42 protein-coding genes and 3 pseudogenes (1 of these 45 running past the window's edge) are annotated in these 57,671 nt (G+C 46.1%); 16 read left to right on the plus strand and 29 right to left on the minus strand.

The genetic code is table 11. The annotated features are described in order from the left end of the window. Positions 1-292 precede the first annotated feature (292 nt). The 8 genes and pseudogenes from QUB63_RS30720 to thrS form a co-directional block, all read right to left on the minus strand. Positions 293-2,479 carry a GldG family protein gene (locus QUB63_RS30720; protein ID WP_332949161.1) on the minus strand — a complete coding sequence of 729 codons (2,187 nt, stop codon included), beginning with the start codon at positions 2,477-2,479 and terminating at the stop codon, positions 293-295. A gap of 44 nt (positions 2,480-2,523) precedes the next feature. Continuing rightward, a complete protein-coding gene (locus QUB63_RS30725; protein WP_332949162.1) occupies positions 2,524-3,426 on the minus strand; it encodes an Rpn family recombination-promoting nuclease/putative transposase in 903 nt (300 codons plus the stop codon). Between the two features lie 225 nt (positions 3,427-3,651). Continuing rightward, positions 3,652-4,452: an ABC transporter permease gene (locus QUB63_RS30730; protein WP_332949163.1), complete on the minus strand. Its 801-nt coding sequence runs from the start codon at positions 4,450-4,452 to the stop codon at positions 3,652-3,654. A 1,571-nt stretch (positions 4,453-6,023) separates the two neighbouring features. After that, a pseudogene (locus tag QUB63_RS30735) lies at positions 6,024-7,025 on the minus strand (ABC transporter ATP-binding protein); the annotation flags it as partial. A gap of 656 nt (positions 7,026-7,681) precedes the next feature. Beyond that, a complete protein-coding gene (locus tag QUB63_RS30740) occupies positions 7,682-8,059 on the minus strand; it encodes a peptidoglycan-binding domain-containing protein (RefSeq protein ID WP_332949164.1) in 378 nt (125 codons plus the stop codon). Beyond that, positions 8,050-8,109: pseudogene (locus QUB63_RS35185) on the minus strand (DUF4058 family protein); the annotation flags it as partial. The gene QUB63_RS30740 and the pseudogene QUB63_RS35185, both read right to left, overlap by 10 nt. A 30-nt stretch (positions 8,110-8,139) precedes the next feature. Beyond that, positions 8,140-8,928, minus strand: a complete 789-nt coding sequence (locus tag QUB63_RS30750; protein ID WP_332949165.1) for a DUF4058 family protein — start codon at positions 8,926-8,928, stop codon at positions 8,140-8,142. A gap of 236 nt (positions 8,929-9,164) precedes the next feature. Further along, complete coding sequence (gene thrS / locus QUB63_RS30755; RefSeq protein WP_332949166.1) at positions 9,165-10,994, minus strand: threonine--tRNA ligase; 1,830 nt, start codon at positions 10,992-10,994, stop codon at positions 9,165-9,167. A 552-nt stretch (positions 10,995-11,546) separates the two neighbouring features. Between thrS and QUB63_RS30760 the strand changes: the two genes are divergently transcribed. The 3 genes from QUB63_RS30760 (at position 11,547) to QUB63_RS30770 (ending at position 14,628) form a co-directional block, all read left to right on the plus strand. Beyond that, positions 11,547-11,876, plus strand: a complete 330-nt coding sequence (locus tag QUB63_RS30760; protein WP_332949167.1) for a DUF2605 domain-containing protein — start codon at positions 11,547-11,549, stop codon at positions 11,874-11,876. A 159-nt stretch (positions 11,877-12,035) separates the two neighbouring features. Next, positions 12,036-12,347, plus strand: coding sequence for a DUF2973 domain-containing protein (locus QUB63_RS30765; RefSeq protein WP_332949168.1), 312 nt, complete (start codon positions 12,036-12,038; stop codon positions 12,345-12,347). Between the two features lie 289 nt (positions 12,348-12,636). Further along, on the plus strand, positions 12,637-14,628 hold the full coding sequence (locus QUB63_RS30770) for a DICT sensory domain-containing protein (RefSeq protein WP_332949169.1): 1,992 nt from the start codon (positions 12,637-12,639) through the stop codon (positions 14,626-14,628). 465 nt (positions 14,629-15,093) lie between these two features. Here the strand turns inward: QUB63_RS30770 and QUB63_RS30775 are convergent, their stop codons facing one another. Continuing rightward, complete coding sequence (locus tag QUB63_RS30775; RefSeq protein ID WP_332949170.1) at positions 15,094-16,899, minus strand: Ig-like domain-containing protein; 1,806 nt, start codon at positions 16,897-16,899, stop codon at positions 15,094-15,096. Between the two features lie 61 nt (positions 16,900-16,960). Further along, on the minus strand, positions 16,961-17,821 hold the full coding sequence (locus QUB63_RS30780; protein WP_332949171.1) for a sulfotransferase family protein: 861 nt from the start codon (positions 17,819-17,821) through the stop codon (positions 16,961-16,963). A 472-nt stretch (positions 17,822-18,293) separates the two neighbouring features. Between QUB63_RS30780 and QUB63_RS30785 the strand changes: the two genes are divergently transcribed. From QUB63_RS30785 to trpE, 4 genes are all read left to right on the plus strand, one after another. Next, positions 18,294-18,794 (plus strand): peptidoglycan-binding domain-containing protein, encoded by a 501-nt coding sequence (locus tag QUB63_RS30785; RefSeq protein ID WP_332949172.1) that lies wholly within the window; start codon positions 18,294-18,296, stop codon positions 18,792-18,794. A 294-nt stretch (positions 18,795-19,088) separates the two neighbouring features. Then, positions 19,089-19,514, plus strand: a complete 426-nt coding sequence (locus tag QUB63_RS30790; RefSeq protein WP_332949173.1) for a photosystem I reaction center subunit II PsaD — start codon at positions 19,089-19,091, stop codon at positions 19,512-19,514. A 361-nt stretch (positions 19,515-19,875) separates the two neighbouring features. Beyond that, positions 19,876-20,739, plus strand: coding sequence for a GNAT family N-acetyltransferase (locus tag QUB63_RS30795; RefSeq protein WP_332949174.1), 864 nt, complete (start codon positions 19,876-19,878; stop codon positions 20,737-20,739). Positions 20,740-20,759: 20 nt separating this feature from the next. Continuing rightward, on the plus strand, positions 20,760-22,307 hold the full coding sequence (gene trpE, locus QUB63_RS30800; protein WP_332949175.1) for an anthranilate synthase component I: 1,548 nt from the start codon (positions 20,760-20,762) through the stop codon (positions 22,305-22,307). 25 nt (positions 22,308-22,332) lie between these two features. Here the strand turns inward: trpE and QUB63_RS30805 are convergent, their stop codons facing one another. Beyond that, the gene (locus QUB63_RS30805) at positions 22,333-23,196 is read right to left on the minus strand and encodes a class I SAM-dependent methyltransferase (protein WP_332949176.1); all 864 of its coding nucleotides are present in this window, start codon (positions 23,194-23,196) and stop codon (positions 22,333-22,335) included. Between the two features lie 332 nt (positions 23,197-23,528). On the opposite strand from QUB63_RS30805, the gene QUB63_RS30810 reads away from it, so the two are divergent. From QUB63_RS30810 to QUB63_RS30820, 3 genes are all read left to right on the plus strand, one after another. Then, a complete protein-coding gene (locus QUB63_RS30810; RefSeq protein WP_332949177.1) occupies positions 23,529-24,413 on the plus strand; it encodes a PhzF family phenazine biosynthesis protein in 885 nt (294 codons plus the stop codon). A 173-nt stretch (positions 24,414-24,586) separates the two neighbouring features. Then, positions 24,587-25,153 (plus strand): Uma2 family endonuclease, encoded by a 567-nt coding sequence (locus QUB63_RS30815; protein WP_332949178.1) that lies wholly within the window; start codon positions 24,587-24,589, stop codon positions 25,151-25,153. Between the two features lie 117 nt (positions 25,154-25,270). Further along, positions 25,271-25,747 (plus strand): hypothetical protein, encoded by a 477-nt coding sequence (locus QUB63_RS30820; protein ID WP_332949179.1) that lies wholly within the window; start codon positions 25,271-25,273, stop codon positions 25,745-25,747. Positions 25,748-25,764: 17 nt separating this feature from the next. Here the strand turns inward: QUB63_RS30820 and QUB63_RS30825 are convergent, their stop codons facing one another. From QUB63_RS30825 to petH, 4 genes are all read right to left on the minus strand, one after another. Continuing rightward, the gene (locus QUB63_RS30825) at positions 25,765-26,616 is read right to left on the minus strand and encodes an alpha/beta hydrolase (RefSeq protein ID WP_332949180.1); all 852 of its coding nucleotides are present in this window, start codon (positions 26,614-26,616) and stop codon (positions 25,765-25,767) included. A 210-nt stretch (positions 26,617-26,826) separates the two neighbouring features. Next, entirely contained in the window at positions 26,827-28,143 is a 1,317-nt protein-coding gene (locus QUB63_RS30830; protein WP_332949181.1) for a homoserine dehydrogenase, read from the minus strand. Between the two features lie 148 nt (positions 28,144-28,291). Then, entirely contained in the window at positions 28,292-29,026 is a 735-nt protein-coding gene (locus tag QUB63_RS30835) for a Uma2 family endonuclease (RefSeq protein ID WP_332949182.1), read from the minus strand. Between the two features lie 145 nt (positions 29,027-29,171). Beyond that, positions 29,172-30,380 carry a ferredoxin--NADP reductase gene (petH, locus tag QUB63_RS30840; RefSeq protein WP_332949183.1) on the minus strand — a complete coding sequence of 403 codons (1,209 nt, stop codon included), beginning with the start codon at positions 30,378-30,380 and terminating at the stop codon, positions 29,172-29,174. A gap of 677 nt (positions 30,381-31,057) precedes the next feature. Here petH and QUB63_RS30845 point away from each other — a divergent pair. Further along, on the plus strand, positions 31,058-32,062 hold the full coding sequence (locus QUB63_RS30845; protein WP_332949184.1) for a phosphoribulokinase: 1,005 nt from the start codon (positions 31,058-31,060) through the stop codon (positions 32,060-32,062). 474 nt (positions 32,063-32,536) lie between these two features. On the opposite strand, the gene QUB63_RS30850 is transcribed toward QUB63_RS30845, so the two are convergent. The 5 genes from QUB63_RS30850 to QUB63_RS30870 form a co-directional block, all read right to left on the minus strand. Continuing rightward, the gene (locus QUB63_RS30850; protein ID WP_332949185.1) at positions 32,537-35,314 is read right to left on the minus strand and encodes a non-ribosomal peptide synthetase; all 2,778 of its coding nucleotides are present in this window, start codon (positions 35,312-35,314) and stop codon (positions 32,537-32,539) included. Between the two features lie 579 nt (positions 35,315-35,893). Continuing rightward, positions 35,894-37,096: an McrC family protein gene (locus QUB63_RS30855; RefSeq protein WP_332949186.1), complete on the minus strand. Its 1,203-nt coding sequence runs from the start codon at positions 37,094-37,096 to the stop codon at positions 35,894-35,896. Positions 37,097-37,395: 299 nt separating this feature from the next. Further along, the gene (locus tag QUB63_RS30860) at positions 37,396-39,009 is read right to left on the minus strand and encodes an McrB family protein (protein ID WP_332949187.1); all 1,614 of its coding nucleotides are present in this window, start codon (positions 39,007-39,009) and stop codon (positions 37,396-37,398) included. A gap of 52 nt (positions 39,010-39,061) precedes the next feature. Continuing rightward, a complete protein-coding gene (locus QUB63_RS30865) occupies positions 39,062-39,493 on the minus strand; it encodes an ASCH domain-containing protein (protein WP_332949188.1) in 432 nt (143 codons plus the stop codon). Positions 39,494-39,510: 17 nt separating this feature from the next. After that, on the minus strand, positions 39,511-41,628 hold the full coding sequence (locus QUB63_RS30870; protein WP_332949189.1) for a GNAT family N-acetyltransferase: 2,118 nt from the start codon (positions 41,626-41,628) through the stop codon (positions 39,511-39,513). Between the two features lie 333 nt (positions 41,629-41,961). Between QUB63_RS30870 and QUB63_RS30875 the strand changes: the two genes are divergently transcribed. Then, entirely contained in the window at positions 41,962-43,614 is a 1,653-nt protein-coding gene (locus tag QUB63_RS30875; protein WP_332949190.1) for an FAD-dependent oxidoreductase, read from the plus strand. Between the two features lie 157 nt (positions 43,615-43,771). Here the strand turns inward: QUB63_RS30875 and QUB63_RS30880 are convergent, their stop codons facing one another. From QUB63_RS30880 to QUB63_RS30890, 3 genes are all read right to left on the minus strand, one after another. Then, a complete protein-coding gene (locus tag QUB63_RS30880) occupies positions 43,772-43,948 on the minus strand; it encodes a hypothetical protein (protein ID WP_332949191.1) in 177 nt (58 codons plus the stop codon). Positions 43,949-44,226: 278 nt separating this feature from the next. Then, complete coding sequence (locus QUB63_RS30885; RefSeq protein ID WP_332949192.1) at positions 44,227-44,601, minus strand: type II toxin-antitoxin system RelE/ParE family toxin; 375 nt, start codon at positions 44,599-44,601, stop codon at positions 44,227-44,229. Continuing rightward, positions 44,594-44,929 carry a hypothetical protein gene (locus tag QUB63_RS30890; RefSeq protein WP_332949193.1) on the minus strand — a complete coding sequence of 112 codons (336 nt, stop codon included), beginning with the start codon at positions 44,927-44,929 and terminating at the stop codon, positions 44,594-44,596. The genes QUB63_RS30885 and QUB63_RS30890 overlap by 8 nt, the downstream gene beginning before the upstream one ends. A gap of 242 nt (positions 44,930-45,171) precedes the next feature. Between QUB63_RS30890 and QUB63_RS30895 the strand changes: the two genes are divergently transcribed. Both QUB63_RS30895 and QUB63_RS30900 read left to right on the plus strand, forming a co-directional pair. After that, complete coding sequence (locus QUB63_RS30895) at positions 45,172-47,991, plus strand: valine--tRNA ligase (RefSeq protein WP_332949194.1); 2,820 nt, start codon at positions 45,172-45,174, stop codon at positions 47,989-47,991. Between the two features lie 385 nt (positions 47,992-48,376). After that, positions 48,377-48,850: a hypothetical protein gene (locus QUB63_RS30900; RefSeq protein WP_332949195.1), complete on the plus strand. Its 474-nt coding sequence runs from the start codon at positions 48,377-48,379 to the stop codon at positions 48,848-48,850. A 91-nt stretch (positions 48,851-48,941) separates the two neighbouring features. Here the strand turns inward: QUB63_RS30900 and crtB are convergent, their stop codons facing one another. Further along, positions 48,942-49,871: a 15-cis-phytoene synthase CrtB gene (gene crtB, locus QUB63_RS30905; protein ID WP_332949196.1), complete on the minus strand. Its 930-nt coding sequence runs from the start codon at positions 49,869-49,871 to the stop codon at positions 48,942-48,944. Positions 49,872-50,079: 208 nt separating this feature from the next. After that, positions 50,080-51,453 (minus strand): 15-cis-phytoene desaturase, encoded by a 1,374-nt coding sequence (gene pds, locus QUB63_RS30910; protein ID WP_332949197.1) that lies wholly within the window; start codon positions 51,451-51,453, stop codon positions 50,080-50,082. A 458-nt stretch (positions 51,454-51,911) separates the two neighbouring features. Between pds and QUB63_RS30915 the strand changes: the two genes are divergently transcribed. Continuing rightward, the gene (locus tag QUB63_RS30915; RefSeq protein ID WP_332949198.1) at positions 51,912-52,550 is read left to right on the plus strand and encodes a restriction endonuclease subunit R; all 639 of its coding nucleotides are present in this window, start codon (positions 51,912-51,914) and stop codon (positions 52,548-52,550) included. A 125-nt stretch (positions 52,551-52,675) separates the two neighbouring features. Here QUB63_RS30915 and QUB63_RS30920 read toward each other — a convergent pair whose 3' ends face one another. From QUB63_RS30920 to QUB63_RS30935, 4 genes and pseudogenes are all read right to left on the minus strand, one after another. After that, a complete protein-coding gene (locus QUB63_RS30920) occupies positions 52,676-53,728 on the minus strand; it encodes a DUF6745 domain-containing protein (protein WP_332949199.1) in 1,053 nt (350 codons plus the stop codon). A gap of 147 nt (positions 53,729-53,875) precedes the next feature. Then, the gene (locus QUB63_RS30925; RefSeq protein WP_332949200.1) at positions 53,876-54,130 is read right to left on the minus strand and encodes a hypothetical protein; all 255 of its coding nucleotides are present in this window, start codon (positions 54,128-54,130) and stop codon (positions 53,876-53,878) included. Positions 54,131-54,316: 186 nt separating this feature from the next. Beyond that, positions 54,317-54,664 (minus strand): annotated as a pseudogene (locus tag QUB63_RS30930) (FAD-dependent monooxygenase); the annotation flags it as partial. A gap of 27 nt (positions 54,665-54,691) precedes the next feature. Next, on the minus strand, positions 54,692-55,567 hold the full coding sequence (locus tag QUB63_RS30935; RefSeq protein WP_332949201.1) for an FAD-dependent monooxygenase: 876 nt from the start codon (positions 55,565-55,567) through the stop codon (positions 54,692-54,694). A gap of 230 nt (positions 55,568-55,797) precedes the next feature. Here QUB63_RS30935 and dnaK point away from each other — a divergent pair, with 230 nt between their 5' ends. Next, positions 55,798-57,671: the 5' portion of a molecular chaperone DnaK gene (gene dnaK, locus QUB63_RS30940; protein ID WP_332949209.1), read on the plus strand. It continues 223 nt past the right edge of the window; only the first 1,874 of its 2,097 coding nucleotides appear in the window; the start codon lies at positions 55,798-55,800; its stop codon lies beyond the right edge, outside the window.

The following is a 57,671-nucleotide window of genomic DNA, read 5'->3' on the forward strand; positions in this document are numbered from 1 at the left end:
CATTGGTCATTGGTCATTGGTCATTGGTCATTGGTCATTGGTCATTGGTCATTGGTCATTGGTCATTGGTCATTAGTCATTTGTAAAGTTAGCAGTGATTGTAGGGTGTGTCAGGGATGAAACTTTTGACACCGACTAAGAATTTCCCCCCTGACGAACCCTACGAAAATTAGGAATTAGGGATTAGGAATTAGGAATTAGGAATTGGGAATTGGTAATGGGTGGAAAAACAAGAAAGAGGCAAATAAATCCGTTAACTCCGTTAAATCCGGTTCACAATCCGTTGCCGAACTTATCTTCTCTTCCACCAGATAGTGCCGCCAATTACCAATCCGAGTAAAGGCCAAATTAGCCACGCTAAAATCAGCAATCCTACTTGGACGACCGTCATATTTATGCGGCGGTTGGTAGCTTTTTTTGGACTGATAGAAAAGCTTTGCTGGTCTGGTTTACTCAACCAACTGACCGAGTTGAGAAACACGTCGCTATTGAGTTGTTGGTCAAACCAACCGTTAGTCACAAATTGAGATGTGCCAATTACTACCATACGCGATGTTTTTCTAGGAGTTGAAAGCACAGAAGGAGTTGCTGTTGGACTGGGAGATGCTGTGGGAGATGCTGTGGATGTTGGCGCGGGAGAGGCTGCGGGTGTTGGTGTTACCGAACTTTCGCCAGATGCTGCGGGAGATGTTGTGGGTGTTGGTATGGGCGAACTTTCGCCAGATGCTGTGGGAGATGCTGTGGGTATTGGCGAAATTGTCGGTACTGCTGGAGGCGTAGCTTCTTGGGAGACAATCACCGAATAGCTGATGGGGGAAGCTGTCGGCGAAGTTGTTGGAGATGGCGAAGTTGTTGGAGATGGCGAAGTTGTTGGTGATGGCGAAGTTGTTGGAGATGGCGAAGTTGTTGGTGATGGCGAAGTTTTCGGCGATGGCGAAGTTTTCGGCGATGGTGTGGGCGAAGTTGTCGGCGATGGCGAAGTTGTCGGCGATGGCGAAGTTGTTGGAGATGGCGAAGTTGTTGGAGATGGCGAAGTTGTCGGCGATGGCGAAGTTGTCGGCGAAGTTGTCGGCGATGGCGAAGTTGTCGGCGATGGCGAAGTTGTTGGAGATGGCGAAGTTGTTGGTGATGGCGAAGTTGTCGGCGATGCTTGGGGTGAAGGCGTGACGGGTGTTGGTGAGGGTGAGGGATTTAAGGGAGTGCTGTCAGAAGCCGATCGCACCAAAGCTACACCTAATAATAGCGGGCCTTGTCGATCGGTCTTCGGATCGAACTCCAATTTCTTAGTTGTCAAATCGCTTTCCGCCCAACTTTCCTGACTCGTCCAAAGCAGCGGTTTTTCCTCTATCCCTTCTACTGGCGAAGTTGAGAGAGCACGCGCAAACGGAAAGAAAGAAATGCGGGTGTCAAAACTTTGAGTAATCGGATGTTCGCCGTAACGCCTGACTGTGGGAACAGTGGGGCCCAGGCCAAATCTTTGACCGGTACCCGAAGCATCGATAGCCAAACGGGAGTCTAGTTTTACGCCCCATTCTTGCAGCAATTTGTCCAATCCGGTATTAATTGCCGGGTCTACCATTAACAATAAACTGCCGCCGCGATCGAGATAAGCTTTTAGTGCTTTAATTTCTGCATCGGAAAACGGTTTTTCCAACCCAGGAACGATTAAAGCATCTGCATCTTCTGGAACTTCTTTGCGTTCGGTCAAATTCAGCGTTTGAGCGTTATAGTATTTATCTTTCAGAGCTTTTTCAGCTTGCTGAATTCCGCCTTGACCTTCTTTCAGCGGGCGTGCTCCTTTCCCTTGCAAAAAGTAAACTGTAGGAGTACGAGTGCTGAGAATTTCTTCTAAGCCGTTGGTAAGTTTTATCTCTGAAAGACCTTGATTCGGGTCGCTACCAAAAGCAGTGCCGCCTTTTTGCAGTACCTGTTTTTTGTCACCGGATTGCAAGTAAACTTCTCCGATGCTGGTAATGCTAAATTCCCGGATTTTTCCCGGTTGGGCCTGCGGGTCAACAAACTCGTATTGGAACTTTTCGCCTCCCTCGCGTTTGTAGCTTTGCAGCAATTCTTTAATTTGGGGATTTTGGATGGGGTCAAACACCCAAACTTTGACTGTTTGTTGCAGGTTTCGCAGGATTTGTTGAGTCTGGGGGGCGAGGGTAAATTGTTGGCTTTCGGTTAAGTCTATGCGGAGGGGATAGCGAAATGCTATGAAGTTAATCACCCCGAGAATCACAAAGACGGCGAGGGTAGCAATCAGGGCGTTGGTGCTCGCTTGAGTGGAACGCCGCCCCCAAAAGCCTTGTTCGTTAGTCAAATATAGCAGCCAAAGTGCGATCGTCACTATTCCGGCAATAACTAAACCGACTGTCAGGGGTTCCCATACTCCGGATACAAGTGCTGCTGTTACCCCCGCTGCGGTGAGGAGGGGGCCCAGCAAAAAAACGTATTTCCAATTTTTTTTGCTAATTTTCATAATGTAAATATTGGGTGAGAAAATTCCGGTTAGAGAATGTTATTCTATATCGCATTAGCCCGCAACCATTCTGTTAAATCTGACAAACTGTTGAAATCCAGCACGGCATCTCCTAATTCTTCTAATTCCTGTAAGCCTAATTGACGGATGCTGTTTTCAGTTTCCGGTTCTATTGTGCCTAAACGCCGCACGAGTTGACGCAATATTAACGAGAGTTGAGCGGTTTTTGTCACCTGGTCTCTTGCTAAATCTATGGCAATCTGCTGGTCTTGAATCCACAGTTCTTGGTTCTGCAATTCATTTAATTCTTCCTGAGTGAAGTTGTCCTCGCTGGCAATTCTCAAAGCTTTGTGTATTTCGGGAACTGCACTCAGTGTTTCTGGTACTGTCTCCAGAGTGCTGGTGTTTTGGAGAAAGTAAATCCATTGGTCGGCGGTTGTTTCTAATTGTGCTAATTCTTTGCTAAATTTGGGCAGTTCGACAAATACTAATTCTATTTCAGTATCTGGACTATCAAACTGTTGCTCTTTTTCTTTGAAAACAAACCTCGTCATAAATTCTGGTTGATTTTCAAACATTTCAAAGTCGGCAATTTTCAATGAAATTACTGTTTTCAGTCTTTCGTAGCGTTCTTCTCCTGTTAATTGCAGGCTGTAGGTTTTGGCAGCGTTGTACAAAACTCTTTTCTCGAAGGATGGCACGTTGAGGAGTTGGATTTCAATGAGGGCGATTCGGCCGCCGTTTATTGTGGCTTTGACATCTAGGTGTGTGTCTTGGACTCCGAAAGTTTTATTTCCTGGTGGGGAGTCGATTATTTCTAAGTCTTCGATGACCGGCTGTGCTTCATAAAGGATGGCGTTTAAAAAATTCATCAGGATGTCTTTGTTGTCGCTGGAACCGAATATTTTTTTGAACGCAAAGTCGATTTTTGGATTGATAAATCTCATTGTTTGAGGTACTTTTTAGAATGACTCACTTTAATTGGGAATTGGGAATTGGGAATTGGAAATTGGTAATTGGGAATTGGGAATTGGGAATTGGGAATTGGGAATTGGGAATTGGTAATTGGTGATTGGGAATTGGGAATTGGTAATTGGTAATTGGTTGCCCCTCCTTGAGTTTCCCCCTTCCCCTCTCCTCCCTCTCCCCCTCTCCCTCTCCCGAACCCTTCGCTAAGAACGCTGATATCGCAAAGCGTCGATGGATTGGGCGGTGAGAAATACTCCTAAAATGATGTAACTGGCAAACATAATTAAACTGCTGGTATCAAAAACTCCCTTGACAAGATTGGTGTAATGTGTTAATAACGACAGTTGGCCTAAGGCTGCTCCGAAGGGGCCGCCGATACTGACTGCGGCTGCATCGATTACCCACAGAAATAATACTAGAGCGAAGGTGAGGATGGCTGATAAAATTGTGCTGTCTGTGAGGGAGGAAATGAACATTCCGAGGGACAATACTCCGGCTGCTAGTAAGATTAGGCCGCCGTGTCCTAGGATGAGGACGCCGGGGGGTACGGGTGGGGTTGAGGAACTGAGGGCGAGATCCTCGCAGAAGAGCAGGGGCAGCAACATTGTGGTATAAAATGTTAAAACGCCGAGGAGTTTGCCGGTAGCAACTGCCCAGTTTGTTAAGGGCGATGTGGCTAAAAGTTCTAAGGTGCCGCGTTTGCGTTCTTCTGCGTAAAGTCCCATTGAGAGTGCTGGCAATACGAACAGTGAAAGGGAACCCATGATTCGCAGGAAGAGTTGCAGAAATTCGTAGGCTACATCGATGGGAGGTTCGGTAATTCCCGCTTGGTCTCGCTGGGCGATTTGGGCAATCAATCCTTCTGGGCCGAAGAGAATGGCGATTAAAAAGTAGCCGGTGATCAGCCAAAAGACGGCGGCGATGGCATATGCTAATGGTGATGCAAAATAGCTTTGCAGTTCTTTGCGGTAAATGGCGACAATATTACTAATCATTACTAACATTTAGGAATTGGGAATGGGTAATTGGTTCATTATGAGTCGCCTGCTGGTGGTTTTTGGCTGTCGTTGCTATCGGGTTGCTTTCTTTCTATTAGTCGCTTTCTGGTAGCAGGTGGCTGTTCTGGTTTAGCATCGCTACTCGGTTGTTGCTTTTTCTTGAGTTGCCGATTTTTTACAACAGGTTCCGGTTTAGGTTGAGGATGCTCGATCGACTCTACGGTTTCGACAACTGGTTCTGATTCTGGCCCTGAATGCTCGATCGACTCTACGGTTTCGACAACAGGTTCTGATTCTGGCCCTGAATACTCGAGCGACTCTACGGTTTCGACAACTGGCAGCTTTTCGACAACCGGTTCCGGTTGAGGATGCTCGATCGACTCTACGGTTTCGACAACTGGCAGATTTTCGACAATCGGTTCCGGTTCACGATACTCGATAGACTCTACGGTTTCGACAACTGGCAGCTTTTCGACAACCGCTTCTGGCCCAGGATGTTCGATCGACTCTACGGTTTCGACAACTGGTTCTGATTCTGGCCCTGAATGCTCCATCGACTCTACGGTTTCTGCAACTGGCAGATTTTCGACAATCGGTTCGAGTTCACGATACTCGATCGACTCTACGGTTTCTGCAACTGGCAGATTTTCGACAACCGGTTCGAGTTCACGATACTCGATCGACTCTACGGTTTCGACAACGAGCAGATTTTCGACAATCGGTTCCGGTTCACGATACTCGATCGACTCTACGGTTTCGACAACTGGCAGATTTTGGACAATCGGTTCCGGTTCGTGATACTCCATCGACTCTACGGTTTCGACAACAGGTTCGGCTTCTGGCCCTGAATGCTCGATCGACTCTAGGATTTCTGCAACTGGTTCTGATTCTGGTGGGGAATGCTCGATCGACTCTTGTCTTTCGACAATTTGCAGAAATTCTGCAACTGGTTGCATTTCTGGTTCTATATCGCTGATTGTCTCTGGTGTTTCTGCAAGTAGTTCTGATTCTGGTTCGTAATGCTCGATCGACTCTGCGATTTCTACAACTGGTTCTGATTCTGGTTCGTAATGCTCGATCGACTCTGCGATTTCTACAACTGGTTCTGATTCTGGTTCTGAGTCATAGATCGACTCTACAGTTTCTACGACTGGTTCCGATGATGAATGAGAATACTCGATCAACTCTACAGTTTCTACAACTGGTTCTGATTCTGAATGAGAATACTCGATCGACTCTACAGTTTCTACGACTGGTTCTGAGTCTGGTGGAGAATACTCGATCGACTCTACAGTTTCTACAACTAATTCCGATTCTGGTTCGTAATGCTCGATCGACTCTACAGTTTCTACGATTGGTTCTGAGTCTGGTGGAGAATACTCGATCGACTCTACAGTTTCTACGATTGGTTCTGAGTCTGGTGGAGAATGCTCGATCGACTCTTGCCTATCTGAAAGTGGCAGATTTTCCACACTCGGTGGCGCTTCCGATTGATGAGCATCCGCGATTATCGATTGTGATTCCGATTGATGAGCATCCGCGATCGAATCTTGAACTTCTGCCGCTTGGAGCAGATTTCGATCGACCTCCGGTTCGCTGTGAACCACAAGATTTTCTTCCGGTTTTTTTTGGGCCGCTGTCAGCCGTAAAAACACATCTTCCAGACTAGCCCGATTGCGGCGCATTTCGCAGAGTCCGAATCCAGAGGCGATAATAGCTGCGGCGATTTCTCTTCCCGGTTCTATGTCAGATTCGCACAAGGCCCGCAGGCGGTAGCGACTGGCTAAAAATTGCTGGCTGGGAATCAATTCGACCGATCGAACTCCCGGCAAATTTTCCAAAGAAGGCAGAAGCAGACTGTTGAGCAAATCCGCCTCGCCTTCTACTTCGACTTCGTAACCCTCTCCGGCGGCAAACTCTCCCATCAAATTTTCGGGACTACCCGCAGCAACGATTTTACCGCGATTGATGATGGTGACGCGGTTGCAAGTCATGCTGACTTCCGGCAAAATGTGGGTGGAAAGGATGATTGTGTGCTGGCCGCCGAGGCTTTTGATGAGATTGCGGACTTCGATGATTTGTCGTGGGTCGAGGCCGACGGTTGGTTCGTCTAAGATAATCACCGGCGGGTCGTGGACGATCGCCTGCGCAATACCAACTCGCTGCTTGAATCCTTTGGAAAGTTTGCGGATTAAAACTTTGCGTTTTTCAACCAGGCCGCAGCGTTCGAGCGCGGAAGTAACTCGTCGCGCGCGATCGCCCGCAGGTACTTGCTTAATCCGCGCCACAAAAAACAGAAACCCTTCCACAGTCATTTCTGGATAAAGCGGCGGGTTTTCCGGCAGATAACCGATGCGCTGTCTGACTCCCATCGAGTTTTCGTGAACATCCAGGCCCGCGATGCGGGCTGTACCGCTGGATGCGGGCAAATATCCCGACAAAATCCGCATGGTTGTGGTTTTGCCGGCGCCGTTGGGCCCCAAAAACCCGAGAATTTCTCCTGATTCGACCGAAAAAGACACGTCCGCGATCGCTGCGGTCGAACCGTAAGTTTTGCTTAAGTGTTCTACTTCAATCATTTGTCCGAAATCAGTCGATTTTAGGTTTTGGATTTGAGATTTTAGATTGACTCGGCCGACCACAGGCCCGACGGCTGTTCCACCACAGGCTGGTTATAGCCGATTTTTCACTTTAGCCTGCAAGAAACCAAATCTATCACAACTCATGATTGTACTTGGAAGCGGGACGCTTGTTTTAGGTCGATCGTCTCGCTCCGGCTAGGGTTGAGTTTGCTGTTGCTGGTTGGATAATTCTCACATACAAACAGACATCCTGCCTGTTCCACCCATAAAAAAGTGAATTTTCTTATGAGATGGGCATCCTGCCCGCTTTGGAGCGTATGGCGGGCGATCGCATTCAAAATCAACTATTCACTATCAACTATTCACTAGCTGCATTCGCTACTGCTAGTGGCCGTTTCTAGATATCGACATTAAAAACAACGACAAACTAAGCGCCGCCGGTCAATTATCAAGGGATAATATGCTGAATTTGTGCAATAGTTAATGAATTTAACTCCAACAAACAAACATCGATTTTATAAACAGGGTATACGGGCGGCAACCCAGATTATATCTAATTCTTAGACCTCTTTTTCACTCCCAGGTATTACTGCTAATAAAACGCTAAAATGTTAAACATCATAGTTAGGTTGCTCTAGGAAACTCCAAGTATTTTACCCGACGTTCCCATCAACCGTTAGCTTGCGATCGGCTGGGAATTGCCGCACCAGGGCTTCAGTTTTGGAGCCAAAGCAGCCATTAACAACAAGTCGATCTCCATAGTACCCATTGAGGCGCACTGGTAGATATTTGACCTCATCGCCTCGATCGCCACTGCGTAAAGTAGGGTGAGTTTTTCCGGTATGAGATTTAACTTGTTCTAGAGCGAGCCACGTCTCTGAGCCAACTATCCCATTAACCCTTAGGCTGCAAGCTGCGTGGAATCGCTTAACGAAGTCTTCAGTTTTGGAGCCAAAGTTACCATCAACGGTAAGTACAGAACCGTAGCATCTGCGATCGCCACGATCGAGCGATTGTGAACGGCCCGCCAAAAGTCAGGACTTTCTAAATAGGGATTCAGCCCCGGAAATGGATTAGGCATAGCAATATATTGTTGAAAATTTCCACCCTATCAACCCCTTAACCCTGTCTCCCGCAACCAAGCATCAGCCCAAACAGCATCCGGTTCGGCAAGCGGCGGCACGGGTTCGAGGGTATAGTCGATTCTAAAATCATAGGCTGCGCGATCGTAAACCCCATTTAATAACGCTTGTAAATCTACAATTGGTTCCGCATCGCCTGGGCGCAAAGGCAAAGGAAATTGAGGAATCATATTGGGTAAATTGAAAAGGTACAAATCTGCCAAAGGCTTTTGATTTGTCCGACTTACCAAAATTCGATAACTTCCCTCAATCTCATTACCAAAAACTGGTAGAGGTTGGTAACTTCGCAGCAAGTCAATCTCTACCATATGAGTCCGACTACCAAACACCTTTTCTCGCTTTTCTTCATACATTTCTCGCCCTTTCCCAGGACGCTTGTTGGCGGGTGACAGCACTTCAATCACTGTCACAACTTCCCTAGTTTCTGTATCTCGCACCTCTAGATAGGCTTCCCTCAATTCGACAGGTACTGGCAGTCTTACTTTCAAAGCTGTCACAGGTGGTGCGGCAACTGCGATATTAGAAGAAGTAGGGTTTGTTTGAATTGGAGAGGGCTGCACGGTGACATCAGGAATCCCCACTAATAGGGAATTTTCCCCGCTAATCTCATAAACTCTTTTTTCAATATCGACGATATATTTTGGCAGCAACTGCGGCACTAATGATTCAAAAATGCTACTAATTAGCAAGTGATGTACTTGGGGCCAAAAGTCAGGACTTTCTAAATAGGGATTCATCCCCGGAAATGGATTAGGCATAATCTTACTTCCCGTTTATTACATCTTATCAAAAATCTCAAAAGTTCAGACTGTTTCAGGGCTGGCGCAGGTGGAGGCGAGAAACCCGGTTTCTGAATTCTGTGAAACGGGCGTCTCGATCGCGGTTTGATCGTTCGGACTTCAGTCCTTCTTAAAAGTTTGTAATAAAGAAGGACTGAAGTCCGATGCTGCGAACCTATTTTATTGTTACTGTTCAAGCAGATACAATATTTCGCTTAAAAATCGCCATAACTACTAATAGCCCCCTGCAACCTCCCAATAACTTCATCAACCGAAATCTCTCCCAACTCTCCAGAAGCCCGAGTCCGAATATTCAAACTATTAGACTCAACCTCCTTCGCACCCACAACACTCATCACCGGAATTTTATCCTTCTCAGCATTGCGAATCAACTTACCCAAACGTTCGCTACTCTCATCAGCTTCAGCGCGAATATTGAGCGCCTTCATCTTCGCCGCAACTTCCTTAGCAAACGGCAAGAAATCTCCGCTGACAGGCAACAACCGCACCTGAACCGGCGCTAACCATATCGGGAAATCCCCCGCATACTGTTCGATCAAAATCCCAATTAAACGCTCCAAAGAACCGAAAGGAGCGCGATGAATCATCACCGGACGCTGGCGAGTGCCGTCTTCAGCAACGTATTGCAAATCAAAACGTTCTGGCAAATTGTAATCTACCTGAACAGTTCCTAATTGCCATTCTCTATCCAACACATCTTGGAAAATGAAATCGAGTTTCGGGCCGTAAAAAGCCGCTTCGCCAATTCCCTCAAAATAATTCATGCCCAAAGTTTCCACCGCGCGGCGGATGGCACCTTGCGCCTTTTCCCAAGCTTCATCGGAACCGATGTATTTCTCTAAATTTTCCGGATCGCGGAAACTCAAACGCGCCTTAAAGTTTTTCAGTTGCAGGCTCTTGAATACTGACAGAATCAAATCCACCACACTCAAGAATTCAGCATCCAACTGTTCCGGCGTGACAAACAAGTGGGAATCATCCACCGTGAAGCCGCGCACCCGCGTTAAACCGCCCAATTCTCCCGATTGTTCGTAGCGGTAAACTGTGCCGAATTCTGCTAAGCGCATGGGCAATTCCCGATAGGAACGCAGTTCGCTTTTGTAAATTTGAATGTGAAAAGGGCAGTTCATGGGTTTCATGACAAAACCCTGTTCGTTTGCTGCCGCTTCCTCATCCTCTGCCATCAGCGGGAACATATCTTCTTTGTATTTCTGCCAATGTCCAGAAATTTTGAACAAATCAACTCTGGCAATGTGCGGTGTCACAACTTGCAAATAGCCGCGCTTGATTTGTTCTTGTTTCAAGAAATCTTCTAAAATACTTCTCAAAATAGTGCCTTTGGGCGTCCACAAAGGCAAACCGGGACCCACCGGATCGGCAAAAATAAATAAGCCTAATTCTTTGCCAAGTTTGCGGTGATCGCGCCTTAAGGCTTCTTCTTTGCGGTGTTTGTAGGCTTCCAACTGTTCGGGAGTTTCCCAAGCTGTGCCGTAAATGCGCTGTAACTGAGCTTTGGTTTCGTCGCCGCGCCAGTACGCGCCGGCGAGACTCTCTAGCTCGATCGCCCTTCCATTGATTTCACTGGTATTATCCAAGTGAGGCCCGGCGCACAAATCCCACCATTCGTCACCCAAATGGTAAAGAGTAATCGGTTCAATCAAACCTGCCAAAATTTCTAATTTGTAAGGTTCGTTTATCTCCTTAATTCTGCGTTCCGCTTCCTCGCGGCTGACTTCTTCCCGAATTACAGGCAATTTGCGGTTGATGATTTTGATCATTTCTTTTTTAATTGCCTTGAGATCCTTTTCGGTAAAAGGTTCGGGGCTGTCAAAATCGTAATAGAAACCATTTTCTATCCAAGGGCCGATCGTTACTTGGACCTTGGGAAATAACTTCTGCACCGCCATCGCCATAACGTGGGAGGCGGTGTGGCGAATTTTTTTTAGTTGTTCGGACTCGCTCGTGCGGGGCAACTCAATCTTAACGGACTGTTCTGGAGCGTTCATGGATTCTGAGCTAGACATCGGCTGAATTAGCAATTAATGCAAGTTGCAGTTGCTTCTATCTTACTCAGATTGGGGCGGCAAGCGCCGACTTCCGGCTGGGGCTATTGGTGTCAACTTCAGACTAGAATACTTCAAAAATCTCGCTTTTAGCCTCTTGCCCGATCCCCCTCGCATACCCCCTACTCCCCCGAACCAAGGGGGACTGTCGATCGTCATTTCCGGTTCCCCCCAAGGGATCGGGGGGCGCCGGGGGGAGCGGCGGCCTCCAGAGTCAGACAGCAGAGAGGTAGTGCGTTTGACCTGGTTGTTGATACCTGTGGACTTTCTTAATTTTGAAACTGTTGCTTTTGTTGTTTTCTGTATAACAGAGCCTTCAGCTATACACGCGCTGTATGAGCCGATATGGGCCTAATTGGGGATTTGACTCAAAAATCGCTGCTGACACTGTTAAATTTATGCACGCCCACCTGCTAATTTTTGTAAAATTATTGAATTTTTGTTAAAAAAAATATGTTACAAATTGTAAAGGACGTTTAAGGTTACAATAAATAAATAACTCAATTTTAATCCATGCTTAATTCCAACGTGCCCGAATCAGAATTGCTCAAAGCGTTACTGGAACCGCTGTTAGAGGATTTTAATTACTGGTTCGATCGCTCGACCACCCTCTTAGAAACTGAGGAAATTCATTTTCTGAGCGGCGAAGCTCAATCCGACTTGCTGGCGCGAGTCAAACAGGCTCAGCAAGAAGTAGGCGCTGCTAAAGCTCTATTTCAAGCAACCGGAGGTCAAGTTGCAATCGAAACCGCAGCACTGATGCCGTGGCACAGACTGCTCGCCGAATGCTGGCAAGTATCGGCGCGCTTTCGCTCATTGCAGTCAGCTCCCCCTGGAAAATAAAGCAGCCCGTTCAAGTTAAACCCGCAGTCACATCCCAAACAAGAGGAAATGTCGCGGCCCACTTGAACTCGCTCAAACAGATTTCCAGTTAATAAGTTATTACTTGCTGAAACACTTTTGTAAATTGCTGTGTGGCTGTTTAGCCCGGAGGAGAAAATAATGTTGCACCTGCTTTATATTTTAGCTTTTACCGTTCTTGCCTTTCTGGCAGTCGGTAACTTGATCCGCAGTCTAGTCACGGTAGGTATGGAGTCCCAGCGCCCCCAACAATTCAGGGCAAACAATCGCTACGCATCCTATCCCCGCTCTCAAGCCGTACCCCATCCAGAACTGTTAGACGAATACGGAAATGTTGTCAATGAACCGCTGTTAGTGATGCGTTCGCTGACAGTGCAAGACGCCCGCGAACAATTAGATGCTCTCTACAAATCATCTCCCGGTGGCAGGGACGAAGGGGGCGAACTAGCCTGATAAGCTGTTGCGGCATTTAAATTTAATTTTAGGGGCGGCCTCGGAAAGTACCCGCCCCACTGATTGTTGTAAGAAACAGGATGGTTAAACTTAGATGCGCGCCAGCTTACAACCACAGCCACAGCATTTATACTCAGGGGCGATCGCCCCCTAAAAAATAATTGGCCGTTAGTTTCTTGCTAACAGCGAATTAGTAGTGAGTTTTGAGAGATACTAAAAAGGGATCGATCTCAACTTATTGTCGATCGCTCCCGTTTTGTCATCGGCAAAAATGCACGTCTAAGGCTAGATGATCGTCCCAATTTCGCTACTCGCAGAACTTCTGCAAGCTTTGCCCCAACTGCGGGCACAAATTTATTTCAAATCTTCCATGACAGCGCTGTCTCACGCGATGGAAGACTTGGTTTTGGCGGGTTCCGACGACGAACCCCTAGTGATTGCCAGCTTTCAGCGAGAACGCTTCTACCGCCAAGAAGCTCACCGCTACCGGCGCATTGCCGATCGATCTTCTCAGGTATACGTGCTGGCTGCACCGGAAACAGAGTTTAAAAATTCCTCGGAATGTCACGAAAATGTGGCGTTTGCACCGGAAGACGCATTGAGTAAAGAGTGGCACTTAGTGGTGCTGGGGCAAAACTACTCAACTTGTCTGATTTGTCAAGAAAAAATTGTGCCGATCGACAACCAGGACGATCGCGGGCCGCTGTTGATGGATCAAGCTCGCAGATTTGAAGGAATTTGGACGTTCGATCGCGAGGTAAGCTGCAAAGCTGCCGAATTGTTGCTAGATAAAATTCTTAAATATCGCCCGGAATTGGCCGAAAAGATCGATCGAGCGCGCACAACTTACAATCTGGGCAAAACACCCAAAAAAACGCGGAAATCCGCAACTGACAAAGCCGCAAAACCCAAGAAAAGTGCGCCAAAAAGCTCAAAAATTCCCAATCCCAAATTGAGCGACGCTTTTACCGAACGCTTAGTCACCTACTTGCAATCAGGCCAGCACAAACTGCTGAAAGCATACAGCGCGATCGCCGCCCAGGAACGCAAAGAACGCCTGATCAACCTAATTACAACGGCAATGCGGCAGTCTCTCAACCCGCAAGAAATTGTCGAAGTCGCAGTGCAAGAACTGGGAACTGCTTTGTCAGCAAGCCGCTGTTTAATTTATCGCTGCAAAGCCGCAGATGTGGCGGTCAAAATCGATCGCGAGTTTTTGCGTGCCGGCACTACTTCTGTGCTAAATCAGACTTGGCTGTTGCAGGAAAATCCAATATGGATCGACGCGGTAGCGCGGCAAGAGCGAGTTTACATCCAAGACACAGCACAACACCCGCTGATTGTCAATACAAAATCCCTAGGCGAAATTGTCAACAATTGGCAAATTGTCTCTTGGTTAATGATGCCGGTGCTTTATCAGGGGCGGGTTTTGGGCATGGTGGAAATGCACCAGTGCCGATCTGCTTCGCCTTGGGAAGAAGACGAAATTGCTCTCGTAGAGGCGATCGCCACCCAACTCGGAGCAGCCTTAATTCAAGCCGAAACCTACGCTCACTTAGAAGAACTCAACCAACAATTAGAAGCATTAGACCGCACCCGCAGCAATCTAATTGCCATCACCGGCCACGAACTCCGCACTCCGCTTTCTACGATTCAAGTATGTTTGGAAAGTTTGAATTCAGAACCAGATATGCCCGCAGAATTGCGGCAAATCATGTTAGAAACTGCCCTCAGCGATGCCGATAGAATGCGGAAACTCGTGCAGGATTTCTTAACTCTTTCTCACTTAGAAAGCGGGCGAGTTCAATGGAATGTAGAATCGCTGACGCTGCAAGAATGCGTTGATTTGGCCCTCAGCAGCGTGCGATCGCGCGCGTTGGATCGACAGTTACCGCAAATTATCGCCGAAGTGTCCGCAGAATTGCCTCTAGTGCAAGCTGACGGCGAGTGGTTGGTGGAGGTACTCTCCAAACTGCTAGACAACGCTTGCAAATTCACTACAGCCCAGGGAAGCGTGACCATAAGAGCGAAATGCAACGGTTCTCGGATGGTGGAAGTGCTCGTAGCCGATACGGGGAGGGGAATAGAGGCGAATAGTTTGAAAGTAGTGTTCGATCGATTTTATCAAGAAGAAGGAGCGCTGCGCCGCAGCACCGGGGGTACCGGTTTGGGATTGGCAATTTGCAAACAGATTGTTGCCGGCTGGGGCGGTAAAATTTGGGTAGATTCCCCAGGAAAAGACCGAGGAAGTGAATTTCACTTTACTATTCCCACTGTTTAGCTCGATGATATCAAACTTACCCAAGATTGTCAATTTTTAGGAAAGCTTCCAAGCGTCAGAATATCCAGTTCTGAGTACATTGGGAAATAGAGTTGATGCGGGAAATCCCTAAAGATGCACCTAAAATTAGACAGGATAATTACCAAAAATCAAAACGGAATTGAGAGCAAAATTTAGACAACTTTGATAGCTTATCTGTCACTGAACTTGAGATAAATATCAGCGGATTGGGGGAAAATTTGTTAGATTAATTCCGATATCTTCAAGCATCGGAATTAATATTACCCACAGCTTTCGAGACGGCAGTGCCGTGTCCTCTATATCATAAGGAGTGCAACCGGAATTGATATGATTCCTGTTGTTTTCAGCGCGTTTGATTAAATAGGCTTTATGGGCGAAAATGCGATCGCATTTTTTTGTTCTCAAATGCGATCGCATCACCAATCACCCAAAAAGCCTATAATCCTAGACCGTTAAGAAATCAGCAGATGTGAGGGTAGTGGTATTAATACCCGTCAGCGTTGCCATGATTTTATTGGTGCTGGTAATAATGATGTTGCTGCCAGAGAAGGACAGTTGACCAAAGGTTAAACCGCCGGACAGACCAATGTAATCGACTCCATCCTTAAAGTCGGTAATCGTATCAGTGCCGTCTAGGGCGGCGAAGATGAAAGTATCAGGACCATTGCCACCCGTTAAGATGTCGTTACCAGTACCGCCTGTCAGGTTATCTGCGCCGTTACCGCCATTGAGGGTATCATTGCCGGCACTGCCATTGAGGGTGTCTTGGCCGTTGCCGCCAGAGAGGCTATCATTGCCTGCTGTGCCGTTGAGCAAGTCGTCGCCGTTACCACCAGAAAGGTTAGTCCCCACGGTAACGGTGACATTACCAATGTTGGTGAGGCTACCATCGCTGAGGGTGTAGTTAAAGCTGGCATTACCACTGAATCCAGTAGTTGGGGTAAAGACAATAAAGTCATCTGCCGTGTTGCCAGGTGTGCCGTTATTATTCAGGACAGCAGTACCGTTGGTAGCATTGCTGACACCAGTGATGCTCAGCGGGTTGTTGTCCGGATCCGTATCGTTAGCTAACAGGGTACTTGCCGAGATGGTCACGGCAGTATTTTTGGTAGTGGTAGCACTGTCGGGGTTAGCTACGGGGGGTTGGTTGCTGGGAGGTATTTGTGTGCCGTAAACATCATCGTTATTAGTCAGAGTCCCCGCATCGTTCGCTGCACTGTTGCCGCTGAAGGTAGATGAACCCACAAAATTGACAGTGCCAAGGACAGTCGGCATTCCCTGGTTGTTGCCGTTGGTGTTGGTGGTGGACTGCATGATAAAAATCCCCCCACCTAAACCTTGACCATTCTGATTCCCTGTGCCGCCTGTAGCCGTGTTGTTGGTAAAGCTTGTGTTATTGAGGTTTAAAGAACCACTGCGGACAAAGATACCACCCCCCAGTCCAGCACCGCCGCCACCGCTAAATTGGCCGCCGTAGCCGCCGCCGAAGCCGCCCTGTGCGTAGCTGCCGCCGCCGCCATAACCCCCCTTCCCTCCACCATAGAAGCCGTAGCCACCACCACCGCCGAAGCCGCCACTAAAACCCTTGCCGCCATAGACACCACCACCTCCTCCTCCACCGAAGCCACCAGTGCCGTTACTATAGCTGAAATACTGTCCGCCACCGCCGAAGCCGCCGTTGCTGCTGCCACCGTAGTTGCCATTGCCTCCATAACCACCATTGTTGTTAGTGCTATCGGCAAACAGTCCGCCGCCGCCGCCGCCGCCACCATTGCCAAACAGTCCGCCGCCGCCGCGACCCAGTCCAGTGACACCGCTACTGCCGCCTTGTGCTGCGTTATTACTAAAAGCGACATGGTTCAAAGAAACATTGCCATTATAGATAAACAAACCGCCCCCTAGTCCGGCACCGCCAGCGCCTTGTCCACTATCTCCGCCTTTAGCCCGTCCGTTGGTGATGGTCAGGTCAGAAATGCCAACAGTTCCCGACAGGATGAACAAGGGGCGCACGTCGCCACTGTCGTTGATGCCGTTGTTATTAGCATCACCGCTGATGCTGTGGTTATTGCCCACAATCGTAATGTTGCTGTTCACTAGCGTCTTTACTACCCCAGTGACACGCACATCGTTATTGATGGTAATGGTGTCATTTCCTGCTAGTTGGTTGGCTTGCAGAATTGCATAACTGAGAGTGCCTGAGGTTAAGCCAGTGCCGTCATCAGTAGTTTGGTTAACGGTGAAGTTTGTCATTTGATTTTTTTCCTGTTGTGTTGTTTGAGTGAGTGAAACTTTTGTCCCTTAACAAGGGAAACTAAGATTTAACCGTTGCTTCTATGGGCTGGGGAACAATCAAATTCGCCAAACTATTGCTAGGATTTGTCCAAAAAGACAACTGATTAAACTGGGTAAATAAATCTGGCGGTAAAATCGTTTGGCGCGATCGCAATTCGACTTTGGAACGGACTGTATGCAGCCCTTTCAGGTTGAGTTTGCTATCAAATTCTGGTGCATCATATTGGACATTTTCAAAATCATGATTGAACCGTTCTTCCTCCAGAAATTGATAAATTAAATCCAAAACCTTATCCGGCTTTTGTGCGAGCAAGTCGTAATCGACTAGCAATAACTGCGAACTGTATTCGCTATAAAAAGCCTCCTTGAGGGCGTTGTAAGCAAATCCTACTAACCTACTCCCCTGACTTAAGGTTTCAGTCCGGGTGTAAACAGTGGCGCGTTCGGTGGGATTATTAAATAAGCGGGAAACATCAAAGGAATTTTTTCTCACCAGCCGTTCGATGCTGTCCATAATCCAAGCCACATTCCGCACGCAGCAAATTACTTTTGAGGTGGGAAATAGCTCTTGAATTAAAGACAACTTGCTACACCACAATCGATTCGTATCAAAGATGACTTCTTTATCTGCTTGCGACTCGTAGAACGTTGAGAATATCGCTAAGGTCAATGCCCGTTTTTGCTCAGGGGTGATAAAAACGGAAAACTCATTGTCTTCGCTCATCGCTTCCAGCATTCGACTCACCAGACTCCCGACAGGGCTAGACATACTGGCGTGAAACCGGGGGTTTTGTCGGAGTAAGGCTCCGAGTAAGGTAGAACCAGAACGAGGCAGCCCTGAAATAAAGTGGATTTTTGGAGATTTTATTCCTTTAGGCACAGTTTTCAGTCACAAAGACGTGATATTCTAAGTTAAGGTAATTCATTACGTTATTTTGAAAATTCAGTATACTAAGGTTTAAAACTTTTAATATAAAAAAAAGGCAAAACTTAATATAAAAACGCAAAACTTAATATATAAAAACGCAAAACTTAATATAAAAAAAGGCAAAACTGAAAAAGCAATGGCAACGATCGCGATCGCCTCAAAGCCATAGCTATTGGAATATAGCCAAGATACGGGCATTCCGAGGACACGACGTAAAATTTTCTAACAAGATTCAACACTTGTGTATCAGACCAAATTGCAAAAGTTGAGTAAAGCTGAGGATATACGCCCGAGAGGAAAGCAGTTTCACGCAGGCGCGCTAGCTGCGTGAGATTTATTTCCACCTAATTATCTAAAAATTTTTTGCCCGGAAAACGATTTTTGCAACAAGAATATTTCAACTGAGAATTTAGGACAATCGATTATGACACCTACAAGCCAGATGAAATCTACTCAACCTATGGCCGACAAGCCACAACTGCAATTAGGTTCTCAAGGTCAAGCGGTATTGGAACTCGAACAACTGCTAACCAAGTTGCTGGTTTACCGGCAGCCTGCGAAAGGAATTTTTAACTCATCAGTTGAATTTGCTGTAAAACTGTTTCAGTTTCGGGTTTTCTTGTCGCCGGACGGCATTGTCGGGCCGCTGACTTGGCAGGCGCTTTATACTGAAGCTCCTGTTAATATGCCGGTACTCAAATTCGGCAGTTCTGGGGAAGCAGTCGCTACTGTTCAGGAAGTTCTGACGATTTCCAAGCACTATGGCGACTCCATTGACGGCCAATTTTCTACTTTGACGGATCGGGCTGTTCGCGCATTTCAAAAAAGCTTTGGGATTGAGGTCAACGGGATTGTCGATCGACAAACTTGGGCTGCTTTGAGTCAAATTCCGCGCGGCTATGACCCGAATTGGTTCTTGACTTAGGCTGCGGTAAATTGTGCGATGTGTGTGTGGGGGGAATTGGGGGAATGTGCGATGCTTCGGGTGCTTGTAGGGCACCCGAAGCATTGCGTTTTGTTAGATTATTTTTTTCGGGATTCGTGTTTGATAATTCTGTTTTCTAACTTTGGTGAAAATTACCAATTATCAATTATTAATTACTAATTATCAATTATCAGAAAAGATCGATCGCCAAAAAACTGTTAATTTTCCTTACAATTTCGAGAACAGCGTGCAGTCTCGATGATAGGATGCCCTAAAAATCCTTTGGATATATCTATGGCCGAACAACTCACTGGACAACCCCCAATCTTCGGCGGCAGCACAGGCGGCTTGCTGACCAAGGCGCTAGTTGAAGAGAAGTACGCTATCACTTGGACTAGCCCCAAGGAGCAGGTGTTTGAAATGCCTACTGGTGGCGCTGCGATTATGCGTCAAGGCGACAACTTGCTGCATCTGCCCCGGAAGGAGCAGTGCATCGCTTTGGGCGGCCAGCAACTGCGGGCTAAATTCAAAATCACGAACTACAAAATTTACCGCGTGTTTCCCGACGGTACTACTGAGTACCTGCATCCCAAGGATGGCGTGTTCCCTGAGAAGGTGAACGAAGGTCGTCCCTACAACGGTAAGATTGACCGCAATATTGGCAGCAATCCAAATCCGGCTAAGCTGAAGTTCAGCGGTAAGAAGACTTTCGATCCTTAGGTAATGACTGCACGGCTGAGCAAAACATAGGTAATATTGCTTATTTTGGACTCAGTTAAGACAGATCCCCCCTAGCCCCCCTTCTTAAGGGGGGGACAAGAGTATTCTCTTTCCTCCCCCTTAAAAAGGGGGACAAGAGTATTCTCTTTCCTCAACCCCTACTCCCCTTCTTAAAAAGGGGGACAAGAGTATTCTCTTTCCTCAACCCCTACTCCCGCAACGATTCGGGGGATTGAGGGGGATCGGGACTCGGTTATAAACGAGAATACAAAGGTTTTTAGGATTAATTGGGCAGCAATGGGCAGCACCCAGCTATACTGCCAACTTCAAATCTAATTAAAAGTTAATCGTTAAATTAAAAATGAATGTCGCAATCAGACGATCGCAGCCTTATGATATCGATGTTTGCGCTCGCATTAATTATGAAGCTTTTAAAGGTATTTCCGATCGCCACCAATTCCCTCACACAGATTTTCTAACGGTAGAGTTGGCGGCCCTAATCACTCGGTTTTGGCTCGAAAGTCCGTCATATTTTGCCGTCGTAGCCGAGAGTGACGGTGCGGTTGTCGGCTGCGGTTTTATGGACGAACGCAACCCGATTCGCGGCATCGGGCCTGTGAGTGTCGATCGCACTTTTCAAGGCCGCGGCGCGGGACGGGAAATCATGAAAGCCTTACTGGAACGGGGAAAAGACGCTCTGGGCATTCGTTTGGTGCAAGAATCTTTCAACATGGCCTCGCTGTCGCTGTACGCTTCTGTTGGTTTCGATGTGAAGGAACCTTTGGCGTTAATGGATGGGAAGTTTCACAGCCCGCCGCAGTATGGGTTTGAGGTGCGGCCGATGGCAATTGAGGATGTTGCCGAATGTGCGGATTTGTGCGAAAAAGTCTGTGGGTGCGATCGAACTTCCGAGATCAAATACGCCCTAAATAACTATTCTCCCTTGGTTGCGTGCCAGCAAGGTCGGATTGTGGCTTATACTTGTGCGATATCTACTTTGGGTCACAGCGTCGCCGAAACCGAGGCAGATATGCAGGTTTTGCTTTTAGGGGCTGCTGCGTACAGTTCCGAAGAAAAGCTGGATTTTCACTTGCCGCTGAGGTATGCAACTCTGTTTCGCTGGTGTTTGCAAGAAGGGCTGCGCGCCGTCAAGCCGATGGCGGTGATGGCAGTGGGCGAGTACCAGTCGCCCGATGGCTGTTGGTTTCCGTCTTTTGTTTATTGATTGTATAGCGAATTGAGTATATGATATTTCCCGATTTCTCACAATTTTCGGAACTGGCGAAACAAGGCAATTTTGTACCCGTGTATCAAGAATGGGTTGCTGATTTGGATACGCCTGTTTCTGCGTGGTATCGGGTTTGCGCCGGTCAACCTTACAGTTTTCTGCTGGAGTCGGTGGAAGGTGGAGAGAAGGTTGGGCGTTATAGTTTGTTAGGGTGCGATCCGCTGTGGATTTTGGAGGCGAAGGGATCTCGCACAACTCAAGTTTACCGCGACGGTTCCGAAAAAGTATTTGCGGGCGATCCGTTTGCGGCTTTAACCGAGTGTTTGCAGCCTTACAAACCAGTGAAATTGCCGCAGTTACCGCCGGGAATTGGCGGGTTGTTCGGTTTTTGGGGTTACGAGTTAATTAAGTGGATAGAACCGCGAGTTCCCGTGCACCCAGCCAGCGAGAACGATTTGCCGGATGGGTTGTGGATGCAGGTTGATAATTTGCTGATTTTCGACCAGGTGAAACGGAAAATTTGGGCCGTCGCCTATGCGGATTTGCGGGAGGTTGGGGTAGATTTGGTCGAGGCTTATGGGGAAGCGTGCGATCGGGTTTCTCAGTTAGTAAATAAGCTGAAATCGCCGCTTTCGCAGCAATCTACCCTCATAGAATGGACTCCGCCGAGTTACGGGCAAGATGCCCCTTCCACAAGCGGAAATACAGAATTAGCTTACAGCAGCAATATCACCCGCGACAAGTATTGTGCAAATGTCTTGAAAGCCAAGGATTATATCAAAGCGGGAGATATTTTTCAGGTTGTGATTTCGCAGCGGCTGGAGGCTGAATACAGCGGCGATCCTTTTGCGCTTTACCGCTCTTTGCGCCTGATAAATCCTTCTCCGTACATGGCATATTTCAATTTCGGAGATTGGCAGATTATCGGTTCCAGTCCCGAGATTATGGTGAAGGCAGAAAATACTGCTGACGGCAAGAAGATTGCAACTTTGCGGCCGATTGCCGGCACGCGCCGCCGGGGCAAAACTCCCGAACAAGATGATGCTTTGGCTGCTGAATTGCTGCAAGATCCGAAGGAAATTGCGGAACACGTGATGTTAGTTGATTTGGGCAGGAACGATTTAGGCAGAGTTTGCCGCAGCGGTACTGTAAAAGTAGACGAATTAATGGGAATTGAGCGCTATTCTCACGTGATGCACATCGTGAGCAATGTGATAGGAGAATTGGCCCAGGATAAGACTGCTTGGGATTTGTTGAAAGCTGGTTTTCCTGCTGGTACGGTTAGCGGTGCACCCAAGATTCGGGCGATGGAAATTGTCCACGAGTTGGAAGGTTGTCGCCGGGGCCCGTATTCTGGGGTTTACGGGTATTATGATTTTGAGGGACAGTTGAATAGTGCGATCGCAATTCGGACTATGGTTGTTCGTTCTCAGGGAGGCGACAAACATTCGGTTTCTGTGCAAGCCGGTGCTGGTTTGGTGGCCGATTCTAACCCGGATATGGAGTACGAAGAAACTCTCAATAAAGCCCGGGGAATGTTGGAGGCTATTCGCTGTTTGAAGTAGCAAGTTTAATCGTTATTAATCGCACTTAAGCTTTCACCGTCACGACATACCACATATTCTCTGGTAGCGTTCTCCTGTGAATAAACTCGGCTTCTAAGTCATTTTGTTGCAGAATTTGGATGTCTTGAAAGCCTTTTTCTCTCAACCAAGCTTCCATTTCATTACCGTACATACCAAACTGAAATGGCTCGCCTATTTCATTGAGTTTGTCAATTTGATAGGCGATGCCTGGAACTCGATCGTTTTTGAACGTCATGAGGGGCGAGCAACAGTCAAATACGAAAACTGAGCCAGATGCCATTTGAGATTGGATAAAGTCCAAGAAATTAGAAACGCTTTGTTTCGGCAAATAGTAACTCACGCCCTGCCAAATGTATGCAGTAGGAATAGCATTGTCAAAGCCATACTGTGAAAGGCTGCTAAGATTGTCTTGATTGAAGTCAAAAGGAATAAGTGATAAGCCTTGAGGAATAACACCTAGTTTTCTAACGAGACATTCTCTCTTATCTTCAATTGTCTTTGGTAAATCAATTTCAAAGGTTGAGATCGAGTTTTCTTTGATGCAAGGAAGACGAAAAAATCTCGTGTCATATCCTGCACCTAACATAAGAATTTGCTTGCACCCCGATGCGATCGCGGCCGCGATCGCTTCATCGCCATGCTTCTCCCTAAGAACAATGTACCAATAGGCATTTCTGTAAAATTTCTCAACATCATCCTTTGGCTCAGCATCAATGCTAAAAGGCTGTTCCTGAAGATATCGTACTGCAGCTTCATCAAAGAACCAGCTAATGTACTCGTCTTTAAAGAGTATTTGGCTCTGAAACTGATGAGCAAGCTTCACCAAAGCAGTTCCCTTGTTTGTTGACCGGCCCAAATCAATGCTCATGAATTCACCCGTCCTAAGTTCAATGATGTCAGCAGTATAACAAAGAAACTCAAAGCGGGTTAGAGGAAACTCTCAATAAAGCGAGGGGAATGTTGGAGGCTGTTCGTTGTTTGAAGTAGCGAATCATAGGTAATTTGGTTATCATTAATCTAGTAGGGGCGCCCTTCGCCAATGTCTCCAATACAAATCCGATATCTAATAAACCCGCCCCGGCCACAATCTGGGCTATCGTTGTACAAAATTGGTTGTCATTGCGAGTGAAGCAGTGCTCTGGTTTCGATCGCGAGCTTCCCGATCGCACGCTCGATATCATACTGTAAAAGGAAGAAACTGTGAAATTTTATATAGTAGACGTGTTTGCTGAGTCAAAATATGCTGGCAACCAACTAGCTGTGTTTTGCGGTGATGGAGTTGCTGAACTCTCCGAAGCCGAAATGCTGCTGATTGCGAAGGAAATCAATTATTCAGAAACGACGTTTATTCGATCGCCCTTCCTCCAAAATAACGGCTACGACGTGCGGATCTTCACGCCCAAGAAGGAATTGCCGTTTGCCGGCCATCCGACGTTGGGGACTGCGTTTGTGTTGCAGCAAGAGATAATTGGCGAAAAGGTCGATCGAGTAATTCTCAATCTAGCCGTCGGTCAAATTCCTGTCACCTTTAATTATCGCAATGAAGCGGCAGATATTTTGTGGATGCGACAAAACCCGCCAACATTCGGTCAAGTTTTGCCAGCCGAAACTCTCGCAAGCATCCTGAATTTAGAACCCGATGAAATTGATTCTAGATTTCCAATTCAAGAAGTTTCGACGGGAGTCCCGTTTATAATTGTACCGTTAAAAACCCTCGCCTCGCTCAAAAAAACTCAAGTCAACTTAGACAAATATTTTGAACTGATCAATACCACAGAAGCGAAAGAAATTTTAATCTTCTGCCCGGAAACTTACAGCGAAGTTAATGATTTGAACGTCCGAGTTTTCGCCCATTCCTTAGGAATTCCCGAAGATCCGGCGACGGGGAGTGCCAATGGCTGTTTGGCTGGATATTTGCTAGAATATGATTATTGCGGGGAACCACAGATTGATGTGAGAGTCGAGCAGGGTTACGAGATTGGTAGACCTTCTTTGTTGTTGCTGAAAGCTCAAAGAAATCAGGAAGAAATAGAAGTTTTGGTCGGAGGTAAAGTGGTGATGGTGGCGAAAGGAGAATTTGTTTAAAATATTCAAATATAGGTTCGTAGTGAGGGCTTCAGTCCTCTTCTCTCCTGACTAGGACTTGCATTCCTCACTACAAACTAATTTTATTATAAACCCGCCCCAGCAGTCACTCTATAAAACTTAATATCCCGCTCAACTTGTGAGATAGTACACATATAAAAGGATTGACTCACATGATGGTAAATTCACTCATCGAATCGAGCGAAATTCAAGTTATTGAATTTCCCCGCATTTCCCTAGAAGAATGGATGGAAAACCCGCCTGACAGCACAGAATGGGTAGATGGAGAATTAGTAGAAAAAAACGGCATGACAGCAAAAACTGGTCGGATTCAATCTCGGCTATCCCGCTATTGGGGAAATTACGCAATTTCCAGCGGACAAGGTGGAGAAGTTTACACAGAAACTGGTTGCCGTACAGTAGGGAGAGGTCGCTGTCCTGATGTTTCTTACTTGACACCCGAATTAGTCGCCCAATTCAATGATTTTACCATACTTCCTCAAAGTTTCCCGTTGATTGCTGAAATTATTTCTCCTACTGATAAAGCGGAAGAAGTATTTGCCAAAACCCATGAATACCTGCAATCCGGCTGTCAAGAAATATGGCTGGTACTTCCTGAGAGTGAGTGGATTGTTGTTGTCACTCAACAGCAGAGACTTTTATTTACCATAGGTGAAGTTGTCAGCACTCAAATAGTTTTGCCTGGTTTTAGTATTGCCGTCGATGAGTTGCTAGCTTAAAAAAAATGGGTTCAATTTAATTATTCCAAATCAAAATTGCTTAATATGAGCTAGCTCACATTCATTGATGCGCCTTACTGTTATAGTGAAAAGGTCATTCATACCAGAGACGGCCCAATGCTCGAAACATTTTCGCGGACTTTAAATGTATCCCCCGATACTTCAGAAGCCCTGCGTTCACTCCCATTAACTAGCTTGCTCGATTCACCGGAATTAAATCAAGTTTTGGGAAGTCTCGATACTGCTTTGCTCAAAGAAACTTTGCCCACTGCTGGAACTGTTCTAGCCCAAAAGCTACCGCCTTTTTACAATTGGCTGCAAACAGAACTAGGACTTGAAAAAGTCCCTGACAGTCCCGATCATGCTACAAAATGGGTAGTCGGTTTTTTGAAGAATCAAGAAAGTTTAACTCGTTTAGTCGATCTGCACAAATCGATTCCAAGACTTGCATTAGAACGATCGATCCCTCGTTTAGTTAGCGCGTTTGATGAGGTTCAACCCACCGCCGTTAAGGAAGAGTGGGAAAAAGCGGTAGCAGCACTTTGTCTGGTACTCGCCGCCGCAGCGCGGGAAAATCAGCCATCCGCAGCCTGAAGCAATTCTGTCTGAGTTTAGGTAAAGCGGTTTTTTCGGAAAATTTGCAGTTGCGCGCGATCGATCTCAACGACTACCGGCTTTTTCTTGTTGAGGACGATCGCATTGTGCCGATTTAACAGCAGCCACTGAGCCAACATTACCACCAGGACTCGCCTTTTGGGAAACTTGCCTTTAAAACGGGCCATTCGGACGATCGCCTCTTCGATTTTATACCACCAGTTTTTCCCTTTTTGGGAAATCACAAAAATCGTGCCCGGTATGTAATCGCCTCCATTTGCCCAGAAAGCATACCTTTCGCCTAAAGTAAAGTAGTGAAAAACATTCTTAGCGGTGGAAGTTTGAGCTAACTTTTCCGCAACGCCCAAAGAATTAAACGTTACAGTCGATCGAATATACTCCGGGTATTTTGCTACAATTTGCTGAGCAACTTTGCCGCCCAAACTTTCTCCGATGACATCCGCCGGATTTCCGCTGTGAAATTGCTGTTTTATCCAATCAACAGCGCCCGCAGTTTCTGCCGCTTTTAACTGGCGTTCTACTTTGGCGATAAATACATCTGGCGTATCTTCCAAAACGCGATCGAAAGGATACCACGAACCGTATCCCCGAATCACGAGCACAGCCGGATTATTGCCAGAAACGGGAACGCGACTTTCAGCATAAAAACCAGTGCGAAAGTCTTCAAACACTTTTTCTATGATATAATTTCCATCAACAACTTGCCCCGATTCGTGCCGAACATAAATTGACGGATTGCTGGGCTCCTCAGTATCGTGGAGTTGGGGTTTGGCAAACTTTTCGTAGAGGAAATCTAGCAAGTGCCTTCCTGTAGGGCGATCGACAAAATCCAATTTTATTGTTTTCATTATTTGGTAGGGGCGGGTTTTACCAACAATATCTAATGAGTACAAACAATCTATCAAACCCGCCCCCACACAACGAATAATATAAATCAACTTTTACTTAGATCAAATGCTAAAAATGTACGCGGGGATTTATAGTTGGGCGAGGCGGGTTTTATAGATTATCAATTATTGGGAAAAATTGTTTGTAAAACCCGCCCCTACAGATTCACTTTACAAAACTCGCAACGTGCTAGCAATACTATCGACTGCTTCCATCGCGCGAATTTCATCGAGTGCTTGTTGAAAATTCCCTTCCCTAACATCGTGAGTCACGACAACAATTTCTGCTAAATCGCCGTGAATTCCCGTTTGCACAATTGACTCCAAACTAACTTGGTGGTTGCCGAAACAAGTGCCGAGTTTGCCAATTACCCCTGGCGTATCCCGCGTCAGAAAACGGGCGTAAAAGCGAGTCACAAGTTCCTGCATTTCTGCTATTTTGCAGTAGTGTTGGTGAGAGCAACTCAGCAAAGGATGGGGAATCGGCACAGTTTCGGTTTTCAGGATGGCCGCCACATTCAAAATGTCGGATACTACGGCGCTAGCTGTGGGTCCAGCACCCGCACCGCGCCCGTACAGCATCAATTGCCCGATCGCATCTCCTTCGACTAAAATTGCATTGTAAACACCGTTAACACTCGCCAGCGGATGAGTTTTCGGCACAAAAGTAGGATGCACTCGAATTGAAAGCAGTTCGCCTTCTTCATCCCCATTTTGCTCGGAAATTTTGCTGGTTTCTCGAGCAATAGCCAACAATTTAATCGCAAATCCCAGCTTGTCGGCGTAGTCAATATCAGCCGCACTAACTTGTCTGATACCTTCGCAGTGAATATCTGCTAATTTGATGCGCCCGCCAAAAGCCAGCGAGGCTAAAATAGCAATTTTATCGGCCGCATCTAATCCATCCACATCTGCTGTGGGGTCAGCTTCAGCATAACCTAATTGCTGAGCGTCCGCGAGCACTTCGGCAAAGTCTGCACCTTCACTCTGCATCCGCGTCAGGATGTAATTAGTTGTGCCGTTAACGATGCCGGTGACAGTTTTGATGCGGTTTGCACCTAAAGATTGTTTGAGGGTTTGAATCACCGGAATGCCGCCGCCGACAGCAGCTTCTAGCATTACGTAAACGCCTTTTTTGTTGGCCGCATCGAAGATTTCATGGCCGTAGCGGGCGATAACTGCTTTGTTTGCGGTGACTACGTGCTTCCCGTGGGCGATAGCTTTCAGAATGAGCGATCGCGCCGGCTCCAATCCGCCAATCAGTTCTACTACAATATCAACGAACGGGTCAGTGGCGATCGCTTCTAGGTCAGTTGTCAGCACATTTTCTGGCAATTGTAAAGACCGAGTTCGAGAAATATCGCGCACTCCCACCCGATAGATTTCCAATTCCTGCAACAGCGGATGGCGGCCGTCTGGGGAGAGCAAAATCTCTGCTGTTCCCGCGCCAACTGTACCCAAACCTAGCAAACCAATTTTGAAAGCCACGACTTTGACCCGTAGAAACTCAATTAACCTACAATCATTGTATGCTAATCAAGCAATTTGTCATTAAGTAAGCTTAATACCCAGATCCCCGACTTCTTTAAGAAGTCGGGGATCTGCGTGACTAATTAACCGGGCTTGATATTACAAATCAAAGTTCTGTATCCATGTCTACCCCCATTTCTCGAAGCCGCTGCGCCAATCTTTCGGCCCGCTGGCGTTCTACATTTACTTGCTGTTCTAGCTGCTGATTTTGCTGTTCTAGCTGCTGTCGCTGCGCTTGTTCTTCTCGAATTAAATCTTCTACTAGCGGCGGAGAGAGCAGCGTATTCACCGATAAAATAAATTCAGCGAACTGTACAGACTGAACTTGCTGTCCAGGCAAAAATTCCTGGTGAGAATAACTACCTTCATTTTCGGGACGGCTACAGACTCGTATTTTTAGTAGATTGGGGTCTACAATCCAATATTCGAGGATATCAATTAAGTCATATTCTGCCCGTTTGCGGATGTAGTCGTCCCGCCAATTTTGACTGGTAACTTCTATAACTAACAGCGGTTTTTCTTCAAAGTCCAAGACTGCGGAACCAGGTTGTGCACAGACTTGTTCCCAAAGACTCTGAGTGCAAATCACAACATCAGGAACGCGCGCAGAGTTTTCCTCGGTTCGGACTGCGGTAGTGACAACTGCAACTAGCGGTAGGTTGTATGCTGCAAAGAAGCGCCGGAACTGGTAAACCAAAAATTCACAGATTTTGATATGTATAGCTGTGGGTGTTGGCATTTCGATTAGATTGCCCCGATATAATTCATAACAAACACCTGACTCTCCCTGATAGTTCAGATATTCTTCAAAGGTGAGTTTTTGGGTAGAAGTTATAACCATGTCAGTTATCTCCCTTTTTCGGTGAGCTTACTGTCTATTTTACACTTGTATTGGGTGAATCTGCCTCTCAAGAGTCAAAACTGTTTAAAACAATTGTAGGGCGAGCCGAGCCCGCCCTACAATTAAAATTAAATCCGGCTAGACATTAATAAGTTTCAACGTGCCAGCGACCGTCTTTCTTCAACTGTTTCTGATAGCCGGCCCAGTCAATGCCGTGCTTGCTAGATGCAGCAGACATTCCTTCGTCGATGCCGCCTTCCATGCCCTTCAAACCGCAGATGTAAGTGTGAGTATTCGGTTTTTGAACCAATTCCCACAGTTGGTCTGCGTTCTCTTGAATCCGGTTTTGAATATACATCTTGCCGCCTTCAGCACTCTTTTGCTCGCGGCTGATCGCATAAGTCAAGCGGAAATTATCGGGGAACTCTTGCTGCAATTTCTCCAACTCTTCTTTATAAAGAATGTTGGGAGTGTAAGCAACTCCAAAGAACAGCCAAGCTAAACCTTTGAACTTGTAATCTGGATTATTTTCCTTGAACATCCGCCACAAATAAGCGCGGAAAGGAGCGATACCCGTACCGGTAGCCATCATAATCACGGTGGCATCTTCGTCGTCGGGCAAGAGCATTTCCTTGCCTACAGGGCCGGTGATTTTGACATCATCCCCCGGTTGCAAACCGGTGAGAAAAGTCGAACAAACGCCGAACACTTTTTCGCCTGTTTCCGGGTGTTTGTACTCGAGCCGGCGGACGCACAGGGAGACAGTTTTGTCGTCGAGGTTGTCGCCGTGACGGGTGGAGGCGATCGAGTAAAGCCGAATTTTGTGAGGTTTGCCGTTTTTATCCGTCCCATCGGGAATAATCCCGATACTTTGACCTTCGAGATAGTGCAAATTGCCACCGGAAATGTCGAAGGTGACGTGGCGGACTGTGCCTTCGCCGCCTTCTCTGACCATTTCTTCTGTAGAAATGCACTTACCAATATAGGGATTGGCCGGCTTGTAGAGGTTAACAGGAACCTGAACTTTTTCCTTGGCTTGAGTCATGGGCTTAGTTTTTTCTCCAGATTTCTGACTCTGTAGCCCTGCTTCTGGTGCGACTTTGCCATTAGTAGTTTCGGGAGCGCCGTTTGAGGGGCGGATGCTGACGATTTTGCCACCCATGCGAGCAATTCTGCGCATTTCCTGATTCATGCGATCGTAGGGCACGGAGATAAACACGCTGCCGCTACGGCGAATCTGGTGACTTGTTTCGTCAGTTGCTTTGCTCTGACGCATACCCTCCACTTCGTAAACAAAGATGCGGCTGCCTGATTCTGAGTTGGCCGCTACACCAGATATGCTTGGGCTGTACATTTGTTGCTTGTCCTTCACGATACAGAGTTATAAAGAAAGAGAATGTGACGTTAGACTCAATTTACTTTTTTCTTAAGGCCACCTGGACTAATTGCCCGCGCGAATCTTTGGGCCTGGCCGCGCAGGCGGGAGTGTCAAGTTGAGATCGCTCCGCCTCTAATTCCCAATTAGCCGAACGCCGCGCTTGGCCTCGCCCGGATGTGTTCAGGTGTTGACCTATAGCTATTGTTGTCTGCGTACTGCCAATATTTTACCCGATCGGGGGATCTGCCCCGATAACTCGTTCTGATTTAGGGAGATGTCCGATGGTCCGAGAAGGGGAGAGGGTCTGATGGTCCGAGAAGGGGAGAGGGTCTGATGGGAATACGGCTCAAGAAATATACAATTTATAATGCAGTACAGCTTAAAACAGAATTTAACCAAATGACGTTGAGCTTGTAGGGGGCGGACGCATTCTGGTAAGATTAACCACTAAAGTTAGTATTAATTTCTTGCCTTGAAGATTCCTTGGGTCTTCCCTGGCAGGCAGTCAACTGACTGCTGTATGCTGGTGAGTGCTCGATCCTCTCGGGGTAGCAAACCCGCAGAAAGCCTGCTTGTAGCTACCTGCGGGCTGAAATTTTGTGGAATCTAGACTTCAGTTACTTAGTAAACAGTGATTTTGTTAGAGGGAAACTATGACCAGTAAGCCGGATCGCGTGGTTTTAATTGGCGTAGCCGGAGACTCCGGTTGCGGAAAATCTACTTTTTTGCGCCGATTGACAGATTTGTTCGGGGAAGATTTCGTAACTGTAATCTGCCTCGACGACTATCATTGTCTCGATCGCAAGCAGCGCAAGGAAACAGGGATTACCGCCCTTGACCCGAGAGCGAACAATTTTGACCTGATGGCCGAGCAAATGAAGGCGCTCAAAGAAGGCCGGGCGATCGACAAACCGATTTACAACCACGAAACCGGTCTGCTCGATCCTCCTGAGCGGGTAGAGCCGAATCACGTGATTGTGATTGAGGGGCTGCACCCGCTTTACGACGAGCGAGTGCGATCGCTCCTCGACTTCAGCGTCTACCTCGACATCAGCGACGAGGTAAAAATTGCTTGGAAAATCCAGCGCGACATGGCGGAACGGGGCCACCGTTACGAAGACGTGCTGTTTGCGATCAATGCTCGCAAACCGGATTTTACCGCCTACATCGACCCGCAAAAGCAATATGCTGATGTGGTAATTCAAGTGTTGCCGACCAACTTGATCAAAGATGACAAAGAGCGGAAAGTTCTGCGGGTGCAGATGATCCAGCGCGAAGGCATCGCCAATTTTGAGCCTGCGTATTTGTTTGACGAAGGTTCAACAATTAACTGGGTTCCTTGCGGCCGCAAGCTGACTTGTTCTTATCCCGGCATTAAGATGTACTACGGGCCAGATGCTTTCTACGGCCACGAAGTCTCGATTTTGGAAGTAGACGGTCAGTTTGAAAATCTCGAAGAAGTTATTTACATCGAAAGCCATTTGAGCAAGACTTCTGCGAAGTACGAAGGCGAGTTGACTCACCTGTTGCTCCAGCACCGCGAATATCCCGGTTCCAACAATGGAACTGGTTTGTTCCAAGTATTGGTGGGATTGAAGATGCGGGCGACTTACGAAAAGTTGACTGCGAAGGAATCGAAAGTGGCTGTTAGTGTTTAGAACCCAGACATGAAAGATTTGAGAGGCGCGATCGCGCCTCTTTTTTTTGTGGGTGAAATGAACGGCAGAGGGTGATTCAGTTGACAGTTGACAGTTGACAGTTGACAGTTGAGGGCGACCTCTACCTAGAAGGGAGAGGATTGGAGTAATGAATCGTCTGATTTTAATTTATCCCTACAAGGGTTCCGGCTTTAAACCAATTTTTTCTGGTGATTTTGGCGCCGAGAAGAGTTAGGGCATAATACGGTTCATTTAAGAACTATCTGACTTGCCAAAAATTCCTGTATTGCCTATGAAATCGTGAGATGAAATTCGTAAAAAAGCGTTAAGCCAAGCGTATTGAGTTAGGGTAGAGTGTTTGGCAATAGAGAGTTTAAAAATGTTTTTCAGGCTTGATTGAGGGTAGTTATACTTTTTTGAATTATGTAATTCTATGCAACCCTGTCTGAATATCGATTAAGAATGCCAAAAACTTTACTTCTGCACCATTACCTCCTCCAGCAATAGCTTGATTCGGTTGCCGATCGCCCCGACATTGGGTTCGAGTAAAATACCTAGATGGTCTCCAGGTACATCGTAAATGGTCAGACCGTCTTTGAGATAGGGTTTCCAGCCTAGATCCGGATCGAGACTGATACTTTTGCCATCTTCAGAATCCAGTGCTCGAAACATGACTACTTTGCCAGCATAGGGTTTTGGCACGTAAGCTCGTTCTGCTTGCTCAATTATCTTGCCTGTCATCAAATAGTCCGTGGTGCAAGACATTGACTCTGTAGGTTCTTTCGCCTTAAGGTATCGCCCGATCGCCTTGCGGGCCAGCATTGTCATTCCGTCTGTAAGTGCGATCGTGCGATCGACGACGCTACGGATGATGTAACCTATACCCTGCTTGGCAATTTTTTGGGCATGGAAGCGCAGCCGCCGATCGAGGGGTAGGGGCTTGTAGGCAGAGGGCAACATCGAATCAAACATCACCAATAACGCTGTTTCCTGTCCTTTAGCTGCCAATTTTTGAGCTACCTCAAAAGCAACAATACCTCCAAATGACAAACCACCCAAATAATAGGGGCCCTCTGGTTGCACCTTCACGAGTTCATTGATGTAATAGTCTGCGATCGCCTCAACCTGATTGACTGGCCCGTTCACGCCATCTTTAACAACAGCAATTAAGCCATATATCGGCCGATCTAGCCCTAAATATGGAATTAACGGATGATAAATAGACACTCCTTCAAACAGAAAGAGCGGTGACCCAGAACCCTGCGGTTGAATCTCAACTAAGGAAAGGCTTTGGTTGGGGATATCGCCTTGACGTAGAATGTCGGCTAGTTGTTTGATGGTTGGGGCTTGGAAGATAATCGATAGTGGGACCTTCTGCTGGAACTTTTGGTCAATTTTGTCAGCTAAGCGAGCTGCTAACAGGGATGTACCGCCTAAATCCATGAAATTATCCGTAGTACCGATCGGCTTAATATTGAGCAATTGCTCCCAAATTTGGACGAGTTGAGCTTCTAGTCCATCAATAGGTAACACAGCTTCACTATTTTTAACCAGATCGGCAACCTGAGGTTCTGGAAACGCACGGCGATCGACCTTACCATTAGGCGTCATCGGGAAACAGTCCATTACCACAACCGCTGCCGGAATCATATATGCCGGTAGTTTGGTTTGTAGAAAACTACGCAGTGCAGACACATTCATTTGTTTCCCATTCTTAGGGATGATATATGCGACTAAGCGCTTTTCACCGGGTACATCTTCCCGTGCCAAAACTATACCTTGCTGCACAGATGGGTACTGTTCCAAATAGGTTTCAATCTCTAGTAACTCAATCCGAAAACCTCGAATTTTTACTTGAAAATCGATGCGACCAATAAACTCCAACGTTCCATTGGGTAAATAGCGGGCAGTATCCCCTGTTCTGTAAAGTTTGTCTCCAGGTCGATCGCTAAATGGATTAGCAACAAAATTACTTGCAGTGCGTTCTGCCAAATTGAGATATCCCCTCGCAAGCCCTGGGCCGCCAATATACAGTTCTCCAATATCGCCATCTGGCACAAGATTTAGGTTTTCATCCAGAATGTAAATTTGGCTGTTGGGAAGAGGACGACCGATCGGAATGTCTGCTTCACTACTGAGATCGTAATCTTCAGCGATCGGGTCAAAAATGGTGGCCGTCACCGTAGTTTCAGTTGGCCCATAGGCATTGAGCCAACGAGGATATTGCCCAACCAATTGTCGCCATTCACCATACAGAGCCCGAGAGGCTTTTTCTCCGCCCACAATCACCAATCTCACATCTGGCGACATGGGAACGCGTAGCAATGAGAGTCCGCTGACGAGGCCATGCCAAAAAGCAGTTGGCAAGTGCAGAATAGTAATGCGTTCTTGCTCAATAAATTCGAGGAATTGGCGGGTAGAGCTAATACAGTCTTCCGTTCGCAGCACGATTGTTGCACCACTTACCAAGGATGGAAAAACTTCCCCAATGATGGTGTCAAAGCTCATGCTAGAGAATTGAAGTACCCGATCGCCAGCCTGAAGATTAAATGCCTGTGCGATCGCCTTGCTGTGGTGAACCATGCCCCGGTGAGCAATCATTACACCCTTGGGATATCCCGTCGAACCAGAGGTGTAAATAACGTAAGCCAAATGCTCGGGCGTTGTCAGCAGAGACAAATTTTCAGTGCTGTATAGCGCCATCTCGTGCCAGTCTGTATCTGGACAAATCACGCGAGCATTGTGTTCTGGCAAAAATTCAACCAGATGCTGTTGAATCAAAATGAATCGCACAGCGGCGTCTTGTAACTTGTACGCTCGACGTTCGTGGGGATAGGTTGGGTCGATCGGCACATAGGCCGCACCAGCCTTCATCACCCCCAAAAAGCAAATCACCATTTCCATGCAGCGATTCATAGAGATAGCAATCAGTTCATCGGGTTGCACCCCTAGTGATTTGAGGTAATGGGCTAGCTGGTTTGCGCGTTGATTTAAGGCGTTATAGGTTAATTCTTGCCCTTGAAATGACAAGGCGATCGCATCAGGAGTCTGCTTAACCTGCGCTTCAAACCATTGATGGATACTCACATAGTCAGATGCAGTTATATCGCCTTGAAACTCCTGGACACAGGAGACATCGTGACTGGATGCTGGAACACCAACACAGACATCGTGGGGAGTCTTTAGTAAATCAGTTTCCTTGTTGGGTAAGTACCCATCACTTCTCGTCAAAAAATCTTGGGAGTTCATCATATTTGTGATTTAAGTAGGGTGAGCGAGGTTAAGAGATGGCTCCCAGTGGGCAATTCCTTGTCCCGCAGTCATCCAGTTCACAGCTCCTTGTGGATTGCTTCTTGTGCAGTGTCGAAACTGTCGCAGTGCAGTAATACTGCGTCGAACCAATCTATCACAGTTGCCTGGTCGATCTGAAGATGGCGGCGCACATCAATGCGCTTTTGGGGAACGGGAGCTGTTTCTGGATAATGACTTTTTCTGCTTATTGAATTATACAACTTATTAATTAAGCTGTTGTATAGCAACCGCCACATCGGTCAGGACATAAATAACTTCATGAATAGAGCCGATACCCGTACTGCATCAATGATTTGATTCCCGTTCTGCAACTGTCAACTGTCCCAGGTCAACTGTCAACTGCTATACATCAAGACTGTTTTGGGGATCATCTCATTAGCGATCGGGGGCGATCGCACTAAAAAAGCAAAACAGAGAGGCTCCCTTACAGCTTCACTGGAGCTAAACTGCTTTGCCTGTAAATGTTTCAGCTCTTTACATTTTTTCTCTATGCCTTAATTTGTACGTTTTCTTAAGTTGTCACCAATAGGAGACGGTGTTTGGAAGTAGAGAGGCTAAGAATATTTTTCCGGCTTCATTGAGATCGTCATCTAGGGAAAAGCTTAGACTGCGAACTCGCAGATCGCCATTTTTTATGTCTAGTGGGTGGTTGAGGTGTTGCGGGTAGATGAGAATTGCATTGTTACAGTTTACTGCATTTGCGTAGGCAACTATTTGATGGCGGTCACTACTGTCTACTCGATCGGGATTTTTGTATTTGGTATCGAGGACGTATTGGACTTTACCTGTTTCTCTGTCGCACAGAAGTAAGTCAATGCGATCGCAATAATTTTGGTCGTGTGCGACCGTGTGTTTTTTCTTGACAAAAAAGCCTTTTGGTGTATAGGCATTGAGCCATTCAGCGACAAATTGTTCATATAAACTAGCCATGTTTATGAGAAAAGGTAGCATTTGGCGATCGGCTTTTTCGTGACTTGGCCCAGTATTCTCCAGAAAAAAGCGGCAGAGGGCGTGTAATATTTGATAATCTTGATTCAAACGGTGATAAGTGCGATCGATACAAGCTTCTGGTTTAAAAGATGTTAGGGTAACAAATCCTTGGAGTGCGTGAAAAGCTTTTCGCACCGTCGATGAGACAGATTCGCCGCACAAACCGCTGCGGCCAATAATGAAAAGTGCCCAAGCCAGAATTTGATTGTCTTCGATATCGCCTGTTTGTTCGTTATAGTGACATTTTAGTTTGACTTCCCAAGGTTTTTGCACAGCTTCCCGGACATCAATCCGACCGCGAATATAGGAAAGTTTTTCGGTTTTTGGTAAGTAATCGCGATATAATCCTTTGCGACAGCGTTCGAGAATTTTCAGCGCAAGGATGTTAGCTAATCGTTCATAGACTTGTTGCAAAGATTCGCACTCAATCTGTCCTTTTGGAAAATTTATCTTAAGTTCGTAGGCATACTCAAGCATTCCGAATAAATTTGCGATCGGAACTTTTGGCTTGATGACAATGTGAAATTGTGGAGTGATTGGAATATTGCCAACTCTGCCTTGAGATTTTAATTGCCATTTATATTTATTCTTATAGTTGGGAAATTCTATATCTATTTCCTTAGCATAATTATGGTATATTTTCTCTCCTACTAATTCGGGGATTGCATCTCGGTCAAAGGTTGCTGATTGATATTCTGTGAGTTCGATAATTTGGGGTGATTCTCGTTTCATAGATCCCATAATACTAAATTAACTAATTTTTACAACATTATTCGTAGGGTGTGTCGCCCTAAAAAATATTTCAATAAAAACCGACAATCTCATAGCGACGCACCTTCCACCATTTATAAAAAAGCTTGCTTAAGACAAAAATATTGGGCGAGAGTGAAACCGAGGGTTGATTTCTCAGAGCGCGATGGAGCAGGTGCGTCGCTATTAGATTGTCGCTCTTGATTGAGGATTGTCTATAGCGACACACCCTACGGCTACTAGCATAACGCCGTATTTTGGGTAATGGTAGCGTTAGATTCTCAATCGCTCAATTTGTCTTTGATTTTATCCCAGAGAAATTCATCCATTTTTGCCTGGTCATCAAAGAAGTATTCTTCGAGATATGGCTCAATTTCCATTTGCCAAATATCTTGGATATCTTCACCTAAGGTTTTTGTCAAAAAGAAGGAGATGCCTAATTCATAATGTTTGTTGTTAATTGCCCGATTGACATTTTCGAGAATGCCAATTAATTTCTTAACTGGAAAACCTGTTTGCTCTCTATCATGATAGTTTTTTAGCAGTTCATAGTTAGGAGAAAGGGAAATGAATGCGAAGCGGCGGCGGAGGGCTTGATCGACTAGAGCAATAGAACGGTCTGCGGTGTTCATTGTGCCGATGATGCGGACATTTGCAGGGATTTTAAACTTTTGACCGCTGGCTAGTGTAATAAAGCGTTTTGTGTCCTGTCGGTCATCTAGGAGATACATTAACTCGCCAAAGACTTGAGATAAATTTGCGCGATTAATTTCATCAATAATGAGAACACAAATGTCTTCACAGACTTCGGCTTTTTCGCAAAATTCAAGGAACCTACCGGGCACTATTGGATAAGTTAATTGCCCCTCTTGACTTTGTGGGCGGAGGCCTTGAATAAAGTCTTCATAAGTATAAGCTGGATGAAATTGGATTGTGTCTGAGAAACCGTCACCGCCGCCGATTAAGTGTTGGGCGAGTTTTTGAGCTAGGAAGGTTTTTCCGGTTCCGGGCGGGCCTTGGATGATGGTTTGGCCTTTGCGGTTAATGGTGTGTATCCATTGGGTTAGTTGGGTTTCTGTGAAGCCAGTTTCTTCGGCACATTGGTTCAAAAGATATTCTGGTTGCAACTTTACTTCTTCTACAGCGTATTTAAACATAATTTCCTCATCTATCAGTGGCACTTCGTTACTAGGAAATTCATATTTTTTTATCTCGACAAGCCAGTGGCAGAACATATCAAATAGATCGTCATCTCGAATAGATGGAGCGCCATTTTGGTGCATTTCTTTAGTTAATTCTTCAATTAGCTCGCGTCCGGTGAAGTTAGCAGAGGAGTAGTCTATTAGCTTTTTGCTATACGAAGTATGGGCGAAATAGTTAATAACCTGTATTGACTTATCATTAATCGCGAGAAAGTCATCGGGACGGAGAGCATTGAGGATAGGTGTTAGCATTCCTATCTCGCCGAACAAGGAGACGCGCATTTCTTCTGAAAAGTCTCTACAGGCCGAATATAGCTGACTCGGATCGTCGTTACAACAGCAGACTAAATAAAAAATTAATTCTGCAATTCTTACTGGCGCTATTAATGACAATTTTTTATAGGATTTTGAATTCCATAATAACCCTTTTATTATGCACGGATTAATATGAATCCAGCCTCCCCTTTGTCGATTAGTAGGAGAGTCTTGGTAAGGTAGAAGTTTCAACATTATAGATTCAGTCACATCTTCTCCAGACTCAGCAGCAGCAGCGATCGCTTCAAAATTTCGACGCCCATGTTGACGCTGCTCCTGGTACGCCGCTGTGTGACGCAACCCATCGGGAGTGTATGGATATGAATTGACAAATTCTTGAAATAATTTGACAAACTCAGCCTTTTTTTCCGCTTCCATGCTATTCTCAAATACTGTCGATTATTTAATATGTTTCAGCAACACTTCCTCTCTAACGTTCTCCTAATGAATTGACAATGTTAAACTGATTAGGTGTCAGGTATCGAAAACTCTGCGGCGGTTTAAGGTTAGGTAACTTGTTTCTTAAACGATGTAACTCTACTGGCTGACTAAACCTACGAATATCTTTTAAAAAGATGCCTACACCTACTTTTATACCTTTGTAATAATCGTAAAATTCTTCATTGCTAATTCCTGCTCTCTTTTCAACTTCATCCCAAAGTTTTCCGATCGGTTTTTCAACAATGTTATCCACATTGAAGGAACCAACTACAGCTTGTTCGGGAGATGAAACATATACTAAAACTATATCTCCTTCATTCAATAGTCGAGGGCGGACGCGACGCAGTTCAACTGTTTTGGTACAGTTGAATATTTTATCTGCGTACTTGGGACGAATAGATAATAATAAGATATTTGACATTTGTGATCATCCTCTTTCTAGGTCGCGGTTCCTTCTTTGTAGATGATTCCAAAATCTGTTTTGGAAATCTTAAATACGCTTTGAACCGTTGTCTGCTTACCCAGTATTCCCTGAATTCTATTTAATGTCAATGGGTGAGGAAAAAGCTGAGTGTGGCTGAATCTTATCGCCATGATATCTGCGTTTGGTTCGTCTTTGGCTATTTTTATTAAATCTTTTAATTCATAAACTCCTAAGCTGCGAAATTGTCGATAGAGTTTTTCCGGCTTGTCTATGATAACTTCCTCTAGTCTAGAGCAAGCTTTAACCTCTTTTGTCCCAAGAGTAAATGATGAATTGGAGCTCACGTACCATAAAATTCTACCAATAGCACCAGGTCTGAGTCCACCATTAGCCCACTTGCTTCTATAATATACAAGTTCCCGTTTTAGCGCTAGCTCAATTTTAGAGCCAAAAATGTACTGCTTAGCTAACTCTTCATCGAATAAGTCTTTGGCCCATCTGGGTTGAATGGGAATCATGAAAGTAGGCAAGTCAGCATCAATAATCTTAGCAGGCCAAAGCCGACGCTCAAGCTCTGCCATCGTTCCTGTATCTTGAATTAATTCGCGAGTGTTAAGGGTCTCTGCAATTTTCATGCAAAAATTATATTCTTCCCCTATTTTGGCTAGATTTGCCAGTTGTTGAGACATATCTGCTGCTGTTTCTGCTACAGGCGGATTTGCCTTTAAATACCCATCATTAACTCGAACAAAAGCATCTTCTTGAATAGCTTCTATAACAATTTCATCGAGATACGGGTCAATAAGTCTCGTAAATTGCCTGTTTTCTTTTACTGACACTGATATGGAGTGGAAAAGTAAGTACCGTGCAAGTGCCGCTGCTAGAACACCGCGTCTAACTCGGAGCATTGTAACTTCTAATTCGTGATTTTTATGTTGGCAATAGGCAATTAAAGCAAGGGGTTGATTTTCACCATCTAAAACGACATGACACTTGAATTTGTCGGGATTGGAAATTATCTGGCGCAGATTTTTCTGAAAATCGGCTACTTTTTCGAGCCTATCAACCGCATAAAAACAGTTAGTTAACAGTAATTTATCAAATTTGCTATCAATTAGTTGAATAGTGAGATTCTGTATGCCTACAAACCGTACCGGTTGATATTGAGTATCTCTGCGAACATCATCCAGTTTAACAATTAAATCGGTAGGAGTCATAATTGCCAAACTAAAGTTTTCATAGAGGGCATCTGCTAAAGCTAATATTTTGGGTTCGCGAGTTAAAAAAATTAAGTAATCAGCAGCAATAGCTTGTGCTAATTGACGAACTAATGATTCGTTTATTTCATCGAGATTGATACTGGTAATTAGACGTTTTAGAGAGTTAAATTTTGTTTCAAGTGCCTGCCGATCGCAGTGGATTTTAGTAAAAGTATCCCCTAACAGGCGTTTACGCTTTCTGAGATGGACATCAGAGATCGCGTTTATTGCCTTAAAAATCTCATCGGTAATACACAATTCAAAATAATCTTGTAACCAGTCAGCAAGTAGAGAGTCTGATTCGGCGCTTTCAATATCTTCATTTTCGTGCAATTCTAAGAAAATACTTGTATCGATAACAGCACAAATTTTAGACTCAAGTTGTTGTGCAGCAGCTTGAGAAAATATAGTTGGATGACCGTGATCCAACCACCAAACAGTAAGCAGTTTACCCTCCTTACTTCTTCCAGGTCGATCGTTAAGAGGAATAAAACCCAATGTTTCCCACATTCTGTCTATTCCATAATCGCGACGGCATTTGAGTTGAATTCCATAAAAATTCTGAGTCTTTTGGCTGAGGGAATTGACTAGCTGTTTAGTAACACCCCGACCGCGATATGCAGGATCGACGCAGAGATGAACGATAACAATAATGTTGCTGCGACGCACTGGTCGGTAAAGCAAATAGCCAATGCAATTTTTTTGAGGATTGAGTGCTATAAGTATCACGCGATCTCTTGCACTTTCGCGAAAAGCACCTTCTGTAAAAAACCCCAGAGTTTTTTTATTGGCATCACCTAGGGCTATAACAGTTTCTAAATGGGGGGATGTTTCATCAATCTCTTCAATCGTCACCTGTGTTTGTGCTGTCACTTGTTTGTACCTCCTCAAGTTTCCGGCATACCTCAGCTCGATCTCACTTTACCACTGAGTCAATCATTCGGGTTACTATCTCGCCCTTTCCTCCCTCTCAGTATCACATTACAAGCGGCTGGGAAAGTCGGGAGTCATAAAGTACGATCGCCCTTCGCATCCTTACCCTCATCAATTCCCCTCCCTCTCCCAGTAGTAACACTGACAAAACCGCTAACAAGTGTTCCCCAAAAAATTAAACTTGTGCCAAACTTACCTAAAAGTGCTATATTCAACTCCGTAAACCCTGAACAGCGCTTTCAGGTATGCCAAAATTATCAACGAGTCAACTAAATGCCCTTTACTTTCAAGAAATTAGCTTCGATCGCAATCTTCTTCGCAGCCGTAAAAATTTTAGTTGACTCTGGGCACTTCCAACAAGCTGCCAATGACATCACACACAGAAACCCAGCCAGCGCCACATCAGACACCGAAACTCTGCGTCACAAATCCAGCAGCCCGCCCGCCGCAGAACCCCACAAATCACCGGATCAAAAGTTTGATGTAGTAGTGTATGGCGATGAAGTGCCGGGGATATGTGCGGCTATATGGGCAAAAAAGACTTTAGGTGAAAAGGGCAAAGTTGCTGTTGTGCGATCGAACTACGCAACTGCTCTTTTGGGTGGCGTACTCACCCGCGGCGGTTTAGGTTACGTCGATTTAGACAAAATCCCCGACTGGTACCGCCAACCCTACGCCCAATGTTTCCGGGAATTCTTAGATAAAGCGAATGTCCCCGAATCTTGCTTAGAACCAAAACAGGCAGACAAAGCTCTCAAAGAGATGCTTTCGGAAGCCGGAATTAAAGTTATTTCCCACTCAACTCTTACTCCTCACGTAGTCGATAAAAAAATAGAATATGCCGAAGTCAAAGAAAGTAATATAAAAATTCAAGCCAACTCTTTCATTGATGTAACTCAAGACGCGGAACTGGCAAGAAAAGCAGGATTATCTTATTATACAGGATATGAATCGCAAAATATTAAATCAAAAAATGAAACTTTAGCTGTATCTGTAGTCCCGACAATTACGGGTCTAACGATGTCCGACTTCCGCAAAATAGAAGATGACATACTCTACAACACCCCTTTAGTAGAAAAGATTAAAGAAACCATTACCAAATATAAAGATCCGGCCAGTGCAGAATTCTGGATGAGGAATTTCTGGAGTACGATTTATCAGCCATATCGAGACGGCTACGACATCAGAAGCGTAGCTCTAGGAGCTGCGTATCACGTAGACAGAAATCTGCCGTTTACTCAAAATAAAGGATTCTTCTTTGACAAAGCCAATGTTTGCGCTTATAAAGATAATTCGCTGTCGTGGAACGGGTTTTTGTTTAAATACAAAGTTGACCAGATAATGAAGATGGAAGCTAACGGCAGAAAACCGACTCCCGAGATGGTTAAAGAAATGTCACATCTGCAAGAATGGCTGCAAAAAAAGTCTGGTAAAGATGTGAGAGTATTTATCCCGGAAGAGATTTATATCAGACAAACTTTGAACGTTCGGGATGTGGTAGATCCGCTGACGGGGAAAGAGATTATCAAAGGGGGAACATCGCCCGAAAAGTCGATCGGCAGTTTTTCCTACGATTTCGACTTGCGGGGCGGAGTCAAGGATTTGGAATCGAGAATTCCGCCGCTGCCGACCTATAATTTTGGGATAGAGAGCGCTTTGGCTAGCAAAGTGAGTAATTTGGCTATTGTAGGGCGATCGTCCGGCTATGTCGGTATGGCGGTATCGGTGGGGCGAATTGCCACAGTGAATATTTATCAAGGACAAGGCGTGGGCGTGGCTGCTGGTTTGGCTAGCAAGTTGGGAGTGCCGCTGAATACGATTACTTCGAGTAAAACGAGAGAAACTTTGGAGACTTTAACGGGGAAAACTACGTATTTGTCGGGGAGAGATACGAGTTATGGGGTGGATTACAAGGAAGTGAAATAGAATAACAGTTGACAGTTGACAGTTGACAGTTGTTATTAGTTATTAGTTATTACTTAATTAGAAGGTTGAGGATCAAATATCTGGTGTCGATGTAGAAATGAAAGCGCTCGCACATTATTTACCTAAAGTGCGATCGTTTTCTCTTTGCTTACTCAATTCAAACCCCTGAAACTTCTTTTTTCTGTAACCTTGCTTCTCTAAATTTACCAATGCGTTTTGCAGATTTCTCATCCACCGCTGTTATCATCTGACCTACTTCTATCATTTGCAGTTCAACTATTTTTGCCATTTCCAGCAGTTCGAGTAATTCTTTTTCATCCGGTAGCTGTCTCATTATAAGTCAATACGGTTTACTTAAGACAGATCTCCCTGGCACCCCCCTTGGCAAGGGGGGGACAAGAAGCTCTTAAAGTCCCCCGGGAGGGGAATGCGAGGGGGATCTCCGGGCATAAATAGTGTTAAGTAAACTGTATTGCATTATAAGTTCTCCAATCTAGCAATAAAGAGAGGGCGGGTTTTGGATTATGGCCTTCTTTTAAATAAGATATTAAGAGGATTTTACCACTGAATATATCGAAACTTCATCTTCTACGGCGCAATATTCTCCAACTCTTAGATATCCTCTCGCTCTTCGCTCTGCTGCTGTTCGTATTCTGTAATAATGTTCTGAATATCTTCTGCTGCAATATCGACTTGTTCGGATTTGGTGTAAACGGTCAGCAAAATGATTCCCGTTGCTGTTTGGACGTAGTAAATTAAACGATAGCCACCACTTTTACCTTTTTGAGTGTCGCTATTTCGGACTCTCAACTTGAAGACTGCATAACCCACTCCAGCAATTCGATCTCCTGGCAGCTCTCCCCGTGTGAGTTGTTCGATAATGGGTTGAATATCATTGCGAATACTGCGATATTTTTTTGCAAGAGTGCGTAAATTTCGATTGAAGGTTGGCGAAACTATAACTTGAATTAAGGGCAAGTCAGTCATTTTCAATTCCTTCCCACATTTGAGCAACCGGAATGGTTTGCCCAGTCATGGCTTCGTGCCAAGCTTGCCGAAAATCTTGTAGAAGCGCTGCTTTAGATTGGCCCTCCCCGTCAATTTCTGAGGGTTCTGGAATACTCAAAGAATTAGCAGCAGGCATCTCTTGGATTTCTGCTGAGAAAACCTCTGCCAGATTTTTTTGCGAAATGATTACCCCCTGACCTTGCTTTTGGCTTAGAAACTCTATAAAACTCGCAACCAATGCCAGATGTTCTGGAGAGAGTCGATCGAGCCATCGATCGATTTGATGTCGAAGTCCTGCTACATTCATAATGCCATGATACCTGTTAATTTTACCTTCATTTTAACGTAAAATTACGATGTTTCCTCTCAATTACATAATATTTGTAGGGGCAGCTTCGCCAAGATATAATGAAAATGAGAGATATAGTAAACCCACCCCGCCTTGAATATCGCTCTTCCCTCTAAGCTACTCTGGCACTGATGCGGTTCAAAACTCTTCTCCTCCCTTCTGTGGCACAATCTTAATATAAAAACAGCACCCTCTCTCCCATGACCGCAAACCTACCCCCCCAATACGACCCCCTCGCCACCGAAACCAAGTGGCAAAAATACTGGGAAGACAACCAAACCTTCAAAGCTGACCCAGAAAAAGGCGGCGAACCCTACTGCGTCGTCATTCCGCCGCCCAACGTGACCGGCAGCCTCCACATGGGACACGCCTTTGAAGAGACGCTGATTGATGTCCTCGTCCGCTATCACCGCATGACTGGACGCAATACCCTGTGGTTGCCGGGAACGGATCATGCTAGCATCGCAGTTCAAACTATTCTCGAAAAACAACTCAAAGCAGAAGGCAAAACTCGCCACGATTTAGGTCGAGAAAAATTCTTGGAACGGGCTTGGGAGTGGAAAGCTGAGTCTGGCAATACTATTACTAATCAACTCCGCAGTTTGGGCGTTTCTGTCGATTGGTCGCGCGAACGCTTTACGATGGATGAAGGCTTGTCCGCTGCGGTTTTAGAAGCCTTTGTCCGCCTCTACGATGAGGGGCTGATTTATCGCGGCAATTACTTGGTGAATTGGTGTCCGGCGAGTCAGTCTGCTGTGTCGGATTTGGAGGTTGACCAGCAGGAAGTTGAGGGCCATTTGTGGCATTTCCGCTATCCTTTGACCGACGGTTCTGGTTATTTGGAGGTGGCGACGACTCGGCCGGAAACGATGCTGGGCGATACTGGGGTGGCGGTGAATCCAGAGGACGATCGCTACAAACATCTTATCGGTAAAACTGTGACTTTGCCAATTATAAATCGCGAAATTCCAATTTTTGCCGATGAATTAGTTGACCCGACTTTCGGAACAGGTTGCGTCAAGGTGACTCCCGCCCACGATCCGAATGACTTCGAGATGGGTAAGCGTCACAATTTGCCGTTTATCAACATCATGAACAAGGACGGCACTTTAAATGAAAATGCCGGAGAGTTCCAAGGACAAGACCGATTTGTTGCCCGCAAAAATGTAATAAAGCGGTTAGAAACAGACGGCGTTTTGGTTAAAATAGAAGATTACAAGCACACAGTTCCCTACAGCGAACGCGGCAAAGTCCCCGTCGAACCGTTGCTATCTACGCAATGGTTTGTGAAGATCGATCCTCTTTCTGGGCGCGCTTTGGAAGCCTTAGACCAAAGTAACTCACCAGTCTTTGTTCCTGACAGATGGACAAAAGTTTATCGCGATTGGTTGGTGAAGCTGAAAGATTGGTGTATCTCCCGCCAATTGTGGTGGGGACACCAAATCCCGGCTTGGTATGCTGTTAGCGAAACTCACGGCGAAATTACTGATACAACGCCGTTTGTGGTGGCGAAAACTGAAGCTGAGGCTAGGGAAAAAGCTACGGCTAAATTTGGTCTGGATGTCCAGCTAGCAAGAGATCCAGATGTATTGGATACTTGGTTTTCGTCTGGGTTGTGGCCTTTCTCAACTTTGGGATGGCCGGACGAAACTAAGGATTTGGATTTTTACTATCCGACAACTACTTTGGTTACAGGTTTTGATATCATCTTTTTCTGGGTTGCTAGAATGACGATGATGGCAGGACATTTTACTGGAAAGATGCCTTTTGATACTGTTTACATTCACGGCTTGGTGTTGGATGAAAACGGTCAGAAAATGTCTAAGAGTAAAAATAACGGTATTGACCCGCTGCTGTTGATTGGCAAGTACGGGACTGATGCTTTGCGCTACACTTTGGTTAAGGAAGTGATTGGGGCCGGGCAAAATATTCGCATGGAGTACGATCGCAAAACTGATGAATCGAAATCAGTCGAGACTTCGCGGAATTTCACTAATAAGTTGTGGAATGCGGCCCGGTTTGTGATGATGAATCTGGAGGGACAGACTCCGCAGCAGTTGGGAAGTCCTTACCCCCCCCAACCCCCCCAAGCTTCGGGGGGGAGAGAAGAAGACTCCCTTCATAAGGATAGGAGAGAAGGTGGTGGTTTGGAATTGTGCGATCGCTGGATTCTTTCTCGCTATTATCAAGTTGTGCAGCAAAGCCGCAATTCTTTGGAAAGTTACGGTTTGGGGGAAGCGGCGAAAGGACTTTACGAGTTTATTTGGGGCGATTTTTGCGACTGGTATATTGAGTTAGTCAAGTCTCGCTTGCAGCAGGATGCTGAACCAAATTCTAAGAAGGTGGCGCAGCAAACTTTTGCTTTTGTGTTGGAAGGAATTCTGAAATTGCTGCATCCTTTTATGCCGCACATTACTGAGGAGATTTGGCACACTCTGACTCAAACAGGTGATGGTGATTGTTTGGCTTTGCAAGCTTATCCTGAACCCGATCCATCGCTGATTAATCCAGAATTAGAACAGCAGTTTGAGTTGTTGTTCGGGACGATTCGCACTATTCGCAATTTGCGGGCAGATTCTGATATCAAACCCAGTGTGAAGGTGACGGCGATTTTGCAAAGCGAAAGCGAGAAGGAACGCCAAATTCTCTCGGATGGAGGCGTTTACATTCAGGATTTGGCTAAAGTCGAAAATCTGACGGTGACAGCTAGTTTGGATGCAGAACCCCCCCTTAATCCCCCCCTTGGTAAGGGGGGGCAAGGGGGGTCAATTGCTGGTGTTGTCGGTACTGTGCAAGTTTTGATTCCTCTGGCTGGGGTGGTCGATTTGGTGGCTTTACGCGCTAAAATTGAGAAGAAGCTGGGCAAGGTAGAAGCTGAAATTAAGCATACTGCGGCGCGTTTGACGAATCAAAAGTTTGTGGATAAGGCTACTCCTGATGTGGTTCAGGGGGCGAGGGATGCTTTGGCGGAATCGGAAAAACAAGCGGAAATTTTGCGCGATCGGCTAAAGTTGTTTTAAGGAGTCATTAGTCATTAGTGGCGTGTGGGGTGAGAAACCCGGTTTCTACGACATTTTTTTTTCACAATAAATCTAGAAAGAAACCGGGTTTCACCAGGTTATTGCCATTCTTGTTTATGGTGAAGCCTTGCTTCATAAAAAACATCCCACAATCCTGTAGGGCGGGTTCACAAACCATCTATGAAATTCACAAATAATCTCATAAACCCGCCCTCCTCTGCCATAAATTCATCGTACATTTTTATTGTTGGTGGGCGGGGGCGGGTTTATAATATTATTCATCTTTACCGTAAATGGTTGGTGAACCCGCCCCTACAAATTTGGTTTCAATAATATAACAACTTGTCCTAACCGCCTTACAAATTATCAATTACCAATTACCCCCATGTTATATTTAGCCCAAGTACAAAGGAAGGAAATTTCAGGTAAGATAAGTCTGCAATTGCTGGCTTGTCAAAATTATGATGATACTTGGGCTATGCTTTTTCAAGAAACTGTCTTGACAGTACCGCCAGATTTTGCTCAAAATGTTTTAAATGAAGGGATGCTAGTATTAGCACATCTTGGCGAAAATAGCAAGATTTTGCACATTCAAGCAGCTACAAACTGGGTGCTAGAATTAGTTGAGAAGTATTTAACAACCGGCTTTACTCCCGATTTTTTGCAGCAAGAAGCCCAGAAAGCAGAAGGGTGGCGGCAGTCTCTGACTTTGCAGAGTCAAGAGTTGTCTCGCCGATCGATCGAAGTTGAAGCCCGCCGCGAACAAATTCAAAATTTAGAAGCAAAACTCCAGCAGGAAAAGCAATTGCTGGAAAGTGCGATCGCCCAATTGAAAAATTCACCCGAACCCGCCGAATAGAATTCGGGGGCTATACAAACAAAGTCCGCGGCTCGACTGAGCTTCGCCGAACGTCCTGCGCGGACTGAGATAGAAGCAAAATTGCCCGCAGCTAAAGCACTTTTGACTTCAGCCAAGCGGCGGGGAGACACAGCAGTTTCTGAGAATTGCTAACATAAGCCCGCTTCTGAAACACATCGTACTGATTGCGCTCGATCGCATTTAAGATTCTGCTGTACAGCATTGTAGCAGCCCAAACTGTCCAGCGGATATCGGGACTGAGCACTTTAATTCCCGGTTCGGCGCTGGCGTACAATTTGCGAGCTCGCTGAATCTGAAAGCGCATCAATTCCCGCCAGCGGTTGTCTATTACACCGTTGAATAAATCTTCCTCAGTGTAGTTAAACAAGGCTAAGTCTTCTAAGGGAATGTAAATGCGGCCGCGGCGGGCGTCTTCTCCCACATCGCGCAGAATGTTAGTCAACTGCTTGGCAATACCGAGGGCGATGGCTTCTTCTTGGGGAATTCTATTCCCCCAGTGCCAATTCCAGTTAGCAGCGGAGTTCGATTCGCCTACGCCCATGACAGACATCGACATCAGCCCTACAGTGCCCGCTACTCGATAACAGTAAAGGTTGAGCTCTTCAAAAGTTTCGTAGCGGCTGCGGTACAAGTCCATCTGCTGGCCCGCAATCATCTCTCGAAACGGCCCAATGTCGATCGGAAAACGAGACAGCGTATCCACCAAAGCCACGTCGTAATCGTCGTGGGGATGGCCCGCAAACACAGATTCTAGGCGTTTTTCCCACAAATTTAGCGTTTCAGGGGTCGTTGCCTCAGAACCGGGCCCGTCTACGAGTTCGTCGGTGCGGCGGCACCAGACGTAAATCGCCCAGATAGCCCGACGCTTGGCTTCGGGCATGAGTTGAGTGCCTAAATAAAAATTTTTGGCATAACTCGCTGTGACTTGGCGGCACAGTTCGTAGGATTCATCCAAAGAGGCCAGAGTTCTCATGCACTGGAGTTTTGACAGTTGCAGCATCCGAGAATAAGAAATTTAAAGATTAGAACTGACATTCCCCCGTTGAGACAACAGGAGATTCTTTTACGTCTTGAGGACTTACGCATCTGAACAAAGAAACCGGGTTTTTGAACCGAGATTGAGGGTTTTAAGCAAATATTTTGGCTAAAAACCCGGTTTCTGGTCGCCCGTGCGTCAGTCCCAGTCTTTATGAAAAATTCTTAATTTTTCATTTTTTATTGGCAGTTGAAATAGCCTGCGCTGTCAGCTTACCAGAAAGCACGGCACCTTCCATACTCGCAAGATAACGCTGCATTGTATAATCCCCCGTTAGATAGAAATTTCTAATCGGAGTTGTTTGAGTGGGACGGCACTCTTGGCGGCCTGGAGTGGCTTTGTAGACGGAACGTGGGGTTTTGACTACGTGATATTTGAGCAGTTTGGCTGGTTCTGGGATTTGATCGGGAAAGAGTTTTTCTAACTCGACCATTGTGGCTGCGACAATATCTTCGTCAGATTTGCCGATCCAGTCTTTGGCGGGCGCGAGTACCAGTTCCAGCATTGATTTGTCTGGGTTGGCATATTCGCGGCAGGTGTTGCTCATGTCGGCGTAGACGCTTAGCAAGGGCGATCGCGAGAACAGCAAATGGTCGATATCTGTGAGCTTGCGATCGAACCACAAGTGTACATTAATCACCGGTACTCCCTCCAAACCTTCGAGCTGTTTGAAATAATCCATTTCGCCCCAAGGTTTCGGCATCATCAACTTCAGCGGGTCAACCGGCATCGCCGAAACGTAAATATCAGCCGTCAGAATTTCTGACTGTGCCCCCTTGACGCCGCCAATCTGGAAACCGCGCACCGTGTTGTCATCATTGAGCAAAAACTCTCTGATGGGTGCATTCAGCCGGACTTCGCCGCCGCGTTCAGTTATGTAGTCTACCATCGGCTGACACAACCTCTCCGTAGGGGAACCGTCTAAAAAAGCCATTTTCGAGCCTTTTTTCTCTTGCAAGAAGCGGTTGAGGGCTGTCAGCAGTATGGTTGCAGATATTTCGTGGGGGTCGATAAAATTCAGCGCCTTGGACATGGCGATGAATACTTCTTTTTCGACTCTGGGGGGGACGTTTTGCTTTTTGAGCCAGTCGGAAAACGAGTATTTGTCCATTTCTTCGACGTATTTTTGACCCTGAACCATCGCCGGAATCAAACCGATGCCGAAGCGGATTTTTTCGGGCCAGGTGAGCATATCGTTGTTGCTCAGGATGGCCGCGACGCCGTTGAAGGGGGCGGGAATATTGGGAAAGTCAAAGCGGGAATATGTTCCGGGCGTTTCCGGCTGATTGAAAATCATCGAGTGCTGTTTCCATTGCAGCCGGTCTTCGATGTCAAGTTCTTTGAATAATTGGAGCATATTTGGGTATGCACCGAAAAAGATGTGGAGGCCGGTTTCGTACCAGTCGCCGTCTGCATCTTTCCAGGCGGCTACTTTACCGCCGAGTACGTCCCGACTTTCTAGGAGGATGGGGGTGTGACCCGCATCGGTGAGATATTTTGCACAGGATAACCCTGCTAGGCCGGCTCCGGCGATCGCAACTCGCATTTAATACTACTGCCCTCTGTTCGCTTCGCCTTAATTATACGTTACAACTCGTTACATTTTCCACGAAATGTCTGGGGAGGTGGCTGTGTCCGTTGGTGTTGGTGTGAAAGTCCGACAGGGACTTTCAGTCCCTGTCTCATAGCGCAAGTCCTCTCAAAGAGGACTGAAGAATACATTACCCGAAAGCCCGCCAGGGACTTTCAGTCCCTGTCTCATAGCGCAAGTCCTCTCAAAGAGGACTCAAGAATGCATTAGTCCTCAGTCCTCTTGAGCGAGGACTTTTGCTTTGAGGCAGGGGTTTAAACCCCTGCCGGACTCAGGGAACTGCGGGCAATATCGTTATTCAGCAGTCAGCAATGTCCTGTTTTAAAAGACTGAATACTTCAAGTCTTTTAACAAAATTTAAGCAACCTTTGCTATCATAAATAAAGAGCAAATTTAATAAATTAGTTAAGTTTATGGTACAAACAATTCAAGCTAGAAATATCGCGCTGACCGATTTGGAAAGCCAATTCAAAATAGAGTGGGTTGAGGACGAGCAATTCTTTCGCGAGTGGCAAGACGATCTGCCAGAAATTAGCGATTATGAAAAACAGCGGCTGGACAGAGTGAAAGCAAGTTACAGGAATTTGCTAAAACATCCGCCACTTCTAGAAAATACAGTCAAAATGGTGGTGCTGTCTCCGTTTTTGGATTTGGCAGATTTTTATCTCGAACCTTTTCACGTCTCTTCAGAAAAATCTGTAGAAATTATTGACGAAGATGAAGGAGTAATCGTCAGGGGACAGTTGGATGTTTTAGCTTTGTGTCGGGAGTTGTGGGTAGTAGTTATCGAATCTAAGAAAGCGGCGTTTTCTTTGGAAGTAGGGATTCCGCAGTTATTGGCTTATATGTTAGCTAGCGTGACGGGCGATCGACCGGCTTACGGACTGCTAACGAATGGGGCTGATTTTCTATTTGTCAAATTAGTTAAGGGGGAAACACCGCAGTACGCTTTTTCTCGGAAGTTTTACCTTTTCAATCCGGGGAACGATTTGTACGCGGTACTGAGTATTTTGAAGCGCCTCGGTGAGTTGAATGTTGGCGATCGAGTTTAGCAAGCAAATCCACCAACTGCGGGTCAGAAACCGGGTTTTTTCCGATAATCTTTCGCTGTCACCGACAGATTCGGAAAAAAACCCGGTTTCTTTGCCACCAATAGTAACCATCGAATTTTTGCCATTCAAGTTTGTACTGAAAAATCCTCTGGATCGACTCCCCAATTAGTCCAGCGAATTGCTTCCCGTGCTGAGTTAATATCCGGCGGCACTCGCAAAGCGTGAATAAATCCGGTGCTGGGACAAGTCATCTTTAACAGATAAATTGGCTCTACGTCAAAGTTTGTATCAATTTTTAATAATGTGTATTCTTGCCAAGAATCTAATTCAACTGCTGCTAATTCAGAGCAAATGCGATCGTACCCAATTCCTTGAATTAGCACTCGCCGCAGTTCGGCGTTTTCTTCTTCTAAAAGCCATTGAGGCTGCCATTCGTGCGGGTGCAGTTTTCCATATTTTTCGGGTAAGGTGACGCCGTGATAGGAGTAGACGGTGTATCCGTCGGAAAATTGAATGGCGGGCCCTCCTTCGGCGTGGAGGCGGTGTTGGGAGTCGAAAGAGAGGATGCGGGGGCGATCGCACACAATGCAAACTTTTTCATAGGGAAAAATCCAGCCGCATTGCGTTGTAAAAAACAGCAGTGCTTGCCAGTTGATATGATTAGGATTGCATTTTAATCCGGAAAAACAGAAGTCAAAAATTGTCCAATATCCTGCCATGGCTATAGGGTGGATATAGCTGTGATATTCCTCACCTAAAGAAGAATTGACTGGAGCCAATATTTCGGTTAATTTTTTTGTAAAAAAGTCATACCTAATATTACTAACTACTTGACTGTAAAGTTGGCCAAATAACTTACATGAAATTTTTTTGGATATGAGGCCTTCCATAGTATGATTTTTCAGTTGCTTTCTAAATCGCCGACAAAGATTGACTCCGAATTTTTCGGATAGGTGATTAATTGATTGGTCGCCGTCAATAACAAGATTAGCACCTTCATAGGGACTACGGCAAAAAATAATTTCCGGTTTTTTTTCGTTAATTGCCCGGTAAGCTTCTTTAACTGCCTCTGTCGCTCTTTCGCAATCGAGCGGCTCGGTGGAGTACATGATTTGCCACCACTTTTCCTTATAAACTAGCATTAAATCTTCTTGTTCGGGAGTAAGTGTTTCAATCATCGTTGTTCTCTAAATTCGATCGACCCCTGCACGCAGCAATTCAGTCATTGCTTTGTAAAATTATAGTTGAAAGCTACGACGATCGCACTTGCATATTTTCAAGTGCGATCGCTCCATTATTTTCCAATACCTAAACTTACAAATAAATCACAACAATTCCTCTCGCTCTTCATATTTCCCTTGTTCTCCACGCACTAAAGGCTCATCGCGAAAACATCCTAAAGTTCTCTCAAAAAACCCGGGCGACCAGCCTAAATCTTCCGGTGTTTTAGGCTCAGTTGCTGGTGCTACGGGCTGGAAAATTACAATAACTTCCAAATCAGTATCTTTGATACCACCGGGGATTTGCAAATGCAACATTCCGTCGGAACCGATGCGCGATCGAACTTTAATCATTTGCATAACTCTGACCTCCTTAAGTTTGTAGTGAAATTTAATAGTGTTAGGACTTACGTATTTCTGCCAACGAAACCGGTTTTTTTACCGCATCTGCAATAAGTAAGGTTCGTAGTGCGGACTTTAGTCCGTAGGATATTGCGGACTAAAGTCCGCACTACAAACCGTGATATTTAGGATTAGTATATCTCATTACTCTTCCACGCGAACCCGGGTGGGGCCAAAAGCAATTAATCGCGCTGGAATATTTCGCAAAATTGGCAACTGCAAGAACGCTGGAGGTGTAAACTGTCGATCGCTATCCAACGCTCCTTTAATAATTTGATCTTGCATCAAGGACTGAAATCCTTGAATTATCCGCGTCGGCCATTCCCGCTGCCGCTGCACCTCTGCTAAATCCCACAGATGCAAGCGATCGTTTTTCAGGGACGTGCCCAGTACATTAGCCGCAACGACAGCATCTTGAATGGCATAGTTAATTCCCACACCGCCTATGGGCGACATGACATGGGCGGCATCCCCAATTAACAGCAATCCGGGACGATACCAGCGGGGAAGACGGCTCGATTATACTGACAGAAATGAAACCTGCGACCAATCTTTGATTAGCTCGACTCTATCTGCAAATTCCGGTGCTAATTGGGCCACTGATTTTTGCAAATTTGCTATTCCTGACTCGCGCAATTTTTGATAGCTGCCTTTGAGAATTACATAGCCTAGCTGCCAGTAATCCAAGCGGTCAATAACCACTAATAAATGACCTCCCGCAGCTCGCCCTCCCACGCCTAAATCTTTGACATCGTGGGGACTGCGCGGCAAACGGAACCACAGAACGTCCATCGGCGGGGAAGTTTTTATCGGTTCAAAACCTGCTAATTGGCGCAGGCGGGAAAAGCGACCGTCTGCACCGACAGTCAGGGCCGATCGCACTTCATGACATCCCCCATGTCCGCGATAGCGAATTCCGCACACTACCCCATTTTCTACAATTATTTCTTGGACGTTAGCTCCCATTACTAGCCCAAAATTGGGGTAGCGCTGCGCTTCGGCGGTGATGAATTCCAGAAACTTAACTTGGGGAAGAATCGTAATGTAAGGGTATTTGGTTTTCAGGCTGCTCAAATCTACGAGTGCAGCAGTATTTCCACCAGCTTGGATGGTGAGGCGACGCATTTTTGTATGGGGCAATTCCAGTAATTTGTCGGCTAGTCCCAATTGCTCCATAATTTCCATTACTGACGGATGCAGGGTATCGCCGCGAAATTCTCGATCGAAATCTTTGTGTACTTCTAGCAGCATCACGGGAATGTTTTTCCGCGCTAAAAGCAATGCTAAAACAGCGCCAGCGGGCCCGCCTCCTACTATGCAGCAGCTTGTCTGCTGCACGTCAATGACCGAGTGAGTTGCAGTGGATTCTGAATTCTCAACCGAGTTGACAGCCATATTTTTCTGCTCCCGCTTGCTAAACAAATCTGCTAGCTACTTAGATTGTATGGCTTTGTTAGAGAGTTTCCGGTAAATGGATGCTGTGGCGCGCCCGTCCCACCGCCGCCTACGCCCGGAGTGAGAGAACCCCCCGCAGCCCCGTGGCTCGACGCGGTACAATAAATGCGATCGTACTTAACGCTTATATTGAAAAAGCTACACACAACGCCACAGGAGACAACCGACGTATGGGAAAAGTAGTTGGCATTGACCTCGGAACGACAAACTCAGTAGTAGCCGTCATGGAAGGCGGCAAACCGGTTGTGATTGCCAGCGCAGAAGGGATGCGGACAACTCCTTCGGTGGTTGCTTTCACAAAAGAAGGAGAACGCCTTGTCGGACAGATGGCCAGACGCCAAACTGTTCTCAACCCGCAAAACACCTTTTACGCTGTCAAGCGGTACATCGGACGCAAATATACCGAACTGACTCCAGAAGCAAAGCGCGTCCCTTACACAACTCGCCGCGACGACAACGGAAACATCAAAATCAAATGCCCTCGCCTGAAAAAAGATTTCGCTCCAGAGGAAATTTCGGCGATGGTGTTGCGGAAATTGGCGGATGAAGCCAGCCGCTATCTGGGACAAGAAGTCACGGGGGCTGTAATTACTGTTCCCGCTTATTTCAACGATTCGCAGCGACAGGCGACGCGCGATGCTGGCAGAATTGCCGGACTTGATGTTAAACGGATTTTAAATGAACCGACTGCGGCTTCTTTGGCTTACGGTTTGGAAAGGCGAGAAAGTCAAACAATCTTAGTTTTTGATTTGGGCGGCGGTACTTTTGATGTATCTATCTTAGACGTTGGAGACGGAGTATTTGAAGTCAAAGCAACTAGCGGCGACACTCAATTGGGAGGCAATGATTTTGACTCCAAAATTGTTGATTGGTTGGCCGAACAATTCTTAGAAAAAGAAGGCGTGGATTTGCGAAAAAACCGCCAAGCTTTGCAGCGCCTGATCGAAGCGGCAGAAAAAGCGAAGATTGAGCTCTCGGGAGTCGGCGTCACGGAGATTAATTTGCCGTTTATCGATGCGAATGAAGATGGGCCTTTGCATTTGGAAACGCGCTTGACTCGCGGTCAATTTGAGGGGCTGTGCAGCGATTTGGTGCAGCGGATGCGCCGTCCGGTGAAACAAGCTTTGGCTGATGCAAATTTGAGTCCTTCTCGGATTGATGAAGTTGTGTTGGTCGGCGGTTCGACTCGGATTCCTTTGGTGCAGCAAATTGTTCGCAGTTTGATTGATAAAGAACCGAATCAAAATGTGAATCCCGATGAAGTTGTGGCGGTGGGTGCTGCTATTCAGGCGGGGATTTTGGGCGGGGATGTCCGCGATGTGCTGCTGTTGGATGTGACGCCGCTGTCGCTGGGCTTGGAAACGATCGGCGGGGTGATGAAAAAACTGATTCCTCGGAATACTACTATTCCAGTTAGGCGATCGGACATTTTTTCGACTGCTGAAAACAACCAAACTGTGGTAGAACTTCACGTGATCCAAGGGGAACGGGAATTAGGTAGAGATAATAAGTCTTTGGGACGGTTTAAATTAACGGGAATTCCGCCGGCACCGCGAGGGATTCCGCAGGTACAAGTGGCTTTTGATATTGATGCTAACGGGATGCTGTTGGTGACTGCTTTGGACAAAACTACTGGTAGGGAACAAAGCATTACTGTGCAAGGTGCTTCGACGCTGAGCCAGCAGGAAGTGAATCAAATGATTCGCGATGCGGAACAGTTTGCTCAAGCTGATAAGTTGCAGCGGGAAAGGGTGGAAAAACGCAATCGCGCTGAGGCTTTGGCTTATCAAGCTGAGCGGCAGTTGCGGGAAGTAGCGCTCGATCGCGGAATGCAGTTTGCTCAAAGAAGCCGCCAGCGCATTGAAACGTTAATTCGGGAATTGCGAGATAGTTTGGAACGCAACGACGAGCGCGGAGTTGACCAAGTTGGCTCGGATTTGCAGGATGCTCTTTATGATTTGAGCCGCGAAGTTTCCGCTTTTGCTGATGATGACGATGATGATGATTTCTTTGAGTCTGTGAAGCGGACTTTTACGGGCGACGG

The organism is Microcoleus sp. ARI1-B5 (assembly GCF_036705795.1).
Classification (GTDB): domain Bacteria; phylum Cyanobacteriota; class Cyanobacteriia; order Cyanobacteriales; family Microcoleaceae; genus Microcoleus.

Excerpts from the sequence above, each read along its gene's own strand:
- QUB63_RS30720 (WP_332949161.1), bottom strand. The coding sequence starts at position 2,479 with ATGAAAATTAGCAAAAAAAATTGGAAATACGTTTTTTTGCTGGGCCCC.
- QUB63_RS30725 (WP_332949162.1), bottom strand. The coding sequence starts at position 3,426 with ATGAGATTTATCAATCCAAAAATCGACTTTGCGTTCAAAAAAATATTC.
- QUB63_RS30730 (WP_332949163.1), bottom strand. The coding sequence starts at position 4,452 with ATGTTAGTAATGATTAGTAATATTGTCGCCATTTACCGCAAAGAACTG.
- QUB63_RS30750 (WP_332949165.1), bottom strand. The coding sequence starts at position 8,928 with ATGCCTAATCCATTTCCGGGGATGAATCCCTATTTAGAAAGTCCTGAC.
- thrS (WP_332949166.1), bottom strand. The coding sequence starts at position 10,994 with ATGTCTAGCTCAGAATCCATGAACGCTCCAGAACAGTCCGTTAAGATT.
- QUB63_RS30760 (WP_332949167.1), top strand. The coding sequence starts at position 11,547 with ATGCTTAATTCCAACGTGCCCGAATCAGAATTGCTCAAAGCGTTACTG.
- QUB63_RS30765 (WP_332949168.1), top strand. The coding sequence starts at position 12,036 with ATGTTGCACCTGCTTTATATTTTAGCTTTTACCGTTCTTGCCTTTCTG.
- QUB63_RS30770 (WP_332949169.1), top strand. The coding sequence starts at position 12,637 with ATGATCGTCCCAATTTCGCTACTCGCAGAACTTCTGCAAGCTTTGCCC.
- QUB63_RS30775 (WP_332949170.1), bottom strand. The coding sequence starts at position 16,899 with ATGACAAACTTCACCGTTAACCAAACTACTGATGACGGCACTGGCTTA.
- QUB63_RS30785 (WP_332949172.1), top strand. The coding sequence starts at position 18,294 with ATGACACCTACAAGCCAGATGAAATCTACTCAACCTATGGCCGACAAG.
- QUB63_RS30790 (WP_332949173.1), top strand. The coding sequence starts at position 19,089 with ATGGCCGAACAACTCACTGGACAACCCCCAATCTTCGGCGGCAGCACA.
- QUB63_RS30795 (WP_332949174.1), top strand. The coding sequence starts at position 19,876 with ATGAATGTCGCAATCAGACGATCGCAGCCTTATGATATCGATGTTTGC.
- trpE (WP_332949175.1), top strand. The coding sequence starts at position 20,760 with ATGATATTTCCCGATTTCTCACAATTTTCGGAACTGGCGAAACAAGGC.
- QUB63_RS30805 (WP_332949176.1), bottom strand. The coding sequence starts at position 23,196 with ATGAGCATTGATTTGGGCCGGTCAACAAACAAGGGAACTGCTTTGGTG.
- QUB63_RS30815 (WP_332949178.1), top strand. The coding sequence starts at position 24,587 with ATGATGGTAAATTCACTCATCGAATCGAGCGAAATTCAAGTTATTGAA.
- QUB63_RS30820 (WP_332949179.1), top strand. The coding sequence starts at position 25,271 with ATGCTCGAAACATTTTCGCGGACTTTAAATGTATCCCCCGATACTTCA.
- QUB63_RS30825 (WP_332949180.1), bottom strand. The coding sequence starts at position 26,616 with ATGAAAACAATAAAATTGGATTTTGTCGATCGCCCTACAGGAAGGCAC.
- QUB63_RS30835 (WP_332949182.1), bottom strand. The coding sequence starts at position 29,026 with ATGGTTATAACTTCTACCCAAAAACTCACCTTTGAAGAATATCTGAAC.
- petH (WP_332949183.1), bottom strand. The coding sequence starts at position 30,380 with ATGTACAGCCCAAGCATATCTGGTGTAGCGGCCAACTCAGAATCAGGC.
- QUB63_RS30845 (WP_332949184.1), top strand. The coding sequence starts at position 31,058 with ATGACCAGTAAGCCGGATCGCGTGGTTTTAATTGGCGTAGCCGGAGAC.
- QUB63_RS30850 (WP_332949185.1), bottom strand. The coding sequence starts at position 35,314 with ATGATGAACTCCCAAGATTTTTTGACGAGAAGTGATGGGTACTTACCC.
- QUB63_RS30855 (WP_332949186.1), bottom strand. The coding sequence starts at position 37,096 with ATGAAACGAGAATCACCCCAAATTATCGAACTCACAGAATATCAATCA.
- QUB63_RS30860 (WP_332949187.1), bottom strand. The coding sequence starts at position 39,009 with ATGGAAGCGGAAAAAAAGGCTGAGTTTGTCAAATTATTTCAAGAATTT.
- QUB63_RS30865 (WP_332949188.1), bottom strand. The coding sequence starts at position 39,493 with ATGTCAAATATCTTATTATTATCTATTCGTCCCAAGTACGCAGATAAA.
- QUB63_RS30875 (WP_332949190.1), top strand. The coding sequence starts at position 41,962 with ATGCCCTTTACTTTCAAGAAATTAGCTTCGATCGCAATCTTCTTCGCA.
- QUB63_RS30880 (WP_332949191.1), bottom strand. The coding sequence starts at position 43,948 with ATGAGACAGCTACCGGATGAAAAAGAATTACTCGAACTGCTGGAAATG.
- QUB63_RS30885 (WP_332949192.1), bottom strand. The coding sequence starts at position 44,601 with ATGACTGACTTGCCCTTAATTCAAGTTATAGTTTCGCCAACCTTCAAT.
- QUB63_RS30890 (WP_332949193.1), bottom strand. The coding sequence starts at position 44,929 with ATGAATGTAGCAGGACTTCGACATCAAATCGATCGATGGCTCGATCGA.
- QUB63_RS30895 (WP_332949194.1), top strand. The coding sequence starts at position 45,172 with ATGACCGCAAACCTACCCCCCCAATACGACCCCCTCGCCACCGAAACC.
- QUB63_RS30900 (WP_332949195.1), top strand. The coding sequence starts at position 48,377 with ATGTTATATTTAGCCCAAGTACAAAGGAAGGAAATTTCAGGTAAGATA.
- crtB (WP_332949196.1), bottom strand. The coding sequence starts at position 49,871 with ATGCTGCAACTGTCAAAACTCCAGTGCATGAGAACTCTGGCCTCTTTG.
- pds (WP_332949197.1), bottom strand. The coding sequence starts at position 51,453 with ATGCGAGTTGCGATCGCCGGAGCCGGCCTAGCAGGGTTATCCTGTGCA.
- QUB63_RS30915 (WP_332949198.1), top strand. The coding sequence starts at position 51,912 with ATGGTACAAACAATTCAAGCTAGAAATATCGCGCTGACCGATTTGGAA.
- QUB63_RS30920 (WP_332949199.1), bottom strand. The coding sequence starts at position 53,728 with ATGATTGAAACACTTACTCCCGAACAAGAAGATTTAATGCTAGTTTAT.
- QUB63_RS30925 (WP_332949200.1), bottom strand. The coding sequence starts at position 54,130 with ATGCAAATGATTAAAGTTCGATCGCGCATCGGTTCCGACGGAATGTTG.
- QUB63_RS30935 (WP_332949201.1), bottom strand. The coding sequence starts at position 55,567 with ATGGCTGTCAACTCGGTTGAGAATTCAGAATCCACTGCAACTCACTCG.